The following is a 57,671-nucleotide window of genomic DNA, read 5'->3' as shown; positions in this document are numbered from 1 at the left end:
GCATCGGCGGCCCCGGTGAGAAACACCGTGGTCACTCGATAGCCGCTGCCCGCGAACAGGTTGGCGTATTGCCGGGCACAGTCCAGGAACGGCCCGTCATAGCCGTGGCAGAACTGCAGCACATGGCGTTCAGCCGAGCGTGTCATAAGGGTCCACGCCGTCTTTGACCACCAGAATGTCTTCCATGATCAGGTACTGCAGGTCGGAGCCGTAGAACATGTTCAGGGCATCGGTGGGCGAACAGATCATCGGTTCGCCACGGCGGTTCAACGAGGTGTTCAGCGACACGCCGTTGCCGGTCAGTACTTCCAGGGCCTTCATCATGTCGTAGTAGCGCGGGTTGTATTCGCGCTTGAGCACCTGGGCCCGGGACGTGCCATCCTCGTGGACCACTTCCGGTACCCGGGTCTTCCACTCTTCAGCCACTTCGAAGGTGAAGGTCATGAACGGCGCCGGGTGATCGACCTTGATCATCTGCGGGCCGACGGTGTCGAGCATCGACGGGCAGAAAGGCCTCCAGCGCTCGCGGAACTTGATCTGTTCGTTGATCCGGTCGGCCACGCCAGTGGCGCTCGGGCAACCGATGATCGAACGGCCGCCCAGGGCACGCGGACCGAACTCCATGCGGCCCTGGAACCAGGCCACCGGGTTGCCATCCACCATGATCTTGGCGATACGCTCCGGGGTGTTGTCGATCTGCCGCCAGGCTGGCTTGTTCGGGTGGCGGGCACAGGCCGCGATCACGTCTTCGTTGCTGTAGGACGGGCCGAGATAGACATGCTCCATCTTCTCTACCGGCACCCCACGGGCATGGGAAACGTAAGCCGCCGCACCAACGGCGGTACCGGCGTCGCCGGAAGCCGGCTGCACGAACAGCTCCTTGACCTCGGGACGGGCAATGATCTTCTGGTTCAGCTTGACGTTCAGCGCACAGCCGCCGGCGAAGGCCAGCTTGCCGGTTTCCTTGAGGACGTCGCCCAGGTAATGGTCGATCATCTGCAGGGCCAGCTTCTCGAACAGCGCCTGCATGCTCGCCGCGTAGTGGATGTAAGGCTCGTCGGCGATGTCGCCTTCGCGCTTGGGACCCAGCCACTCGATGAGTTTTGGCGAGAAGTAGAAACCCTTGCCCTTCTCTTTGTAGCGACGCAGGCCGATGACGTTGGCGTAATCGGTGTTGATCACCAGCTCGCCGTTTTCAAAACTGGCCAGGCGCGAGAAATCGTATTTGCTGGCATCGCCGTACGGCGCCATGCCCATGACCTTGAACTCGCCGTCGAGCATCTCGAAGCCGAGGAACTCGGTGATCGCGCCATAGAGGCCGCCCAGGGAGTCCGGGTCGAAGAATTCCTTGATCTTGTGGATCTTGCCGTTTTCGCCGTAGCCGAAGAAGGTGGTGGCGTACTCACCCTTGCCGTCGATCCCGAGGATCGCGGTCTTCTCCTTGAAGCCCGAGCAGTGGTAGGCACTGGAGGCGTGGGCCAGGTGGTGCTCCACCGGCTCGATCTTGACCTTTTTCGGGTCGAAGCCCAGTTGCTCCAGGCACCAGACGATCTTATTGCGGTAGCGCTTGTAGCGACGGTTGCCCATCAGGATCGCGTCCAGGGCGCGGTCCGGGGCGTACCAGTAGCGCTTGGCGTAGTGCCAGCGAGCCTTGCCGAACAGGCTGATCGGGGCAAACGGAATCGCGACTACGTCAACGTCGGAAGGCTTGATCCCGGCCTGCTCCAGGCAGAATTTCGCCGACTCGTAGGGCATGCGGTTCTTTGCATGTTTGTCGCGCACGAAACGCTCTTCTTCAGCGGCGGCAATCAGCTTGCCGTCGATATACAGGGCCGCTGAAGGATCATGGCTAAGGGCGCCGGACAGGCCAAGAATCGTCAATGCCACAGGGGTCTAGCCTCGTTTAGTCTGCATGCGGGCGCGATGCGCCTTGAAAATGAAGTGTGCTCGCAAGGGGCGAGAAACAACGAAAGGGCGGGATTATAACGTAAAAGCAGGTGCAAGCCTCTAGCGGCGAGCGCCAAGCCCGGGTTGGCACCCGCCGCGCGCCGTGGCCGCGGCGCAGGCAGCGGCCATGGGTCGCAGGTCAGGCCTCGGTGCCCTGGGCCGTCTTGGGCAGGCGCTGGTCAATCACTTGATACAAATTGCTGTCTTGCGGCCAATTGCGCATGAATCGCGCGCGATCACGAGCATAAGCCGGGGCAAAGCTGCTCAGGCTGGAGTGCTGGCACATGGAATCGAGGTCTATCAGCGCCCAGCGACCCTCTTGCCAGAACAGGTTGTGGCCCTTGAAGTCGCCATGGCTGATGCGCTCCTTGATCAGCTCGGCAAACAGCTGGTCCAGCGCCAGCAATTCCGGCTCCGGGGCTTGCCCGCTGTCCACGAAGGGTGCAAAGCGCTCGATGATGTCCGGCCCTGGCAGATGCTCGGTCACCAGGTAGGCGCTGCGCCGCAGCCACAGGAAACGCCGCTCCAGCAAGGCCAGAGGCTTGGGCGTGGCAATGCCCAGGAACGCCAGGCGATTGCCTTCGCGCCAGGAATGCCAGGCCCGGCTCGGGCGCCAGAAGCGCTTGAGCCAGTGAGCAAAGCCCTTGATGTTGTAGCGCTTGATCACCAGCGGCCGGCCCGCAACCTCGACCCGCCCAACACTGGCCGCGCCACCGGTCTTGTACAGATGGCCCTGATCCAGCAGGGCGTCGGCCTGCTCCAGCACCGGCAGCATCGCCGCCTCTTCCTCACGGCGGATCGCGCGCAAGGCGAACGGGCCGCGCTGCACGCTGAACAGCGTGCACTCGCGGCCGACCTTGTTGAGAAAGTCCCGCAGGCGCCAGCCCCGGACCTTGTTCACCTGCTTCTGCAGGGCTTCCAGGGGCAAGGCATGCTCGGCGTTGCTCAACAGGTAGTGCACCAGCAACTCTTCGGTGAACGGTTCCAGGCTCTTGGGCAACTGGGCGAAGAATACCCCGAGGTTCTCCAGGACCTTCTGCCGGGGCAGGGGCTTGCCCGCCTCTTCGACACAGATCCCCGCCCCATCGATCAAATACAGCCGGTTGTCGTGGCGCAGCAGATTGTCCAGGTGCAGGTCCGATTGCCACAGGCCCTTGGCGTGCAACTGGCCGATAGCCCCGAGGGCCTCGGCCAGTACCTCAGCCTGCTCGTCGGCCAGCACTGGCAGAGCTTCCACCTGATTCCAGGCGTCGCCCAGGCTTTGTGCGCCCTGCAGTAACTCGAACAGCAGCCAGCCGCCCTCGCCTTCCTGCAAACCGTCCGCCAGCAGCAAGGGCGTCGTCAGCCCTTGTTCTGCCAGCAGGCGCACACCCTGCAATTCTCGCTGGAAATGCCGAGCGGCCTTGGAGCCCACCAGCAGCTTGGCCAGCACCGGACGCCCGCGCCAGACCCCGGCCCCCACGTAACGCTGCCCCGGCAGCACCCGCAGCAGGCTCAGCAACTGCAACTGTGCCGGTCCGGCGGCGTCCGCCAACTCAAGGCTCAAGGGCAGCGTCGGGCTGCGCCCGCTGTTCTTCAGTTCGGACAGGCGCATCAGCGTGCCCCCTTGTGGCTGCGCCGAGCACTGAGCCGCGCCACCCAGGCATCCACCAGGGAGCTGTCCTGAGGCTGGCCCACATATGCCGCCAGCAGGCTGCGCACCTCATCGCTGCTCCACACCGCAGCCCGGCGCAGCAAGGGTTCCAGATCCTTGACCCGATCACGCTGGCCAAACAGCAGGGGCCGGGTCTTTTCCAGGTCGATCAACTGCGCCTGATACCCATCGCCCTCGGCCCGCAGGAAAATATGCTTGGGATAGAAACAGCCATGCACCTGGCGCAAGCCGTGCAGCTGCCGGGCCAGTTGCCCGCAAGCCTGGAGCACCGCCTGCCGCTGATGCTCGCTGAGCTGGTCCCACCGCAACAGCAGCGCATCCAGGTCATCCCAGCCATCCAGGGCCCGGGTCACCAGGATCGCCCGGGACTCGCCATCGACCTTGCGCATCCCGAAGAACACCGCTTGCAAGGCCGGAATGCCCAACTGTTGGTAGCGGCGGATATTGCGAAATTCACGGGCGAAACTCGGCTCGCCAAAGGGCCGGTGCAGGGTCCGGGTCAGGTAGTTGGTCTGGCGCTTGAGGTAGAACCCCTGCCCTTCCACATCCAGGCGAAACACACTGCTGCTGCCGCCACGACCGGTATTGGGTTCATCCACCGCTTCCAATTGAGTGGCCCACAGCTGGTCGAAAGTGCCGAGGCCATTGCGCTCCAGCAGCGCACGCTCCTCGGACGCCAGAAAATCAGTCATTCACGCCCCTCGAAAAATCTCACCACGTGGCGAATACGCTCCTTGTCGGCGGCACTCAAGTGATCACGCTGACGGTATTGCAGGTAGAAACGCAGGCGCTGGGTGGCCGACAGATGGTATTTGGCCACCTTATCCAGACAGGCCAGGTCCTTGGTGATCCGGTACTTGAGCCAGAAACCACGCCAGAAATCGCCGTTCGGGCAATCGATCAGGTACAACCGGTCCTGGTCGTCGACCAGCAGGTTGCGCCACTTCAAATCATTGTGGGTAAAGCGGTGGTCATGCATGACCCGGGTGTAAGCGGCCAACTGACGGCTGACGCCATCCACCCAACGACGGTCCTGCAGACGCGGGTCGTTGCGTTCGGCCAGCACCGAGAGATCCTCGGTACGCGGCAGCTCCCGGGTGATCATCGCCCCCCGGGAATAGGCCAGGCAGCGACGCTCCAGGCCCCAGGCCACCACATCGGCGGTGGGAATGCCCCATTTGGCGAAGCGCTTGAGGTTCTGCCACTCGAACTTGACCCGGGGCTTGCCCAGGTAGCGCCGCAGATTCTTGCCGGCGCCGGTATAGCGCTTGACGTAATAGTTGACGCCACCACGCTCGACGCGGATGACTTCGGACAACGGATCCCGGGTCAGGTGCTCGCCCTGCAGGGCAAACACCGCTTCCAGACTGCCGAAATCCTCCGCCAACGCCTGATAGGCCGGGTCCAGGTTCCAGCTCGCCATCAGAGTGCATCTCCGTACCGTTGCTTGCGGGCGTAGAGCTTTTCCGCCTTGCCTTCGAGCCAGGCCAGCAGTGCGGCCTCCTCGGCCAGAATCTGCCGCAACGGCTGCTGGAAGTAGCCCTTGAGAAAGCGCAGCTTGTCGCGGCGCGTCAGGCCGATATCCAGGGCCGAGAAATACAGCGCCGCCAGATCCTTGTTGCGCCAGCGCTGAGTGATCTTCGGCCGGGTCTGGGCCCGGTGCAGGTCGATCACCGAGAGCTTGAGCCCTTCGGGAGTGACAGGCCGATCGGTGTGCAGCAGGAAGTGGCAGATATAGCAGTCGCGGTGGTTGACCCCGGCGCGATGCATCATGCCGGTCATGCGCGCTACTTCGGCGATCAGCGCGCGCTTGAGCGCAGGCGCCGGCGGCTGCTTGACCCAGCCGATGCTGAAATCTTCGAGGCTGACGGTCGGCGCCAGTTCCTCGGTGACGATGAACGAATGCTGGTCTGCCGGATTGGCCCCACGCTCGCCGTAGGCCACGGCGGTCATGGTGGGCACGCCCACCTGATGCAGGCGCTCCAGGGCGCGCCATTCCTGGCCGGCGCCGAGCACCGGCAGTTTGGCGGTGACCAGGTTCTTGACGATCTCGCCCCAGCCGATCCCACGATGGATCTTCACGAAATAACCGCGGCCGTCGACTTCCGTACGCAAGGTACGGCGCGCTTCCAACTCACGGTAGACCTGGCCCTTCAGGCCCTCGACAGCGTCGAACGCATCGCGTCCGGCCCAGAGGCTCTTGAAGGGTTCGGCAAGCATCAACTTCATCGGTGTTGCTCCGCCAGAATCACATCCGCAGCGTGCTGCGGCATGCTGTAAAGGTCGGCCGTCTCGGCGAACGCCAGGCCATTTCGGCTCCAGGTCGCGCGTGCAGCGTCGTCGGTCAACATGGTGGTGAGGTATTGATTGAGCTGCGCCTGTTCCAGCGGCTCATCCAGCACCAGGCCGCTCTGGGCCTCGGCAATGTAATGGGCATAACCGCAGACCGCGCTGACCAGCACCGGCAGGCCGGCCACCAGGGCCTCCAGCAATACGGTGCCGGTGTTTTCGTTGTAGGCCGGGTGAATCAGCAGGTCGGCGCCCAGCAGGAACCGCGGGATATCGCTGCGGCCCTTCATGAACTGCACCTGGTCGCTCAACCCCAGCGCAGCACTTTGCACCTGGAATACCTTGGGGTCGTCCTGGCCGATTACAAACAGCCGGGTGCGTTTTTTCAGCGCCGAGGGCAATGCCGCCAGAGCCTTGAGGCTGCGGTCCACACCCTTGGTCTTGAACCCGGAACCGATCTGCACCAGCAGCAGGTCGTCATCCTTGAGCTTGAATTCGCGACGAAAATCCGCCCGGATCTCGGCGGCGTTGGCCGGTGCCCGGCGGTCCTGGGCGATCCCCGGCGGCAGCAGGTGGAAGCGCTCCAGCGGGGTGTCGTAGTGCTTGATGAACAGCGGCTGCTGGACCTCGGAGATCATCAGGATCTCGGTCTTGGCGTCCTTGGCGAACACCGCGCGCTCGTACTCGGCAAAGTGCCGGTAACGGCCCCAGCGCCGGTACAGGGAGTGCCGCAGGTTCTGTGCCTTGTCCTCGAAACAGCCATCGGCGGCGTAGTACACGTCCAGCCCCGGCATCTTGTTGAAACCCACCAGCCGGTCCACCGGGCGCTTGGCCAGGTCGGCCTCCATCCAGGCGCTGAGCTTTTCATTGCGACGATGGTTGAACAGCGCCTTGACCGGCGCCACCAGCACTTCGAAACCGGGAGGGACATCGCCTTCCCAGATCAGGGTGTAGACACGGATCTGATGCCCGCGCCGCTGGCACTCCAGGGCGATGCGCATGAAATCGCGCTGCAGGCCGCCGAAGGGGAAATACTTATAAAGGACAAAAGCCAATTGCATCAGCGCGGCTCCTCAGCCAGTAACAGGGTGCTCAGTCGGCTGGCGACACGCTCGGGATTCAGGCGAGTGAAGCACAGCGGCCACTCGCGCTTGAGGTCATAACGCTGCTGGTCCACAGCGGTGGGCTGATAGGTGCATTTCTTCTGCAGGCACGGTGCGCACGGGAAGTTACTGCCCAGGTGGATCTGCACACGGCCATAGGCGCCGGTCAGCCCCGGGTTGGTCGGCCCGAACAGTGAGATGGTCGGTACATCCAGTGCCGCGGCGAGGTGGCCCAGCCCGGTGTCCACGGCCACGCAGGCCTGGGCATCGGCCAGCACCTTGGCGACCCCGGCCAGGTTCAGCTTCGGCAGCACCGTGGCGTTTTTCAGGCCGCTGGCGATGCGCTCGGCGCGAGCCTTTTCCGCGGGGTTGCCCCAGGGCAGCTTGACCTCGACGCCGAGCATGCCCATGCGTTCGGTCAGCTCGCGCCAGTAGGCCTCGGGCCAGTGCTTGGTGTCCCAGGTGGTGCCATGCAGGAACAGCACGAAGGGCTTCTTGCGCGGCAACTCCACGAGTTTTTCGACGTTCAGGCCATAGTCGCCCAGGCCCTGGGGCAGGTCGTAGCCCAGGGCCACGGCGAACAGTTGGCGCACGCGCTCCACCGCGTGCTGCCCACGGGCCACCGCCAGGCGCCGGGAATAGAAGCGTGAAGCCAGAGGCTCGCGGGCCGAGTTCTTGTCCAGCCCCGCCACCGGGGCGCGCACGTAGCGGGTCAGCCAGGCGCTTTTCAGCAGGCCTTGGGCATCGATCACCAGGTCGTACTTGGTCGAGCGCACGCTCTGCTTGAAGCGTCGCCACTCGCCACTCTTGATGGTCTGCCAGATGTTCTTGCGCCAGCGACGGATCGCCACCGGTATCACCTTGCCGACCGCCGGATGCCAGGTGGGAATTTCGGCAAAGCCTTCTTCCACCACCCAGTCGAACTTGATCCCGGGGATGGCTCGCGCGGCATCGGTCAGCGCCGGCAATGCGTGAATCACATCCCCCAGGGACGAGGTCTTGATCAACAGTACCCGCAACTTATTGAACCTCGACCGGAGAACCCTGCAAGCGCTGCAAGGCTTCATTCACCGGCTGCGGCAACAACTGGCGCAGGCAGTTGTAATGGCCGAAGCGGCAGGTGCGGTCAAAGCACGGGCTGCATTCGATCCCCAGCCGTACTACCTCGACCCGATCGGCCAGGGGCGGGGTGAAGCCCGGCGAAGTGGAGCCGTACACCGCCACCAGCGGGCGATTGAGCGCCGCAGCCACGTGCATCAACCCGGAATCGTTGGACACCACCGAATCGGCGCAGGACAGCAGGTCGATGGCCTCGGCCAGGGACGTTTCGCCACTGAGGTTGGTCGATTCCTCGCGCAGGCCGGGAATCAGCCGCCCGCGAATCTCTTCGCCCACGGCATGGTCATTCTTCGAGCCGAACAGCCAGACCTGCCAGCCTTCGCGGATCTTCGCCTCGGCGACCTGGGCGTAGTGCTCGGACGGCCAGCGCTTGGCTTCGCCGAACTCCGCCCCCGGGCACAGTGCCAGCACCGGGCGGTCCAGGCTCAGGCCGAACTTGGCCAGGGCCGCTTCCCGGCTTTGCGGATCGATCTGCAGGCTCGGGCGCGGATAAGGCTTGGGCAGCTCGGCCCCCGGCGCATAGGCCAGGGCCATGAAGCGCTCGATCATCAGCGGATAACGTTCTTTGTCGAGCCTGCGCACGTCATTGAGCAGGCCGTAGCGGAACTCGCCGCGCCAGCCGGTGCGCTTGGGAATGCCGGCAAAAAACGGCACCAGCGCCGACTTCAGCGAGTTGGGCAGCAGGATCGCCTGATCGTACTGGCCAGCAAGGGACTTGCCGATCCGCCGGCGGGTCGCCAGTTCCAGGGCGCCATGGCCCAGGGGAAAGCTCAGGGCCCGACGCACCTGGGGCATGCGCTCGAGGATCGGCCGGCTCCACTCGGGGGCCAGCACGTCGATCTCGCATTGTGGATGACGCTGTTTCAGGCACTCGAAGAGTGTCTGCGCCATCACCATGTCACCGACCCAACTGGGCCCAACGATCAGAATATTCATGTGGTTTCCATAAACGAACCGGGGAGGCATACGCCTCCCCGCCTCGAGAATCCAGCACCGCGGCCTTCACCGCCGGTTCAGTTTGGGCGAGCCGGCAAGGCCCGCCGAATACATGGTTGGCCTTCTCAGGCCGCTTAGCTTAGCCCCAGCTCGCGCCAAATTCGTAACACTTCCCGTCGTTCGGTCACAAATTGATCACCGGTAATGATTCCGGCCTCATTCTGCAATGCCTGCCGGTGAGCCGCGGAACGGTAGGCCTTGTAGACCTCGCGCAGCAGGCTGGCATCGCTCGCGGGCATCAGCCCGACTTGCTCCAGACCTTCCAGGATGCGGATGTTATCGGTATAGCGCAGCAGTGACGGGTGCTCTTCGGACCACGCCAGGGCCGCGTATTGCACCATAAATTCGATATCGACGATACCTCCGGCGTCCTGCTTGAGGTCGAACGGCGCCGTGGCTTCGAAGGCATTGGCTGCAGTTCCGGCGGCGGTCAGGCGGCTGCCCAGGTTGTCGCGCATCTTGGCCCGCATCTCGCTGACTTCCTGGCGCAGCTTGGGCAGGTCGCGTTTTTTCCCCAGCACCGCGGCCCTGACCTTTTCAAAGGCCTGGCCCACATCCTGGCTGCCCACCAGCACCCGCGCCCGCACCAGCGCCTGGTGCTCCCAGGTCCAGGCCTCGTTTTCCTGATAGCGGGCAAAGGCCCCCAGGGAACTCACCAGCAACCCAGACGCGCCGGAAGGCCGCAGGCGCATATCCACTTCATAGAGCTGGCCGGAGTTGGTCTGGGTGGTCAGCAGGTGAATGATGCGCTGCCCCAGCCGGGTGAAGAACTGCGCACCGTCTATGGGTTTGGGCCCGTCGGTTTCCGCCTGGGGGTCGCCATCATGGATGAACACCAGGTCCAGGTCGGAACCGTGGCCCAGTTCGATGCCGCCGACCTTGCCGTAACCGACAATGATGAAGCCCGGGTCGCACAAGGTGCCGTCGGTACGCAGCGGTGCACCGTGCTTGGACACCGTCTGGCGCCAGGCCAGGGCCAGCACCTGTTCCAGGATCGCTTCGGCGAGCCAGGTCAGGTAATCGCTGACTTTCATTAAAGGCAGGCTGCCGGCGATCTCCGAGGCGGCCACTCGCAGGCGGTGGGCCAGCTTGAAGTGGCGCAGGGCTTCCATCTGCTGCTCAAGGTCATCCTCGGGAATGCGCGTCAGGCGCTCGCGCAACTCGGCAGCCAGTTCCGGCGCCAGGGGCGGCTTGAACAGGCGCCCCTCGTTGAGCAGTTCATCCAGCAGCAGGGGGAAGCGGGTGATCTGCTCGGCGATCCACGGGCTGGCGGCGCACAAGGTCAGCAGACGACGTAGAGCCCCCGGATTCTCGGTGAGCAGCACCAGATAGGCCGAGCGCCGCGCCACGGCTTCCACCAGCGGCAGCACTCGCTCCAGCACCAGGTCCGGATTGGCGTGCTCCACCGCCTGGGCCAGCAACCGCGGAATAAAGGCATCCAGACGTTCGCGCCCCAGGCGCTGCATGGCACGTAGCTGCGGGCTGCCCCGCAGACCGGCCAGGGCACGCAGGGCCTTGGGCGCATCGACGAAGCCGCCCTCCTGCAACTGGCGGCAGGCGGCCTCCTCGTCCTGGGCTTCCTCCCACAGCGGCAGCCATTCGCCACCCACCACCACTTCGCTTTCGGCGCCTTCATCCTCATCCGGGTCGGCGATGACCTGACGGAAGTGCCAATCTACCCGGCCGCGCCAGTGCATCAACTGTTCGTGAAAGGCGTTCCAGTCGGCAAAGCCCAGCATGAAGGCGATCCGCGCCTGATCCTGGGGATTGTCCGGAAGCATCTGCGTCTGGCGATCGGCGATGGCCTGGATCGCGTGCTCGGTATAGCGCAGGAACTCATAGCCTTCGCGCAGCTCGCTGATCACGGCAGGCGGCAGGTAGCCCTGCCCTTCCAGAGTGCCCAGCACCTTTAATAGAGGACGCTGCTGCAGGCTCAGGTCGCGTCCGCCATGGATCAGCTGGAAAGCCTGGGCGATGAACTCGACCTCGCGGATCCCCCCCGAGCCCAGCTTGATATTGTCGGCCATGCCCTTGCGCCGGACTTCCTGCTGGATCAGCTGCTTCATGGTGCGCAGCGCCTCGATGGCGGAAAAGTCCAGGTAACGGCGATAGACGAAAGGCCGCAGCATGTCCAGCAACTGCGCACCGGCGGCCTGATCCCCTGCCACCACCCGGGCCTTGATCATGGCGTAGCGTTCCCAGTCGCGCCCCTGATCCTGGTAGTACTGCTCCAGCGCATTGAAGCTCAACACCAGGGCACCGGCAGAACCATAGGGCCGCAGGCGCATGTCGACGCGGAACACGAACCCGTCGACGGTCATCGGGTCCAGGGCCTTGATCAGGCGCTGCCCGAGGCGAATGAAGAACTCCTGATTATCCAGGGGCCGCTTGACGCCGACGGTCTCGCCGCCTTCGGGGTAGGCGAAGATCAGGTCGATGTCCGACGACAGGTTGAGTTCCACCGCCCCCAGCTTGCCCATGCCGAGGATCACCATCTGCTGCGGCTCGCCGCTACGCCCGCCGGTGGGCACGCCGAACTGCTGGGTGTGACGCAGATACAACCATTGATAGGCCTGGTCGATGCAGGCGTCGGCCAGATCGGAAAGGTCGCGGCAGGTCTGCACCAGATCCGCCTGGCGGGTCAGGTCGCGCCAGATGATCCGTACCTGCTGGCGGGTGCGCTGGCGCCGCAGCACGCGCCCCAATTGATCCTCGCTCTCGGCCGCCTGCACCGCGGCGGCGATTTGCGCGCACAACTCCCCAGGCGCGAATGGGCGATCCAGCTCGCCGCTGCGCACCAGCTCCAGCAACATCAAAGGGTCACGCAGGCTCTGTTCAATGACAAAGTCGCTGGCAGCGCCCACCCGGGCGAACTCCGCCCAGCGTTCGGCGCTCCAGTCGGCCAACCCGGGATCGCCTTCCAGGGCCGCGACGGCGCCACGCAACGACTGCTCTGCGCGGCTGACCAATGGCAAGAGAATCGCGGGGACGGGGGCAAGCGCGGGCAGGCTCATGGGCTATCCTTGATCGGCGTGGAAAATGCGGGCGGGGACGGATGTCGCGGGCAGGTCGCCTCATGGACTGTCGAACAAAAGTTAGAAATAGCTGAAAATAGGTTTTTTTTAGCAGCCGGCATTAATTTATTACCTATTCCCGTTAGTCATCGACCAACAGTAACGATTATTCTCACAACGCAGCAGGAGGCCACAAGCCGCTCTTCTGTAGTTTTACTACTCGTATATACATTCGAAAGGCTGAAATGGCCGACGATTTGTAGTAAAACTACACGCCGCTGGATCAACCTCCGGCAATCCAAGAATTTATAATCGTCTGCCCAAAAGGCCAGTCGCAAACTCAGGCAACCGATTCTGGAAGCCTTTCCGCCCTGGAGCAAGCCATGCAAGACCTCGATCCCGTCGAAACCCAGGAATGGCTGGACGCCCTGGAATCGGTTCTCGACAAAGAAGGCGAAGACCGTGCTCACTATCTGATGACCCGTATGGGCGAACTCGCGACCCGCAGCGGCTCGCAACTGCCCTACGCCATCACCACGCCGTACCGCAACACGATTCCCGTCACCCACGAAGCACGCATGCCTGGCGACCTGTTCATGGAACGCCGCATTCGCTCGCTGGTACGTTGGAACGCGTTGGCCATGGTCATGCGTACGAACCTGAAAGATTCTGACCTGGGCGGTCACATCTCCAGCTTCGCCTCCAGCGCCACCTTGTATGACATCGGCTTCAACTACTTCTTCCAGGCCCCGACCGACGAACACGGCGGCGACCTGATCTACTTCCAGGGTCACGCATCGCCAGGCGTCTACGCCCGTGCGTTCATGGAAGGCCGCATCACCGAAGACCAGATGAACAACTTCCGCCAGGAAGTCGATGGCAATGGCCTGTCGTCCTACCCGCACCCTTGGCTGATGCCTGACTTCTGGCAGTTCCCGACCGTTTCCATGGGTCTGGGCCCGATCCAGGCGATCTACCAGGCGCGCTTCATGAAGTACCTGGAAGCCCGTGGCTTCATCCCTGCCGGCAAACAGAAAGTCTGGTGCTTCATGGGCGACGGCGAGTGCGACGAGCCGGAATCCCTGGGCGCGATCTCCCTGGCCGGCCGCGAAAAGCTGGACAACCTGATCTTCGTCATCAACTGCAACCTGCAGCGCCTCGACGGCCCGGTTCGCGGCAACGGCAAGATCATCCAGGAACTCGAAGGCGTGTTCCGTGGCGCCCAGTGGAACGTCAACAAGGTGGTCTGGGGCCGTTTCTGGGACCCACTGCTGGCCAAGGACGTCGACGGCATCCTGCAGCGCCGCATGGACGAAGTCATCGACGGCGAGTACCAGAACTACAAGGCCAAGGACGGCGCGTTCGTCCGCGAGCACTTCTTCAACACCCCTGAACTCAAGGCGATGGTTGCCGATCTGTCCGACGACGAGATCTGGAAACTCAACCGTGGCGGCCATGACCCGTACAAGGTCTATGCGGCCTACCACGAGGCGGTCAACCACAAAGAGCAGCCGACCGTCATCCTGGCCAAGACCATCAAGGGTTATGGCACCGGCGCCGGCGAAGCGAAGAACACCGCGCACAACACCAAGAAAGTCGACGTCGACAGCCTGAAGCTGTTCCGCGACCGTTTCGACATCCCGGTGAAAGACGACGACATCGAGAACCTGCCGTTCTTCAAACCAGAAGAAGGCAGCGCCGAAGCCCGCTACCTGAGCGAGCGTCGTGCCGCACTGGGCGGTTTCGTGCCGCAGCGTCGCGCCAAGAGCTTCAGCGTCCCGACTCCGCCACTGGATACCCTCAAGGCCATCCTCGACGGCTCGGGCGACCGTGAAATCTCCACCACCATGGCCTTCGTGCGGATCCTCGCGCAACTGGTCAAGGACAAGGAAATCGGCCAGCGCATCGTGCCGATCATCCCGGACGAAGCCCGCACCTTCGGTATGGAAGGCATGTTCCGCCAGTTGGGCATCTACTCCTCCGTCGGCCAGCTCTACGAGCCAGTCGATAAAGACCAGGTGATGTTCTACCGCGAAGACAAGAAGGGCCAGATCCTCGAAGAAGGCATCAACGAAGCGGGCGCCATGAGCTCCTTCATCGCTGCCGGTACTTCGTACTCCAGCCACAACCAGCCAATGCTGCCGTTCTACATCTTCTATTCGATGTTCGGCTTCCAGCGTATCGGCGACCTGGCCTGGGCTGCCGGCGACAGCCGTACCCGCGGCTTCCTGATCGGCGGTACTGCCGGGCGCACCACCCTCAACGGGGAAGGCCTGCAACACGAAGACGGTCACAGCCACATGCTGGCCGGGACCATCCCGAACTGCCGCACCTTTGATCCGACCTACGGCTACGAGCTGGCGGTGATCATCCAGGACGGCATGAAGAAGATGACCGAAGAGCAACAGGACGTCTTCTACTACATCACCGTGATGAACGAGTCCTACCAGCAGCCAGCCATGCCGGCCGGCGCCCCGGAAGGCATCATCAAGGGCATGTACCTGCTGGAAGAAGACACCCGCGAGGCCGCGCACCACGTGCAACTGATGGGCTCCGGCACCATCCTGCGCGAAGTTCGCGAAGCCGCGAAGATCCTGCGTGACGAGTTCAACGTCGCTGCCGATGTCTGGAGCGTGACCAGCTTCAACGAACTGCGCCGCGACGGCCTGGCCGTGGAACGCAGCAACCGCCTGCACCCTGGCCAGAAGCCGAAGCTGAGCTATGTCGAAGAGTGCCTGAACGGCCGCAAGGGTCCGGTCATCGCCTCCACCGACTACATGAAGCTGTTCGCCGAACAGATCCGCCAGTGGGTCCCATCCAAGGAGTTCAAAGTCCTGGGCACCGACGGTTTCGGCCGCAGCGACAGCCGCAAGAAACTGCGTCACTTCTTCGAAGTAGACCGTCATTTCGTGGTGTTGGCAGCCCTGGAAGCCTTGGCTGACCGTGGTGACATCGAACCTAAGGTCGTGGCTGAAGCCATCACCAAGTTCGGTATCAACCCGGAAAAACGCAACCCACTGGACTGCTGAGGAGACTTTCTGTGAGCGAACTCATTCGCGTACCTGACATCGGCAGCGGTGAAGGTGAAGTAATCGAACTGTTTGTGAAGGTCGGCGACCGTATCGAAGCCGACCAGAGCATCCTGACCCTGGAATCGGACAAGGCCAGCATGGAAGTGCCGGCCCCGAAAGCCGGCGTCATCAAGAGCCTCAAGGTGAAGCTGGGCGACCGTCTGAAAGAAGGCGACGAACTGCTCGAACTGGAAGTCGAGGGCGCCGCTGCTGCGGCCCCGGCGGCTGCTCCTGCGGCAAAAGCTGAAGCCAAACCGGCTGCTGCTCCTGCCGCAGCGTCAGCCCCAGCCGCAGCCCCTGCTGCCGCTTCGGTTCAGCAAGTGCACGTGCCGGACATCGGTTCGTCGGGCAAGGCCCAGATCATCGAGATCCAGGTCAAGGTCGGCGACAAGGTCGAGGCTGATCAATCGCTGATCACCCTGGAATCCGACAAGGCAAGCATGGAAATCCCGTCGCCTGCCGCTGGCGTGGTCAAGGCCATCAGCGTCAAGCTCAACGACGAAGTCGGCACCGGTGACCTGATTCTGGACCTGGAAGTGGCGGGTGCTGCGGCTCCTGCTGCCGCTCCGGCCCAGGCTGCTGCTCCGGCCGCTGCCGCTGCGCCTGCTCCTGCAGCAGCCCCGGCTGCTCCAGTGGCTGACAGTGTTCAGGACATCCACGTTCCGGACATCGGTTCGGCCGGCAAGGCCAAGATCATCGAAGTGCTGGTCAAGGCTGGCGACAGCGTTGAAGCCGACCAGTCGCTGATTACCCTGGAATCCGACAAGGCGAGCATGGAAATTCCATCGCCTGCCGCTGGCGTGGTGGAAAGCGTTTCCATCAAGCTGGACGACGAAGTCGGCACCGGCGATCTGATCCTCAAGCTGAAAGTCAAAGGCGCAGCGCCTGCTGCTGCCCCGGCTCCGGCTGCGGCGCCAAGCGCTCCGGCTCCAGCCGCCGCCGCTGCCCCGGCTGCCGCCCCGGCCGCCGCACCTGCCAAGCCAGGCGCGAAAGTTCACGCCGGCCCGGCTGTGCGTCAACTGGCCCGTGAATTCGGCGTCGAGCTGAGCGCTGTCGGCGCCAGCGGCCCGCACGGTCGCATCCTGAAAGAAGACGTGCAGGTCTACGTCAAGGCCATGATGCAGAAGGCCAAGGAAGCGCCAGCTGCTGGCGGCGCAACCGGTGGCGCGGGCATCCCGCCGATTCCTGTCGTGGACTTCAGCCGCTTCGGTGAAATCGAAGAAGTGCCGATGACCCGCCTGATGCAGGCCGGCGCCGCCAACCTGCACCGCAGCTGGCTGAACGTGCCACACGTGACTCAATTCGACTCGGCCGACATCACCGAGCTGGAAGCTTTCCGCGTTGCACAGAAGGCCGTGGCCGAGAAGGCCGGCGTCAAGCTGACCATCCTGCCGCTGCTGCTCAAGTCCTGTGCCCACCTGCTCAAGGAACTGCCGGACTTCAACAGCTCCCTGGCGCCAAGCGGCAAGGCGATCATCCGCAAGAAGTACGTGAACATCGGCTTCGCCGTGGACACTCCGGATGGCCTGCTGGTACCAGTGATCAAGGACGTCGACCAGAAGAGCCTGCTGCAACTGGCGGCCGAGGCGGCTTCCCTGGCGGAAAAAGCCCGCACCAAGAAGCTCTCCGCGGACGAGATGCAAGGCGCCTGCTTCACCATCTCCAGCCTCGGGCACATTGGCGGCACCGGTTTCACGCCGATCGTCAACGCGCCGGAAGTGGCGATCCTCGGTGTTTCCAAGGCCACCATCCAGCCAGTCTGGGACGGCAAGGCCTTCCAGCCGAAACTAATGCTGCCACTGTCCCTGTCCTACGATCACCGTGTGATCAACGGCGCGGCCGCCGCACGCTTCACCAAGCGCCTGAGCGACCTGCTGGCGGACATCCGCACCATTCTGCTGTAACCCGCGTACCGGCCCTCCTGTCATGGGCGGGCCGGTAGCGCACGCTTTCCGAGCGCCACGCTCGTACCTCAACCCCGTCAATTTGGCGGGGCTTTTTTTGCCAGAAAAACGTCGCCAATTGCCCGTCAGTGCACGACGTTAAACAGCAAAAAAGTTACTTTGCAGAAATCCTTCTGCCTGCCGATACAGGTTTATAGCACTTAGCCTTCATCTTACTTGTCAGTCGATGCGCCATGATGCAACCTTGCCGCAGGCAACAGTAAAGAGGGCGTGAGCCCGGCGCGATCAGCAATTTCGAAGCGAGTTTCCCCATGAAAAGCCAACCCGATGCCGCCAGCCGTATGGCGGCCGAGGTAGTGACGCAGTTGCCTGTGCCCTCGCGGCTCGGCATGTTGCGTTTCGAACGGCTGAATGAAGCGAGCTGGGCGCTGCTGTTTCTCGATCCCAATTGCGAACGCCAGTTCGGCCTGCCCGCCGTCGAACTCTGCGCCCTGGTCGGCTCGCCCTATGCCAGCCTGATGGAGCCCGAAGCCCGCTATCAGTTGCACGACACCATCCAGCAGCAACTGAGCAACAGCTCTCATTACCTGATCCGCTATACCCTGCACACCGCCCAGGGGCCCTTGAGCATCCTCGAGCTGGGCGAAGCCTACAAACAGCACAACCGGCACCTGCTGCGCGGCTACCTGTTGGTGGTCGAAGGGCTGTTCAGCGATGCTTCGGCGCTGCCGGCACTGGATCTGGAAACCCAGAACACCCGCCTGCAGATCGCCCTGGAACTCAACCAGCGGGCCCAGCAGGAGCAATTGCAGCACCTGGAACGGGTGCGTGCGCAGCAGGATTTGATCCTGCTCCTGACCCGCCAGCGCTACAGCACCGGCAATTCGTTGAAGGAAGCTGCCGAACTGATTACCCGCAGCGCCTGCGACATCTACCAGATCGACTGCGCCAGCATCTGGAACCTGGAAGACCAGCAACTGGTGCCGATTGCCGCCTATCACCGCGGCCCCCAGGAATACCGCATGCCGGAGTCCATCGACGCCAGCAGCTTTCCCGACTACCTGGAAGCCCTGCACAGCTGCCGCGCCATTGACGCGCAAAACGCCATGCGCGACCCGCGAACCCGGGAGATGGCCGAGAGCCTGCGCCCGCGGGACGTCAACGCCATGCTCGACGCCAGCATTCGCATCGACGGCCAGGTCGTCGGCGTACTGTGCCTGGAACAGACCGGCATGACCCGGGCCTGGCAGTCCGACGAGATCGCCTTCGCCGGCGAACTGGCAGACCAGTTCGCCCAGGTCATCAACAATCACAACCGGCGGGCCGCCACCAGCGCCCTGCACCTGTTCCAGCGCGCCGTGGAACAGAGCGCCAACGCCTTCCTGCTGGTCAATTGCGACGGCGTGGTGGAGTACGTCAACCCCAGCTTCACGGCGATCACCCAATACAGCACCGAAGAGGTCCATGGCCACCGCCTATCCGAACTGCCGGCCCTGGAAAACCTCAGCGAGCTGCTGTTCGACGCTCCGTCCAGCCTGGCCAAGAGCAACAGCTGGCAGGGCGAGTTCAAGAGCCGGCGCAAGAACCTGGAGCCTTACTGGGGCCAGCTGTCGATCTCCAAGGTGTATGGCGACAACCGCGAGCTGACCCACTACATCGGCATCTACGAAGACATCACCCAGACCAAGCTCGCCCAGCAGCGCATAGAGCGCCTGGCCTACACCGACAACCTGACCAACCTGGGCAACCGCCCCGCCTTCATCCGCAACCTCGATGAACGCTTTGCCCGAGACAGCGATACCCCGATCAGCCTGCTGCTGGTGGACATCGACAATTTCAAGCGGATCAACGACAGCCTCGGCCACCAGACCGGCGACAAACTGCTGATCAGCCTGGCCCGGCGCCTGCGCAACAGCCTGAGCCCCAGCGGCAGCCTGGCGCGCTTCGCCAGCAACGAATTCGCCGTGCTGCTGGACAACACCGACCTGGAAACCGGGCAACAGATCGCCAGCCAGTTGCTGATGACCCTGGACAAGCCGATGTTCGTCGACAACCAGTTGATCAGCGTCACCGGCTCCGTGGGCCTGGCCAGTGCGCCGCTGCACGGCCGTGACCCGCAGACCCTGATGCGCAACGCCGGCCTGGCCCTGCACAAGGCCAAGGCCAACGGCAAGCACCAGGTGCAGGTGTTCACCGAGGCGCTGAACGCCGAGGCCAGCTACAAACTGTTCGTCGAGAACAACCTGCGCCGCGCCCTGACCCAGAACGAGCTGGACGTGTTCTACCAGCCCAAGCTGTGCCTGCGCAGCGGCCGCCTGCTGGGCATGGAGGCGCTGCTGCGCTGGAACCATCCGGAAAAGGGCATGATCCGCCCCGACCAGTTCATCAGCGTGGCGGAAGAAACCGGCCTGATCATCCCCATCGGCAAGTGGATCGCCCGCCAGGCCTGCCGCATGAGCAAGCAACTGACCGCCGCCGGCATGGGCAACCTGCACGTAGCCATCAACCTGTCGCCCAAGCAGTTTTCCGACCCGGACCTGGTGGCCTCCATCGCCAGCATCCTCAAGGAAGAACAACTGCCCTCCTCGCTGCTGGAGCTTGAGCTAACAGAGGGCCTGCTGCTGGAAGCCACCGACGACACCCACCAGCAGCTGGAACAACTGAAAAAACTCGGCCTGACCCTGGCCATGGACGACTTCGGCACCGGCTATTCGTCCCTGAGTTACCTGAAGAAATTCCCCATCGATATCATCAAGATCGATCGCAGCTTCATCCACGAGATCCCCGACAACCAGGACGACATGGAAATCACCTCCGCGGTGATCGCCATGGCCCACAACCTGAAGATCAAGGTGGTCGCCGAAGGCATCGAGACCGCCGAGCAACTGGCCTTCCTGCGCCGCCACCGCTGCGACGTGGGCCAGGGCTACCTGTTCGACCGACCGATTCCCGGCTCCGAGCTGATCGCCAAGCTCAAGCGTTATCCTCGTGGCCCAATTGCCTGACAGCGCTGTAACACTCGGGCAAACTGCGTGTCTATCGACTGACTGACTCCCCAACCTGACTGGAGGACTGCAACATGGTCTTGCGCTCGGAAATTCTGGTGAACAAAAACGTGCTTCCAACCAAAGAACAAGCTCTGCCTGGCCGTGAAACCCCCATGGCCCTACCTGCCGAACACTACGTCAACGGCAACCCGCTGCTGGGCCCGTTTCCGGGCAATGTGGATTTCGCCATCTTCGGCCTGGGCTGTTTCTGGGGTGCCGAACGGCGATTCTGGCAGCGCGAAGGCGTGTTCAGCACGTGCGTGGGTTATGCCGGCGGCTTCACCCCGAACCCGACCTACGAAGAAGTCTGCTCGGGCCTGACCGGGCATACCGAAGTGGTGTTGGTGGTGTACGAGCCGGAAAAGGTCAGCTACAAGGAATTGCTGGCGATGTTCTGGGAACTGCACAACCCGACCCAGGGCATGCGCCAGGGCAATGACATCGGCACCCAGTACCGCTCGGTGATCTACGCCACCAATCCGACCCAGCTGGAGCAGGCGCTGCACAGCAGGGACGTGTTCCAGGCGGAGCTGACCAAGGCCGGCCTGGGCACCATCACCACGGAAATCGGAGAAGCGCCGACCGTGTACTTCGCCGAGGCTTACCACCAGCAGTACCTGGCGAAGAACCCTGAAGGCTATTGCGGGATCGGCGGCACCGGCGTGACCTGCCCGATCTGAGTCCTTGCGCCGGCCAGCCGGCTCCTGCAACCTTCCGCAGGAGCTGGCTGGCCAGCGCCCCCTTACTCCGCGATCAACCAGTCCATCTGCCAGCCGCCCTGGGTCTGGCCCAGCTTCTTCGACAGCCAGGGCAGCAGCTCGCGCAACTCCTCTTCCAGGCCCCAAGGCGGGTTGGCGATCGCCAGGCCCGAACCGTTGAGGCTGTTGGGCGTATCCAGCGGATGCACCAGCAACTCCACCCGCAGCAGCTTCGGCGCACCGGTACCGGCCAGGTCCTGATAGAAGCGTCGTAGGGCGCGCTGGTCCTTGACCGGGTACCAGATGGCCGCCACGGTCTGGCGCATGCGGCCAATGGCTTCCTTCAGCGAGGCCGCACAGCGCTGCATCTCGTCCAGTTGCTCGAAAGGCGGGTCGATGAGCATCACCGCGCGTTTTTCCGCCACCGGCAGCAGGGCCCGGGCCACGTGCCAGCCCTCGCCCAGGTGCACCGCTACCCGCCGGTCACCCTTCATGTTGTCCTTGAGCAGCAGGCCGTCTTCCGGGTGTTTCTCGTTGAGCAGCACCCGATCCTGGGAACGGGTCAGGCGCCGAGCCAGTTCCGGCGAGCCCGGGTAGTAACGCAACTCGCCATCGGGGTTCATCTTGTGCAGCACCTGCATGTAATCGGCGGTCAGCGCCGGCAGGTCCTCGTCGCCCCACAGGCGGGCGATGCCTTCCAGGTACTCGCCGGTGCGCGTGGCCTGGTCGCCCTTGAGGTCATACAGACCGATACCGGCGTGGCTGTCGAGGTAGGCGAACGGCTGCTCCTTGCGCGACATCAGGGCGATGAGGCGGGTCAGGGTCAGGTGTTTGAAGACGTCGGCGTGATTGCCGGCGTGGAAGGCGTGACGATAGTTCATGGTTGCTCCTGCGCAGGGGGGCAAGTTTACCCTGTGCGCAGGCTGTCGTCAGTTCAGAGCGGGGCCGTACCCGGCGCAGGCGACGACGGGCACGGCCAGGGTTTCAGACAAACTCGTGACTGACTTGCGACCACAGGCTGACCCGCCGCCCGGACGTTTCGAACACCTCGATCTCGCGCTTGATCCCGCCACTGTCCTTCCAGCCCGGCAGGTCGAGCACGATCAGCTCCTCCATCATCGCCATGTACAGCGCATCCACCGGCGCCCAGAGCTTGCCGATGGCGGCATTGTCCTTGCCCGCCAGGCACAGGTTGATCGGGTGGGACATGCTCACCTGGCTGAACACCGCATGGCCGGCTTCCAGTATCTGCGCCGCGACCTGGTTGCATTGGAGAAAACGCTCGTTGATGACGGCCGGCTCGGAATGGCTGTAGGGGCAGGCCAGGAAAATCTTGCGCATCGTTACCTCGATTTCAGGGATAGGTGATGCGGGCCGTCAGGCCCGCGCAGGTTGCAGGGCAAAGGCTGCCGCCTGTTCCTGCTCTTGCAGCTCATAGCGCTGGGCGGCCGGCACCGAGATGCGGATGGCGATCGCCACCGCCAGCAGGCCGCCAAACAGTTTGCCGAGCAGAATCGGCAGGATCAGGCTTGGCTGGAAGTTCGCAGTGAAGGCCAGGTGGTCGCCGATCAGTGCCTGGGCGCAGACCCCCAGGGCCACGCACAGCACCTTGTCGCGGGCGGTCATGTGCTTGAACAGGTGGAAGGTGGCGATGATGTTGGCAAACACCATGATGAACCCCGCGGCACCGGTGCTGGACAGGTTCAGATGGCGTCCCAGCAGCTCCATGGGCTTCTTGCAGTAGCGCTGGAACAGGTAGCAGATGGGGAAGGTACCGGCGAGCATGATGCCGATGTAGCCGGCGATCTCGATCGCCCGGAACAGCTCCTTTTCGTCGGCGAACATCGGGTCGAAGCCCCAGCCGCCGAAGTTGATGCTGAAGAACTTGGTGAAGTGCTCGACGATGCTCAGGGCCAGGATCAGCTTGATCGCCGCGTCCATGATCTTGCCGAACACCAGGAAGCCCCTGACCATCATCTGCGGCCGGTAGCGCAGCCCCGCCGCCAGCAGGAAGCAGAACACGAACAGCGGCGCCAGCAGCTTGAGCATGTCGACGAAGCCCAGGGACAGGTAGTACAACGCCTCGGAGTTGGTGGAAACGATGTCCCGCACCGGCAAGTGGGTAGCGGTGATGATCAGCAGCGACATCAGCACCGCGAACGGAATGCTGATCAGCCCGGCCATGGCACCCAGGGCCAGGTACTTGTGGTCCTTGCGCTCGAGCATGGTCAGGCCCACCGGGATCAGGTAGACGATGGTCGCCCCGGAGGTGTAGCCCACCAGCATCGCGGTGATCCACAGGTCACGGTTGGCGGTCAGGGCGTTGGCCAGCTGGTAGCCGCCCATGTCCACGGCAATGATCGACAGCGCCGCGATGGAAACATCCGAACCCAAGGCGTTGAAGAACGGCCCCAGGGCGTGGGAAATGCCCTGGGACAGGTAGGGAATCGCCACCATGATCCCGGCCTGGGCCAGGAACACCGGGCCGATGGAGTGGATACCGTTGACGAACTCCTTACCCAGCCCGCTCTCGGGCTTGATGATGGATGACAGGGCGCCGATCACGGCGCCGAGCATGATCAGGTAAATGACGTAGTTTCCAAATTCAGCCATGTGGGTTCATCTCTCTGAGCGTCATTTATAGGTTTCCCCCGCCGGGGAAGTTCTTGTCGAGGCCAGCTCTGGTCACTCATCGCCAAGGAGAACGATGAACCAGGTGATGAAACACAGGGCACATCCCGTGCCACAATGTGTATTAGTTGTGGTTTTTACTTTAAAACAACCATATTTCGGTCAATGCACCTTCGCAACATTGGCCCGACCTGCCGTGAGTCCGGAGCCAACCCCATGACTGCGGGCCATTGTGAAACGTGCAAGTAAATGCTTAACTTTTCCATCGAATTTGACCGAATCAGCACATTCCTGAACCAGGAGTGTGCGTAAGTAACAAAAAACGCCCATTTGTGTGGCGAAGTACCACTAAACGGAAAACACCATGCGCCCCAACGAACGACGACAGCACATTCTCGAACTCCTGCGGCAACGGGAGCGGATTTCTGTGGAAGAGCTGGCGCGCATCACTGCCACGTCCCAGGAAACCATCCGCCGCGACCTCAGCGACCTGGCGGAAAGCGGCCTGGTCACCAAGTTCCACGGCGGCGCGGCCCTGCCCCCCACCGGCGAGCACGAAAACACCTTCCAGACCCGCATGAACGAACACGCCCAGGAGAAGCGCGCCCTCGGCCGCTACGCCGCCGGCCTGTTCTGCGCGGGCGACAGCATCTTCATCGATACCGGCACCACCACCCTGTTCTTCGCCCGGGAACTGGCGCAGCACACCCGCCTGACAGTGATCACCAACTCCCTGCCGATTGCCGGCTGCATTGGCGAGTCGGGCAATCGGGTGTTCATGATCGGCGGTGAATATCGCCCCGACTCGACACAGAACGTCGGCACCCTGGCCCTGGAACAGATCACCCGTTTCAACGCCGAGCATGCGGTGATCACCATTGGCGCGCTGAATGAAGACGGCGCCATGGACTTCTCCATCGAAGAAGCCGAAGTGGCCCGCGCCATGATTGCCCAGGCCCGCCAGCTGACGGTGATCGCCGATTCTTCGAAGCTGGAACGCCGCGGCCTGTTCAAGGTGTTCCCTCTGGAGCGCATAGACCGCCTGGTGATCGATCGCCAGCCCGGCCCAGAGCTGCTGGTAGCGCTGGAGAAAGCCGGCGTGGAGGTGCATCTGGTGCCACAGCCCTGAACCAGGGCCGTTGCTGCAGGCGCCACCGAAAACCACACCGAAATGACCGATATATGACCGAATAGAAAATAAAAACAACAATCATGGCCCGCATTATGCTTTGATTCCTGCACAGATCCTTGGGCGTTACCGCAGGAAACAGGCATTTATATGACCGAACTTTATCCGAACAATGTGACTTTCGATGTGGCCATCGTCGGTGGCGGGGTCGTCGGTTGCGCCATGGCCCGGCGCTTCGCCCTGGAAGGGGCACGGGTGGTGCTGCTGGAAAAGGGCAGCGACATTCTCTCCGGCGCCAGCAAGGCCAACAGTGCCATCCTGCACACCGGCTTCGACGCCCCCAGTGGCAGCCTGGAACTGCAGTGCATGCAGGCCGGCTACCAGGAATACCTGGAAATCCACTCGGCCATGAACCTGCCACTGCTCAAGAGTGGCGCGCTGGTAGTGGCCTGGAACGCCGAGGACCAGGCCAGGCTGCCGGGGATCCTCGCCCAGGCCCAGGCCAATGGGGTAGACAACGTACGCCTGCTGGAACGCAGCGAGATCCTCGCCCTGGAGCCGCACCTGGCCAATCACGCCGTGGGCGCGGTGCTGGTGCCCGACGAGCACCTGATCGACCCCTGGTCCGCACCCCTGGGTTACCTGCAGCAGGCCATGGCCCATGGCGCCCGCGTACAGTTGCAATGCGAGGTGCAGCAAGGCCAGTTCGATGGCGACGCCTGGACCCTGCACACCAACCGGGGCACCCTGCGCAGCGCCCAGGTGATCAACTGCGCCGGGCTGTTCGGCGACACCCTGGAACACAACCTGCTGGGCCACAGCGAATTTCGCATCATGCCGCGCAAGGGCCAGTTCGTGGTCTTCGACAAGGCCGCGGCCACACTGCTGGAGCGCATCGTCCTGCCGGTACCCAACGAGCGCACCAAGGGCATAGTCCTGACCCGCACGGTGTACGGCAACCTGCTGGTGGGCCCCACCGCCGAAGAGCAGGAGGACCGCGTGCATGCAGGGCTCGACGGCCCGACCCTGCAAAGCCTGATCGATGCCGCCGTGGAGCGGATTCCCGCCCTCGCCGGGATGCCGGTCACCGCCACCTACGCCGGGCTGCGCCCCGCCAGCGAAAAGAAGGAGTACCGGATCCAGGCCGACCACGCCCGGCACTGGATCACCGTCGGCGGCATCCGCTCCACCGGGCTCACCGCCGCCCTGGGTATTGCCCGGCATGTCTACGGCCTGTACAGCCAGCGCCGCCAGCACCAGCCGGTGCGCGAACCGGTCTGGCCACAGATGCCCAATCTGGCGGAGCACTTGCCCCGCGACTGGCAGCGCCCCGGCTATGGCGAAATCGTCTGCCATTGCGAACTGGTGACCCGGCGCGAAATAGAAAGCGCCCTGCACAGCCCCCTGCCACCTGGCGACCTGGGCGGGCTCAAGCGCCGCACCCGCGCCTGCATGGGCCGCTGCCAGGGTTTCTATTGCTCGGCCCAGGTCGCCGAACTCAGCGCCAGCCAACTGGCCGTCCCTCTTGCCACAGGTCGTTGCCATGAACAGCACTGAACTTCTTCAGGCCGAAGCGGCCATTATCGGCAGCGGCCCGGCGGGCCTGGCCGCGGCCATCGAACTGCGGCGCCAGGGTATCGGCCCGGTGATTGTCATCGAACGTGAAAGCGAAGCCGGCGGCATTCCCCGGCACTGTGCCCACCCGCCCTTCGGCATGCGCGAGTACCAGCGCCTTCTCAGCGGCCCGGCCTATGCCCGGCGCAATGTCGAAGCCGCGCTGAAAGCCGGCGTGATCCTGCTGCTGCGACACACGGTGGTCAGCCTGGAACCCGGCGGCCTGTTGCGCCTGGCCACTCCAGACGGGCCACGGCAGATCCAGGCACAGAAGGTGCTGATCGCCACCGGCGCCCGGGAAACCCCGCGCTCGGCGCGCCTGCTGTCCGGCGACCGCCCGGTGGGGGTGATCAACACCGGGGCCTTGCAGAACTTCCTCTATGTGCAGCACCTCAAGCCTTTCGAGCGGCCCCTGATCATCGGCACCGAACTGGTCAGCCTGTCTGCCGTGCTCAGTTGCCGACGCGCCGGTATCCGTCCGGTGGCGGTGCTGGAAGCCAATAAACGAGCCACCGCCCGCTGGCCGCTGTCGGTGTTCCCAAGGTTGCTGGGCATCCCCATGCACTTTGGCGCCGAGCTGCTGGCGATCAATGGGTGTGGCCGGGTGGAGTCGGCCCGGGTGCGCCTGGCCGACGGCCAGGTTCGCGACATTTCCTGCGACGGCGTGCTGCTCACCGGCCAGTTCACCCCGGAGTCGAGCCTGGTGCGCCTGAGCCACCTGCAACTGGACAATGGCAGCGGGGGGCCGAAGATCGACCAGTACGGCCGCTGTTCGGACCCGGCCTACTTTGCCGCCGGCAACCTGCTGCGGCCAATCGAGACGGCCGGCTGGTCCTACCGCGAAGGGCGGCGCATCGGCAGCCTGATGGCCCTGGCCCTGAGCGGCCAGCTACCCGATGCCAATGACGCCCTGACCCTGAAGTACGCCGCCCCGATCAAGCTCGGCGTGCCGGGCCGCCTGGTGCGCGGCGAACTGGCGGGCCTGGCGCACATCCAGTTGCGGGTCAGCCAGGCGGTCAGTGGCACCCTGCGGGTCCGCGCCCAGGGCCTGGAGCTCTGGAGCCGACCGGTCTCGGCACTGCCGGAACGGCGCCTGCTGATCCCCATCAAGGACCTGCACCTGCCGGAACATTTCGACCAACTGGACATCTGCATCGACCAGGCCGTCCCACAACAAGAGAAATGACCATGCGAATAGCCGCACTTGACCAGGGCACCACCAGCACCCGCGTACTGGTCGTGGACATGCAAGGCCGTGCCGATATCCAACTGGCGCTGCGCCACCAGCAGCATCACCCGCGCCCGGGCTGGGTCGAACACGACCCGCTGGAGCTGCTGGCCAACCTGCAACGCTGCCTGGAAGCCACCGGCCGGGTCGACGCCATCGGCCTGGCCAACCAGGGTGAAAGCTGCCTGGCCTGGGACGCCGTCAGTGGCGCGCCGCTGTCGCCGGTGATCGTCTGGCAGGACAACCGCAGCGCCGCGCGCATCGAAGAACTGCGCGCCAGCGGCGCCGAAGCCCTGACCCTGGAACGGGCCGGGCTGCCCCTGGATGCCTACTTCTCCGCCAGCAAGCTGGCCTGGATCGTCGACAACCTGCCGGCGGCACAGGCCGCCCTGAGTGCCGGCCGCCTGCGCCTGGGCACCACCGATGCCTACTTTCTCGATCGCCTGACCGGGGTCTACGCCACTGACATCACCACCGCCTCGCGCACCTCGCTGATGAATCTCGCCACCGGCCAGTGGGACCCGCAGTTGTGCCAGCTGTTCGGCGTGCCCCTGCAGGCCCTGCCGGAAATCCGCGCCACGGTCGGCGACTTCGGACGCATCGGCCAGACCCCCATCAGCGCCTCGGTGGTCGACCAGCAAGCCTCGCTGTACGGTCACGGCTGCCGGGAGCCGGGGGACGCCAAGATCACCTTCGGCACCGGCGCCTTCGCCCTGACAGTCACAGGCGAACAGATCATTCGCGCCCCGGAGAAAGGCCTGCTGGCCACCGTCGCCTGGCAGGCCGACGGCAAACCGGTGTATGCCATGGACGGTGGCGTGTACGACGCCAGCGCCGCAGTGGAATGGGCCGGGCGCCTGGGCCTGTTCAGCGACTTCTCGGAACTGGCAGCCTTCGATCAGCCACCGGCGATTTCCCGCGAGCTGGCGTTTGTCCCGGCCTTGTCCGGGCTTGCCTGCCCGCACTGGGACCGCAGTGCCGGGGCGGTATGGATCGGCATGAACGCCGCCACCACTCGCCAGGACCTGTGCCAGGCGGTACTGGAAGGCGTGGCCCTGCGCAGCGCCGAAGTGATCACGGCGATGGACGATCACCTCAACGTCACCGACCAGTTGTCGATTGACGGCGGCCTGGCCCGCAGCCCGTATTTCGCCCAGTTCCTGGCCGATATCCTGCAACGCACCATAGTCACCCAGCGCTTCGACGAACTCACCGCCCTGGGCTGCGCCGCCCTCGCCGCCCGCGGCCTGGGGCTGGAGTTGCCAGAGCTGGACAACACCCGCACCGACTACCGGCCGCGTATCGACCGGGCCACGGCAGACGCCTGGCGCTGCACCTTCAGCGCCGCGGTCAAGCGCTCCCAGGGCTGGTCCCAGCCGCGCTGAAACCGCCCGCCGGCCATGGATGGCCGGCCCTTTCCTGCCGCACCTCGGGGCCCTTGCCCATCCGCCGCGCCTATTGGACACTGACGCGCCTGCCCGCGGCCAAGCGGCGGGCACATCAAACGGTTGCTGGCGACTCAGACACACGGGACCACTGACTGCTGCGCGGGCACACGACCTGCCTGGCTGTGCTCATTAATGGATTAGCCAGGGTCTGTTACCGCTTGGTGACAAGCCCTTAGTCGAGGATTTATGAAAGACGCAACGATTGCGCTGCACCATGGATTCAAGTCGGACCCGACCACCAAGGCCGTGGCCGTGCCCATCTACCAGAACGTCGCCTTCGAGTTCGACAACGCCCAGCACGGCGCTGACCTGTTCAACCTCGATGTGCCCGGCAACATCTACACCCGCATCATGAACCCCACCAACGATGTGCTGGAACAGCGCATGGCCGCCCTGGAAGGCGGGATCGCCGGGCTGGCGGTGGCCGCCGGCAGTGCCGCCATCCACTACGCGATCCAGACCCTGACCCAGGCCGGGGACAATATCGTCTCCACGCCCCAGCTGTACGGCGGCACCTACACCCTGTTCGCCCACCTGCTGCCCAGCTTCGGGGTCGAAGTGCGTTTCGCCCGGGACGACTCCCCCGAGGCCATTGCCGAGCTGATCGACGACAAGACCAAGCTGGTGTACTGCGAGAGCATCGGCAACCCCGCGGGCAACATCGTCGATATCGAGGGCCTGGCCCAGGCCGCCCACGCCCGTAACGTGCCACTGATGGTGGACAACACCGTGGCCACGCCGATCCTGTGCAAGCCGATCCAGTTCGGCGCCGACATCGTGGTGCACTCGGTGACCAAGTACGTCGGTGGCCATGGCAACTCCCTGGGCGGGGTGATCGTCGACAGCGGCAACTTCCCCTGGGCCGACCACCCGCAGAAGTTCGCCAGCCTCAACACCCCGGAGCCGGCCTACCACGGCGTGGTCTACACCGAGAAGTTCGGCCCCGCCGCCTTTATCGCCCGGGCCCGCACCGTGCCGCTGCGCAACACCGGCGCAGCATTGGCGCCGATGAACGCCTTCCTGTTGCTGCAAGGCCTGGAAACCCTGGCCCTGCGCATGGAGCGCCACACCGACAACGCCCTCAAGGTGGCGCAGTTCCTCAAGGCCCACCCGCTGGTGGCCTGGGTCAGCTACGCCGGCCTGCCCGACCACCCGCACCATGAACTGGCGCGCAAATACATGCAGGGCAAGCCGTCGGCGATCCTCTCCTTCGGCCTCAAGGGCGGCTATGCCGCGGGCGTGCGCTTCTACGATGCGCTGCAGATCTTCAAGCGCCTGGTGAACATCGGCGACGCCAAGTCCCTGGCTTGCCACCCGGCGTCCACCACTCACCGGCAGATGAACGAAGAAGAGCAGGCCAAGGCCGGGGTCAAGCCGGAGATGATCCGTCTCTCGGTAGGCATCGAGGCCATCGAAGACCTGCTCGAAGACCTGGACCAGGCACTGCAACAAGCCTGACCCCCGGCCCTGGCGTTCTGCGCCAGGGCCATTGCCTAGCGCGTTGGCACCCACGCCTCTCCCCTCTCCAGCCCCCAGGACCCTTGATCACCCGCAAAGGAACCCGACATGATTGTGCGTTACGTCAAGATCACCATGACCCTGGCAGTGGCGGCCTTCGCCCTGCTGGTGGCCTACAACAACATCAGCGACTACGGTTCCAACTTCGCCTTTGTCCAGCACGTGCTGAGCATGGACAGCGTCTTCCCCGGCAACAGCGCCACCGACCGCGCCCTGACCTTGCCGCTGCTGTGGAATGCCGGTTACTGGCTGATCATCGCCGGCGAAGCCCTGACCGGCGCGCTGCTGGTGTTTGGCGCCCTGCACCTGTGGCTGGCCCGGCACGGTGTCGCCAGCGACTTCAACCGCGCCAAGCGCTGGGCCATTGCCGGCTTCTGCCTGGGCTTTTGCGTCTGGTTCTTCGGCTTCATGGTGGTTGGCGGCGAGTGGTTCATGATGTGGCAGTCCAAGGCCTGGAACGGCCAGGACGCGGCGTTCAAGTTCTACATGGCGATCCTGGGCGTACTGATATTCCTCAACCAGCCCGACACCGAGCTGCACTGACCCTGTAGCCGCAGCCGAGCCATGGCGAGGCTGCGCAAAGGCCCGCAGGGCCTTGCGGTCCCTCCGAGCGCCCCTCGTTAACAGCCTGCGGCAGCGGCTACGGGACGCAAAAAAAAACGGCCCGCTGCGGTGACGCAGCGGGCCGTTCTTCAGCGCCCCGGGGAATCAGGGCAGGATCTGCGCACTCAGTGGTTGAGCTTGAAATCCTTCTCGGCCGCTTCGAAGCGCTGGACCATGCCGGCGCTCGGCGTGCCCATCTTGCTCACCAGCAGGATCGCCAGGCTGGCGAAGATGAAGCCCGGGATGATTTCGTACAGGCCCAGCAGAGCGAAATGCTTCCACAGGATCACGGTGACGGCACCGACGATGATGCCGGCCAGCGCGCCGTCACGGGTCATGCCTTTCCAGATCACCGAAATCAGTACCACGGGGCCGAAGGCCGCGCCGAACCCGGCCCAGGCATAGCTCACCAGGCCCAGCACGCGGTTTTCCGGGTTGGCGGCCATGGCAATGGCGATCAGCGCCACCACCAGCACCATGGCGCGGCCGACCCACACCAGTTCCAGCTGGGAAGCGTGCTTGCGCAGGAAGGCTTTGTAGAAGTCTTCAGTCAGGGCACTGGAGCACACCAGCAGCTGGCAGCTCAGGGTACTCATGACTGCCGCCAGGATGGCCGACAGCAGCACACCCGCGATCCACGGGTTGAACAGCAGCTTGGCCAGTTCGATGAACACCCGCTCAGGGTTTTCGGTCACAGGGCCGGCCACCTCAGGGTGCGCCGAGAAATAGGCGATACCGAAGAAGCCCACCGCCACGGTGCCGCCCAGGCACAGGATCATCCAGGTCATGGAGATGCGACGGGCCTTGGCAATCGACTTCACCGAGTCGGCGGCCATGAAGCGCGCCAGGATATGCGGCTGGCCGAAGTAGCCCAGGCCCCAGCCCATCAGCGAGATCACGCCGATGAAGGTGGTGTTCTTGAGCATGTCGAAGTTGGTCGGGTCCTTGGCTTCGATGGCCAGGAAGGTGGTGTCCACGCCACCGGTCGCCAGCAGCACGATGATCGGCGTCAGGATCAGAGCGAAGATCATCAGCGTGGCCTGGACGGTATCGGTCCAGCTCACTGCCAGGAAACCACCAACGAAGGTGTAGGCAATGGTTGCCGCCGCACCGGCCCACAGCGCTGTCTCGTAGGGCATGCCGAAAGTGCTTTCGAACAGGCGGGCACCGGCGACGATGCCGGAGGCGCAGTAGATGGTGAAGAACACCAGGATCACCACCGCAGAGATGATCCGCAGCAGGCCGCTCTTGTCTTCAAAGCGGCTGGAGAAGTAGTCCGGCAGGGTCAGCGCGTCACCGTTGTGTTCGGTCTGCACCCGCAGGCGGCCGGCCACGAACAGCCAGTTGAGGTAGGCACCGACGATCAGGCCGATGGCGATCCAGCTTTCCGAAAGACCGGACATGTAGATGGCGCCCGGCAGGCCCATCAGCAGCCAGCCACTCATGTCGGAAGCACCGGCGGAAAGCGCGGTGACCACGCTGCCGAGGCTGCGGCCGCCAAGAATGTAGTCGGAAAGGTTGTTGGTGGAGCGATAGGCCATGAAGCCGATCAGCACCATTGCCGCGATGTAGATCACGAAGGTGATCAAGGTTGGATTGCTTGCACTCATTGAGTTACGCCCTGGCTTTGTTTTTATGGTGCGGCGGCCACTGCCACCCGCCGCCAAACGATGACGCTTGGGAGACGATCAGGCGGGCCGCGCATTTATGACTGATGTTTCCCCAGGAAAGCCATCAGCCGATGAACCAGTCCTGCAGGACGGTTGCACCTTGGCCGCGAATCCTATGCAACAAGACGAACAAGGTGCAACCAATTTGCGCCGAATCAGTTGCACCTTGTCCAAAAACTGGTCGTTGACGACGCTTTTGCTCCTTTTTGGAGCAAAAAATGGCGTTTTCAGAAGTAAAGGCACCAGTAGGAGGCAAGCCACTCCGTGCAGGAATTTTATTCCTGACAAGCTGCTTCTTTTTCCAGCTAAAAATGGGTTGCACCCGGTTGCACCTATTGCAGTGCGCGGATAATCTTGCCGCCAGCTGATGCCACACGTGCGTGGCAAACATGAGGATAAAAATATGGCTACCACCACCCTCGGGGTCAAACTCGACGACCCTACCCGCGAGCGCCTCAAGGCCGCCGCGGCCTCGATCGATCGTACGCCGCACTGGCTGATCAAGCAGGCGATTTTCAATTACCTGGAAAAACTCGAGGGTGGTGCAACCCTGACCGAGCTGAGCAGTGCCACCGCCAAAGACGGCGAGGATGCCGGCGAGGTACAGACCGATCACGCTCACCAATGCTTCCTGGAGTTCGCCGAAAGCATTCTCCCGCAGTCAGTGCTGCGCGCCTCGATCACCGCCGCCTACCGCCGCCCGGAACCGGAAGTGGTGCCGATGCTGCTGGAGCAGGCGCGCTTGCCGGCCGCCACCGCCGAAGCGGCCAACAAGCTGGCCGCCTCGATCGCCGAGAAGCTGCGCAACCAGAAGAGCGCCGGCGGCCGTGCCGGTATCGTCCAGGGCCTGCTGCAGGAGTTCTCCCTGTCGTCCCAGGAAGGCGTGGCACTGATGTGCCTGGCCGAAGCCCTGCTGCGCATCCCCGACAAGGGCACCCGTGACGCGCTGATCCGCGACAAGATCAGCACCGGCAACTGGCAGCCGCACCTGGGCAACAGCCCATCGCTGTTCGTCAACGCCGCCACCTGGGGCCTGCTGCTCACCGGCAAGCTGGTGTCGACCCACAACGAGGCCGGCCTGACCTCCTCCCTGAGCCGCATCATCGGCAAGAGCGGCGAGCCGATGATCCGCAAGGGCGTGGACATGGCCATGCGCTTGATGGGCGAACAGTTCGTCACCGGCGAAACCATCGCCGAAGCCCTGGCCAACGCCAGCAAGTTCGAAGCCAAGGGCTTCCGCTATTCCTACGACATGCTCGGCGAAGCCGCACTGACCGAGCACGACGCACAGAAGTACCTCGCGTCCTACGAGCAGGCCATCCACTCCATCGGCAAGGCCTCCCACGGTCGCGGCATCTATGAAGGCCCGGGCATCTCCATCAAGCTCTCGGCCCTGCACCCGCGCTACAGCCGCGCCCAGTACGAGCGCGTGATGGAAGAGCTGTACCCGCGCCTGCTGTCCCTGACCCTGCTGGCCAAGCAGTACGACATCGGCCTGAACATCGACGCCGAGGAAGCCGACCGCCTGGAGCTGTCCCTGGACCTGCTGGAGCGCCTGTGCTTCGAGCCGCAACTGACCGGCTGGAACGGTATCGGCTTCGTGATCCAGGCCTACCAGAAGCGCTGCCCGTACGTAATCGACTATGTCATCGATCTGGCCCGTCGCAGCCGTCACCGCCTGATGATCCGCCTGGTGAAAGGCGCCTACTGGGACAGCGAGATCAAGCGCGCCCAGGTCGAAGGCCTGGAAGGCTATCCGGTCTACACCCGCAAGGTATACACCGACGTTTCCTACATCGCCTGCGCACGCAAGCTGCTGTCGGTGCCGGAAGTCATCTACCCGCAATTTGCTACCCACAACGCCCACACCCTGTCGGCGATCTACCACATTGCCGGTCAGAACTATTACCCCGGCCAGTACGAGTTCCAGTGCCTGCACGGCATGGGCGAACCGCTGTACGAGCAAGTGGTGGGCAAGGTTGCCGAGGGCAAGCTGAACCGTCCGTGCCGCGTGTACGCACCCGTCGGCACTCACGAAACCCTGCTGGCCTACCTGGTACGCCGGCTGCTGGAAAACGGCGCCAACACCTCGTTCGTCAACCGTATCGCCGACCAGTCGATCTCGATCCAGGAACTGGTGGCCGATCCGGTGACCCAGATCGAACAGATGGCCACCCTGGAAGGCGGCTTCGGCCTGCCGCACCCGCGCATTCCATTGCCGCGTGACCTGTATGGCGCCGAGCGGGCCAACTCCGCCGGCATCGACATGGCCAACGAACACCGCCTGGCGTCGCTGTCCTGCGCACTGCTGGCCACCGCCCACAACAACTGGAAAGCCGCACCGATGCTCGGTTGCGCCGCCAGCAGCGAAACCCCGGCGCCGGTACTCAACCCGTCGGATCATCGCGACGTGGTGGGCCATGTCCAGGAAGCCACGGTGGAAGACGTCGACAACGCCATCCAGTGCGCCCTCAACGCCGCACCGATCTGGCAGGCCACGCCGCCGGCCGAACGCGCTGCAATCCTCGAACGCGCCGCCGACCTGATGGAAGGCGAGATCCAGCCGCTGATGGGCCTGCTGGCCCGCGAAGCCGGCAAGACCTTCGCCAACGCCATCGCCGAAGTGCGTGAAGCCGTGGACTTCCTGCGTTACTACGCGGTGCAGGCCCGCAACGACTTCAGCAACGACGCCCACCGTCCGCTGGGTCCTGTGGTGTGCATCAGCCCATGGAACTTCCCGCTGGCGATCTTCAGTGGCCAGGTCGCCGCAGCCTTGGCTGCCGGCAACCCGGTCCTGGCCAAACCGGCCGAACAGACTCCGCTGGTAGCCGCCCAGGCCGTACGCCTGCTGCTCGAAGCCGGGATTCCCGAAGGCGTGCTGCAACTGCTGCCGGGCCAGGGCGAAAGCGTCGGTGCCCGCCTGGTGGGTGACGAGCGCGTCAAGGGCGTGATGTTCACCGGCTCCACTGAAGTTGCGCGCCTGCTGCAACGCAACATCGCCGGGCGCCTGGACAACCAGGGCCGGCCGATCCCGCTGATCGCCGAAACCGGTGGCCAGAACGCCATGATCGTCGATTCCTCGGCCCTGACCGAACAAGTGGTCATCGACGTAGTGTCCTCGGCCTTCGACAGTGCCGGCCAGCGTTGCTCGGCCCTGCGGGTCCTGTGCCTGCAGGAAGATTCCGCCGACCGCGTGATCGAAATGCTCAAGGGTGCCATGGCCGAAAACCGCCTGGGCAACCCGGAGCGCCTGTCGGTGGACATTGGCCCGGTGATCGACGCCGAAGCCAAGGCCGGCATCGAGAAGCACATCCAGGCCATGCGCGACAAAGGTCGCAGCGTGTACCAGATGGCCATTGCCGACAGTGAAGAATGCAAGCGCGGCACCTTTGTCATGCCGACCTTGATCGAACTGGAAAGCTTCGATGAGCTGCAGCGCGAGATCTTCGGCCCGGTGCTGCACGTGGTGCGCTACAAGCGCAAGGAAATCGACCAGCTGATCGCCCAGATCAACGCTTCCGGCTACGGCCTGACCCTGGGCGTGCACACCCGGATCGACGAGACCATCGCCAAGGTGGTGGACAACGTCCACGCCGGTAACGTCTACGTCAACCGCAACATCGTCGGTGCCGTGGTCGGCGTGCAGCCGTTCGGCGGCGAAGGCCTGTCGGGCACCGGCCCGAAAGCCGGCGGCCCGCTGTACCTGTACCGCCTGCTGTCGACCCGCCCGGTGGATGCCATCGAGCAGTCCTTTGCCCGTGGCGACGCCGAGAACGCCCCGGACCTGCGCCTGCGCGAAGTCCTCAGCAAGCCGTTGAAAGCCCTGCAAGCCTGGGCCGAGAGCAGCAAGCTGGCGGAACTGGCGATCCTGTGCAAACAGTTCGCCGGCCAGTCCCAGAGCGGCATCACCCGGCAGTTGACCGGCCCTACCGGCGAGCGCAACAGCTACGCCATCCTGCCCCGCGAGCACGTCCTGTGCCTGGCGGAAGTCGAGGGTGACCTGCTGACCCAACTGGCAGCCGTGCTGGCCGTCGGTGGCTCGGCGGTGTGGCCGGAAAGCGAGATCAGCAAGGCGCTGTTCGCCCGCTTGCCGAAGGAAGTCCAGGCACGCATCCAGCGCGTGGCCGACTGGAGCAAGGACGAAGTGGTATTCGACGCCGTCCTGCACCACGGTGATTCCGACCAGCTGCGCAGCGTCTGCCAGCAGGTGGCCCAGCGTGCCGGAGCCATTGTTGGCGTCCAGGGTCTGTCCCAGGGCGAGACCGCGATTGCCCTGGAGCGCCTGGTGATCGAGCGCGCCCTGAGCGTCAACACCGCAGCGGCCGGCGGCAACGCCAGCCTGATGACCATCGGCTGAAGCCGATAGTCAGCACCATGGAAAAGAGCGCCCTCAGCGGCGCTCTTTTTTTTGCCCGACGCCATTTCCTGTAGCCGCTGCCGCAGGCTGCGATCGGCCGGAACGGCCGTAGCGATTTCATTGCCGCCGAAGTTCCTGCGGGACTAATCCCAGCCTTCGGCAGCGGCGACAGGGGCTGTGCCTGTTTGGCATCTTTATCACCCACATCAATCTTGCTATCCAGCCTTCATTCACGCGCCTAGACTCGGCCCATTCCCTATCCCACAGGTATGCCGCCATGTCCGAGACGCTGCTCAGTTCCCGCAATCTGGCCTTCGAACTGTATGAGGTACTCGACGCCGAGGGCCTGACCCAGCGCGAGCGGTTTGCCGAGCACAACCGGGAAACCTTCGACGCCGCCCTGGGCACCGCCCGCAGCATCGCCGAGAAGTTCTTCGCCCCGCACAACCGCAAGGGCGATGAGCACGAGCCACGCTACGAAGACGGCCAGGCGGTGCTGATCCCCGAAGTGAAACCGGCGGTGGATGCGTTCCTCGAAGCCGGCTTCCTGAATGCCGCCCGCAGTTTCGAGGCCGGCGGCATGCAACTGCCAACCCTGCTGTCCCAGGCCTGCTTCGCCCACTTCCAGGCGGCCAACGCGGCCTCGACCTCCTACCCGTTCCTGACCATGGGCGCCGCCAACCTGATCGAGAGCTTCGGCACCGAAGAACAGAAACAACGCTTCCTGCAGCCGATGATCGACGGTCGCTTCTTCGGCACCATGGCCCTGACCGAGCCCCATGCCGGCTCGTCGCTATCGGATATCCGCACTCGTGCCGAACCGGCCGCCGACGGCAGCTACCGGCTCAAGGGCAACAAGATCTTCATTTCCGGCGGCGACCACCCGCTGTCGGAAAACATCGTGCACATGGTCCTGGCCAAGCTGCCGGACGCGCCGCCCGGGGTGAAGGGCATTTCGCTGTTTATCGTGCCCAAGTTCCTGGTCAACGACGATGGCAGCCTGGGGCCGCGCAACGATGTGCTGCTGGCCGGGCTGTTCCACAAGATGGGCTGGCGCGGCACCACCTCCACCGCGCTGAACTTCGGCGATAACGGCCAGTGCGTGGGGTATCTGGTGGGCAAGCCCCATCACGGCCTGAGCTACATGTTCCAGATGATGAACGAGGCACGGATCGGCGTCGGCATGGGTGCGGTGATGCTCGGCTACGCCGGCTACCTGTATTCCCTGGAATACGCCCGCGAACGCCCGCAAGGTCGCCTGCCGGACAGCAAGGACCCGAGCACCGCGCCGGTGGCGATCATCCAGCACGCCGATGTGCGGCGCATGTTGCTGACCCAGAAGGCCTACGTCGAAGGCGCCTTCGACCTGGGGCTATACGCGGCGCGGCTGTTTGACGACACCACCACCCTGGCCGATGCGGCCGAGCGCCAGCAGGCCCACGAACTGCTGGACTTGCTGACCCCGATCGTCAAGTCCTGGCCTTCAGAGTTCTGCCTGAAGGCCAACGAACTGGCGATCCAGATTCTCGGCGGCCACGGCTATACCCGGGAGTACCCGGTGGAGCAGTACTACCGCGACAACCGCCTGAACCCGATTCACGAAGGCACCCACGGCATCCAGTCCCTGGACCTGCTGGGACGCAAGCTGGCGCAGAACGGCGGCGCCGGGCTCAAGCACCTGGTACGCCTGATTGCCGAGACCGGCGAGCGGGCCCGCGCCCATCAATCACTGGACGCCCTGCGCCTGCCCCTGGAACAACTGATAACGCGCCTGCAAAACGTGACGCTGGGGTTGCTGGGTGACCTGGCCAGCGGCAAGGTCACCGGCACCCTGGCCAACTCGGCGCTGTATCTGAAAGCCTTCGGCCATGCGGTGATCGGCTGGCGCTGGCTGGAACAGGCCATCCGGGCCGAGGAAGGACTGGCGCGAGCAGTGGCGGCGGATCGGGATTTCTACCTGGGCAAGTTGCAGGCCGCGCGCTACTTCCTGACCTGGGAAGTGCCAGGCTGCCAGCACGAGCTGGCACTGCTGGAAGCGCGGGACGATACCTGCCTGAGCATGCAGGACGCCTGGTTCTGAGGCCACCCAGGAGCCGGCTGCCGGCGAAGGCGCCCGGCCTGACGCACCGCGGCGGGTGGTCAGTGCAGCTTGAAGCCGCCCACCTGTCGGGCCAGGTCCTCGGAGAGGCGCTGCAGGGTCCAGCAGTCTTCACGACAGGCCTGGACTTCGGCCGCGGTGGCCCGGGCCAGATCGGAGATGCCCTGGACATTGCGGTTGATCTCTTCGGTCACCGCCGACTGCTCCTCGGTGGCGGTGGCCACTTGCTGGTTCATGTCGCTGATGTGCTCAACCTGCCCGGTAATCGCTGTCAGCGAAGCCCCGGTCTGCTGGCTGGACTGCACCCCGGTACCCGTGGCCGACTGCCCGGCATGCATGGAGGCCACGGCATTCTCCGCGCCCTGCTTGAGGCTCTGGATCATCTGCTGGATCTCGTCGGTGGAAGCCTGGGTGCGCTGGGCCAGGGTCCGCACTTCGTCCGCCACCACGGCAAAGCCTCGGCCCATTTCCCCGGCACGGGCTGCCTCGATAGCCGCATTGAGGGCCAGCAGGTTGGTCTGCTCGGAGACACCGCGGATCACCGCCAATACCTGATCGATGGAGGCCACCTGATGCGCCAGCTCACTGACAGCGCTGGCGGCCAGAGCAATTTCCCCGGACATGCTTTCGATGTGCCGGATCGAGCCGTCCACGACCCCCTGGGCCAGCTGGGCCTCATCCCGGGCCGCCTGGGACGCATCGGCCGCCTGCCCGGCATTGCGCGCGATGTCCTGGACGGTCAGGCCCATCTGGTGCACGGCCGTGGCCACCATGTCGGTCATTTCCTGCTGCCGCCCCGAGCGCTCGGCAGTGTTCTCCACCACCGCCGCCACCTGCCCCACAGATGAGCGCAGACGCTCGGTGGTGGCCAGTACTTCGCCGATCATGCCGTGCTGGCTGTCGAGAAAACGATTGAAACCCCGGGCCAGGTCCCCCAGCTCGTCGGCCCGGCTGGCATCCAGGCGCAGGGTCAGGTCGCCACCACCGCTGCCGATGGCTACCAGCCCGGCGGTCACCTGGCGTACCGGCCGCACCAGGCCGCGAGCCAGCCAGATCACCAGCAACAGGCAGACTAGGGCGATAGCCAGGCCGATGCCGGTGGTCAGCCACAAGGTTTGCCGGGCATCGGCGTAGATCTGCGCTTCGGGCACCTCGGCCACCAGCGACCACCCCATGCCCCGCAGTGGCAGGCTCAGGGCCACAAAGTCTTCGCCGTCGCGCACGAACCGGCTGCTGGCCAGCCCCTCGTGCCCCATGACCGCCTGGGCGGCCGACTCGCCGATCTGCTCGGACAGGTGCCGCTTGCCGCTGAACTGCGCCTCGGGGTGAACCTGGATCAAGCCGTCGGCGCGCACCAGATAGACCTTGCCGTGCTCGCCGAAGCTGAAGTCATGGATCAGTTGCGACAGCGCCTGCATCTTCAGCCCGAGCCCGGCCACCCCCACCAGCTTGCCGTCCTTCTTGACCCGCATGTCGATGAACATCGCCAACTCGCCGGTGGCCACATCGGTGTCGATGTTGAGCAGCCGCGGCTTGTCGCTGTCGATGAAGCTGTAGAACCAGGCGTCCTTGGGATTGGAACGGCTGAGGGTGCGATCCAGCCCCTTCTCGTTGTAGTAGTGGTTGGTCGCGGTGCCCACCATCAAGGTGGTGAAGGCCTGATTTTCGGCGCGGATGCCTTCCAGGTAGTCGACGAACACCTGGGCCTGGGCCGGATCCTCGCCGCCAGCCAGCCAATCGCGCAGCATGCCGTTGCTGGCAATGTCCCGGGCGACCGTCAGCGGCTGGGCGAGGATGCGTTCGATATCGTTGCGCATGGCTTCGATGCTCGAAGGCAGCGCCTTGTCCACCAGGTAGTTCTGGGTCAGGTGGTTGATCACCACGGTGTAGACCGCCACCACCACCAGCAGGCTGACCAGCAGGGCCGAGCCCATGCTGAGGACCAGTTGCCATTGAATACTGCGTCGCCAGAATTGCATGGAACACCTCTTTCTTATTGGTATAAGAGGCTGAAATGTCGCGCCAGCCGCGGAAGGTTGTATACAAACATTAGTTATGTTTGTCCAACCTATAACCCTGCGGCTGTGTGCAGTTCCGTCAGTTCTGTTGAATGGTCTTGGCAATGACCTCGACGGTGGCGCTCACTTGCTCCTGATAGCGCTCCAGTTCCTGGGCGTGGCGCTTCTGCATATCGATCTGCTGCGAGCACAGGTTCATCGCCGCGAGCACCAGCAGGCGCTCGCCGATCAGCGTCGGGTACTTCTTCTTGGTGTCGGCCAGGGCCGCCTTGAGCATCAGCGCAGCGTCCATCAGGGTCTGTTCTTCCCCGGCCGGCGCCTTGATCGAGTAATCCTCCCCCAGGATCGAAACGACCTTCACTCCATCGATGTGATGTCTCATGGATTGGCCGGGCTCGCGCTGACACGCTCAACCAGCGCCTGGATCCGGGCAGCGGTGGCGCCTTGCTTTTCTTCCTGCTCCATCAGGCTCAGTTGCAGGCTTTCGTTTTCATCCTTGGCCTGGTCCAGTTGTTCCTTGAGGGCTGCGTTCGTACCGAGCAGTTCCTGGTTCTGTACCACCAGGTCGCTGACCAGCTGTTCCAATTGGCTGAGGGATGCTTCCAACATTTTGATCTTCCGGGCTTTTTGCAAAGGGCGCGTACGATAAAGAAAAGTCACCCTGGATGCCAGGGTTATCCAGGCGCAAAGCCTTGATTTTACTGGCGATGACCCTTCCGCGAGAGCTGTTAGAGACTGTCATTCTGCGCTCCGGTTCCTGACGCCTCGTCGGAGTCTCGGACTTTTATGAACTTTCCCAGTTACGCATAAGAATTTTCTGAAACTGCATCCGCCGGTTCAAGAAGCCATTGTTCAACGCGATAGACAGGTACGTCCCTGATCCTGCCAGCGCAATAAAGCGCTCACCCGAGGTAATGTCCATGTCCCTGCGTTCCCTGAATATTGCCCCGAGGGCCTTCCTCGGATTTGCCCTGATCGGTTGCCTGATGCTGTTTCTCGGGGTGTTCGCCCTGAATCAGATGGGCAAGATCCGCTCAGCCACCGAGCGCATGAGCCAGGACACCATCCCGAGCATCAAGAGCGTCGATGAATTCACCCAGCTCAGCCTGCGCCAACGGGTCCAGGCCTACCGGCTGCTGCTCAACCGCGAACCCCAGGCCCAGCAGCAGACCCTGGATGCCATCGACCAGCGCAACCAGAAGATCGAAGAAGCCCGGGCCCAGTACCTGAAGCTCATCAGCAGCCCCGAGGAGCGCCTTGCCTACGAGCAATACGGCACGCTGCTGAGCCACCACCGGCAGTTGGAGAGCCAACTGATCGAGCTGTCGCACAACAACCAGCTTGAGGCCATGCAACAACTGCTCAATACCGACCTGATGGACAGCGCCGAAAAGATCAACGCGGTCCTCAACCAACTGGTGGAGATCAACAGCCATTACGCCACCGTCGCCGACGATGATGCTGCCGCTCAGTACCGCAGAGCCTTCAATCTGGTGGTGGGGCTGCTGGTGCTGGCCAGCGCCCTGACCCTGCTGTTCGCCTGGCGCCTGATCCGCAGCATCACCCAGCCCATCGCCAATGCCCTGAGTGCCGCCGAAGAGATCGCCGAAGGCAACCTGACCCGCCCCATCACGGTCGATGGCAGCGACGAAGCCGGGCGCCTGCTGCAAGCCATGGTCACGATGCAGGAAAAGCTGCGCGACACCCTGCAGAGTATTTCCGGCTCCGCCCATCAGTTGGCGTCGGCGGCCGAAGAGCTCAACAGCGTCACCGAGGAAGGCGCCCGCGGCCTGACCCAGCAGAACAACGAGATCGAACAGGCCGCCACCGCGGTCAATGAAATGACCAGCGCCGTGGAAGAAGTGGCGCGCAATGCGGTGAGCACCTCCGAAGCCTCGAAGAGCGCCACCACTTCCGCCGGCGACGGCCGCGACCTGGTGCGCGAAACCGTGTCGGCCATCGAGCGCATGAGCTCCGACGTGCAAGGCACCGCCAGCCTGATCGGCGATCTGGCCAACGAGTCCCGGGACATCGGCAAGGTGCTGGACGTGATTCGCGGCCTGGCCGACCAGACCAACCTGCTGGCCCTCAATGCCGCCATCGAGGCTGCCCGTGCCGGTGAGGCCGGTCGAGGTTTTGCCGTGGTCGCCGACGAAGTCCGCGCCCTGGCCCACCGCACCCAGCAGTCCACCAGCGAAATCGAACGCATGATCGGCAGCATCCAGAGCGGCACCGAGCACGCCGTGGACTCCATGCGCAACAGCACCGAACGCGCCGAATCGACCCTGAGCATCGCCCGGGGGGCCGGCCAGTCCCTGGACACCATCAACAGCGCCATCAGCGAAATCAACGAACGCAACCTGGTGATCGCCAGCGCCGCTGAAGAACAGGCCCAGGTGGCCCGTGAAGTGGACCGCAACCTGGTGAACATCCGCGACCTGTCGGTACAGTCCACCACCGGTGCCAACCAGACCCAGGCCGCCAGCAGCGAGCTGTCACGCCTGGCGGTCGACCTGAACAACCTGGTCACCCGATTCAAGCTCTGAAGCCCTTGCGCCCTGCTCCAGCTCCCGCCGTTGAGCGGTGGGGGCTGGTGAGGGTGGCGTTCAAGGCACCCCAGCAGGCAGGTACCGGACAGGCTTAATCCACGGCGAGACTCAAGACTTTAGTCGTACGACCGATAAGTCACGGTAGAGTCAGTCTCAAGCCCCGCACGGATGCGCCCTTTTTGGTACCTACCATGTCCCTTCGTAATATGAATATCGCTCCGCGGGCCTTCCTCGGCTTCGCCATGATCGGCGGCTTGATGCTGATCCTCGGGGTGTTCGCCCTGAACCAGATGAGCAAGATCCGCGGCGCCGCCGAAGACATCACGTCGAGCAGCGTGCCAAGCATCAAGAGCCTCGACGAATTCACCCAGTTGACCCTGCGCCTGCGGGTGCTGTCCTACCGCTTGCTGGTGAACCGTGAGCCGGACGTGCAGCAAAAGACCATCGAACTGCTGGAAATGCGCAACCAGCAGATCCGCGCCGCCCAGGTCATCTACGAAAAATTCATCACCAGCCCGGAAGAAAAATCCGCCTACGAGCAGTACCTCCAACTACTGGGCCAGTACCGGCAGATCGAAGAGCGGATGAAGAGCCTGTCGCGCAACAATCAGGTGGATGAGCTGCGCAACTTGCTCAACACCGAACTGCTGAACAACTCCGAAGCCATGAACACCGTGCTCAACCGCTTGCTGGAGATCAACACCCAGCAGACCGTGGACACCAACCAGCAAGCCGCCGAGCAGTACTCCTCGGCCTTCAACCTGGTGGTGGCGCTGCTGGTGCTGGCTACTGGCCTGACCTTCCTCTTCGCCTGGCTGCTGACCCGCAGCATCACCCAGCCCATCGCCAACGCCCTGGGCGCCGCCGAGGAAATCGCCGAGGGCAACCTGACCCGGCCGATCAAGGTCGATGGCAGTGACGAGGCCGGGCGCCTGTTGCAGGCCATGGCCAAGATGCAGGAAAAACTGCGCGACACCCTGCAGCGCATCTCCGGTTCCGCCACCCAGTTGGCTTCGGCGGCCGAAGAGCTCAACAGCGTCACCGAGGAAAGCGCCCGCGGCCTGACCCAGCAGAACAACGAGATCGAACAGGCCGCCACCGCGGTCAACGAAATGACCAGCGCCGTGGAAGAAGTGGCACGCAATGCGGTGAGCACCTCCGAAGCCTCGAAGAATGCCACCGCCTCCGCCGGCGACGGCCGCGACCTGGTGCAGGAAACCGTGTCAGCCATCGAGCGCATGAGCTCCGATGTGCAGGGCACCGCCAGCCTGATCGGCGACCTGGCCAACGAGTCCCGGGACATCGGCAAGGTGCTGGACGTGATTCGCGGCCTGGCCGACCAGACCAACCTGCTGGCCCTCAATGCCGCCATCGAGGCCGCCCGTGCCGGTGAGGCCGGTCGCGGTTTTGCCGTGGTCGCCGACGAAGTCCGAGCCCTGGCCCACCGCACCCAGCAGTCCACCAGCGAAATCGAACGCATGATCGGCAGCATCCAGAGCGGCACCGAGCACGCCGTGGATTCCATGCGCAACAGCACCGAACGCGCCGAATCGACCCTGAATATCGCCCGGGGTGCCGGCCTGTCCCTGGACACCATCAACAGCGCCATCATCGAGATCAACGAACGCAACCTGGTGATCGCCAGCGCCGCTGAAGAACAGGCCCAGGTGGCCCGGGAAGTGGACCGCAACCTGGTGAACATCCGCGACTTGTCGGTGCAGTCCTCCACCGGTGCCAACCAGACCAGTGCAGCCAGCAACGAGCTGTCGCGCCTGGCCGTGGACCTCAACGGCATGGTTGCCCGCTTCCGCCTCTGAAACACCCCGCCAGCCCTGGATGGCGCCGGTAAAACGGCGCCGGAATTCGCACCTGGGGAATCCGCCACTGTCGCCAAAAGCTTTTTGACAGTGGCGTATTTCAACAGGTTAGAATCGCTGGCACGCAGACTGCATGGTCAGCCTGCGCCCGCCTTTTTCGCCCTGGAGTACTGCCTTTGAATGCGACGACCATCAACAGCCTGTTCTTGATCGGCGCGTTGCTGGTAGGTGCGAGCATTCTGGTGAGTTCACTTTCATCGCGTCTGGGCATCCCGATCCTGGTGATCATCCTGGCCGTGGGCATGACCGCCGGGGTGGACGGCGGCGGCATCATCTTCGACAACTACCCGACCGCCTACCTGGTGGGCAACCTGGCCCTGGCCGTGATCCTGCTGGACGGCGGCCTGCGTACCCGGGTCGCGAGCTTCCGCGTGGCCCTGTGGCCGGCGCTGTCCCTGGCCACGGTGGGGGTGCTGATCACCACTGGCCTGACCGGCATGGCAGCCGCCTGGCTGTTCGACCTCAACCTGATCCAGGGCCTGCTGATCGGCGCCATCGTCGGCTCCACCGACGCCGCCGCGGTGTTCTCGCTGCTGGGGGGCAAGGGCCTCAACGAGCGGGTCACCGCCAGCCTGGAGATCGAATCCGGCAGCAACGACCCGATGGCGGTGTTCCTCACCGTGACCCTGATCGACATGCTCGCCAGCGGCCACACCGGCCTGCACTGGAGCCTGCTGACGGACCTGATCCGCGAGTTCGGCATCGGCGCGGTGATCGGCCTGGGCGGTGGCTGGCTGATGTTGCAACTGGTCAACCGCATCCACCTGGCCACCGGCCTGTACCCGATCCTGGTGGTGGCCGGCGGCCTGGTGGTGTTCGCCCTGACCAACGCCCTGCACGGCAGCGGCTTCCTCGCCGTGTACCTGTGCGGCCTGGTAATCGGCAACCGCCCGGTACGCAGCCGCCACGGCATCCTGCACATGCTCGACGGCATGGCCTGGCTGGCACAGATCGGCATGTTCCTGGTGCTGGGGCTGCTGGTCACCCCCCACGACCTGCTGCCCATCGCCCTGCCGGCCCTGGGCCTGGCGCTGTGGATGATCCTGTTCGCCCGACCGCTGTCGGTGCTGGTGGGCCTGGCGCCGTTCAAGGCCTTCCATGGCCGGGAAAAGGCCTTCATTTCCTGGGTCGGGCTGCGCGGTGCGGTACCGATCATTCTCGCGGTGTTCCCGCTGATGGCCGGGCTGCCCAATGCCCAGCTGTACTTCAACCTGGCGTTCTTCATCGTCCTGATCTCGCTGCTGGTGCAGGGCACCAGCCTGCCGTGGGTGGCCAAGTGGCTGAAGGTGACGGTTCCACCGGAGCCGGCACCGATCTCCCGGGCGGCCCTGGAGGTCCACGTCACCAGCGAGTGGGAGCTGTTCGTCTACCGCCTGGGGGCGGAGAAATGGTGCATCGGCGCCGCCCTGCGGGAGCTGAAAATGCCCGAGGGCACGCGCATCGCCGCACTGTTTCGTGGCCAGCAACTGCTCCATCCGTCGGGTAGTACGGTGCTCGAAGCCGACGATCTGCTGTGCGTGATCGGCCATGAACACAACCTCCCGGCCCTGGGCAAACTCTTCAGCCAGGCTCCGGAACGCGGCCTGGACCTGCGCTTCTTCGGTGACTTCGTGCTCGAGGGCGATGCCCAGCTGGGCGCGGTCTCGGCGCTCTACGGGCTCAAGCTCGACGGCCAGGACGCAGACATGCCGCTGGGCGCCTTCATCGCCCAGAAGGTCGGTGGTGCACCGGTGGTCGGCGACCAGGTGGAATGGAACAACACCATCTGGACCGTGGCCGTGATGGACGGGAACAAGATCGGCAAGGTCGGCGTCAGATTCCCCGAAGGAAGTCGCCCCGGCCCCGGACTCTTCCTCTAAACTGCGGAACGCGCCAGCCCCCGGCATGGCGCCCCCTATTCCTACTTGCTTGACCGACCTCTATGCCTATCCTGCGTAAATTTTTCGCTGTTGCCCTGCTGGGCCTGAGCCTCTCTGTCGGCGCGGTACAGGGCGGTGACCCGCCCAGCGCCGAGGCGGTCCAGCAGAGCCTGGACAAGATCGCCGAGCGCAAACTGCCGGAGGCCGACCAGAAGGCCCTGCAGACCCTGCTGCAGAACACCCTGAACCAGCTGGCCAACAAGCAGAACTATGAGCAGCGCCTGAGCGATCTCAAGCAGCAATTGAGCAATGCCCCGCGCCAGACATCGGAAAACCAGCGCGAACTGGCCCGCCTGAAAGCCAGCAAAGTGGTCCCGGTGATCCAGCGCTACGGCTCATTGCCGGTATCGCAGCTCGAACAGCTGCTGACCGAACGCACCAGCCTGCAGGGCGACCTGCAAAAGGCCCTGGCCGACGCCAATACCCTGGACATCACCGCCCAGACCCGCCCCGAGCGCGCCCAGGCGGAGATCAGCAGCAGCCAGACGCGCATCCTGCAGATCAACGCCGCACTCAAATCCGGCAAGGACGGCGGCAAGCTGCTCAGCGCCGACCAGCGCAACCTGCTCAACGCCGAGCTGGCAGCGATCAACGCGCTGATCCCCCTGCGCCGCCAGGAGCTGGCCGGCAACAGCCAATTGCAGGATCTGGGCAGTAGCCAGCATGACCTGCTGATGGAAAAGACCGCGCGCCTGGAGCAGGAAATCCAGGACCTGCAGACCCTGATCAACCAGAAGCGCCTGGCCCAGTCCCAGGAAACCGTGACCCAGCAGTCCATCGAGGCGCAGAAGGCCGGGAGCAGCAGCCTGCTGGCCACCGAGAGCGCCAGCAACCTCAGGCTCTCCGACTACCTGCTCAAAAGCACCGACCGCCTCAACGAACTGACCCAGCAGAACCTGCTGACCAAGCAGCAGCTGGACAGCGTGACCCAGAGCGATGCGGCCCTGGACGAGCAGATCAACGTGCTCAAGGGCAGCCTGCTGCTGTCGAAGATCCTCTATAAACAGAAGCAGGCCCTGCCGCGCCTGAAACTGGACCGCGACCTGGCGGACGAAATCGCCGACATCCGCCTCTATCAGTTCGAAGTCAATCAACAGCGCGAGCTGCTGGGCAGCCCCAGCACCTACGTCGACAACCTGCTCAAGAACCAACCCCCGGAACAGGTCACGCCACAACTGCGCCGGACCCTGATCGATCTCGCCATCACCCGCGCCGACCTGCTGGAGCGCCTGAACCGCGAGCTGAGCGCGCTGCTCAATGAATCCATCACCCTGCAGTTGAACCAGAAGCAACTGCTCAGCACTTCCCAGAGCCTGCGAGCGACCCTCGACGAGCAGATGTTCTGGATCCCCAGCAACAAGCCGCTGGACGCCGAGTGGCTGCAAAGCGTCCCCGTGCGCCTGGAGCGCCAGGTCACTACCCTGCCCTGGGCCTCCAGCCTCAGCGAACTGACTGACGGCCTGGCCCAGCGGCCACTGCTGTTCCTGCCCCTGGCGTTGCTGTTCGGCGCCCTGCTGTGGCGGCGCAAGGCCCTGTATGCGCGCCTGAACAAGGTGCACAAGGACATCGGCCATTTCAAACGCGACAGCCAGTGGCACACACCGCTGGCGATCCTGGTGAACATCCTCCTGGCGATGCCGGTGACCCTGGTCCTGGCCCTGTGCGGCTACGCCCTGCAGATCGACGCCCGTGGGCAGAACGCCAACCTCGGCGCCGCGCTGCTGCAGATCGCCCAGGCCTGGCTGGTGTTCTATACCGCCTATCGGATCCTCGCCCCCGGCGGCGTGGCGGAACTGCATTTCCGCTGGGAAAAACCCCAGGTGGAATTCCTCCAGGGCTGGGTCCGCCGCCTGGGGCTGGTGGTCCTGGCACTGGTGGCCGTGGTGGCGGTGGCCGAGCACCAACCCGCGGCCCTGGCCGAGGACGTGCTGGGCATCGCCGTGGTGCTGACCTGCTATGCACTGATGGCCTGGCTGCTGAGCCGCCTGCTGCTGAGCAGCCCGACCCACCAGAACACCTCGCTGTTCCGCAAGGCCGTGGGCGTGCTCTTCACCCTGCTGCCGATCGCCCTGTTCATCGCCGTGTGCTTCGGCTACTACTACACCGCCCTGAAACTCAGCGACCGGCTGATCAACACCCTGTACCTGCTGATGTTCTGGCTGGTGATCGAGGCCACCTTCGTCCGCGGCCTGAGCGTGGCGGCCCGGCGCCTGGCCTACCAGCGCGCGCTGAGCAAGCGCCAGGCCGCCAAGGAAGCCGGGGAAAGCGGCGAGGCGGTGGTGGAAGAGCCGACCCTGGATATCGAGAAGGTCAACGAGCAATCCCTGCGCCTGATCCGCCTGGCCCTGCTGGGCGGCTTCATGGCGGCGCTGTACTGGGTATGGGCAGACCTGATCACGGTGTTCTCCTACCTGGACAACGTCACCCTCTACGAATACACCAGCGGCACCGGCGCCAACATGAGCATGGTGCCCATCAGCATCGGCGACGTCATCGGCGCGCTGATCATCGTCGGCATCACCTTCGCCCTGGCGCGCAACCTGCCTGGCCTGCTGGAGGTACTGGTGCTGTCCAAGCTGGACCTGGCCCAGGGCAGCGCCTATGCCACCACCACCCTGCTGTCCTACGCCATTGCCGGGATAGGTTTCGTCGCCACCCTGTCGACCCTGGGGGTCAGCTGGGACAAGCTGCAATGGCTGGTGGCCGCCTTGTCCGTGGGCCTGGGCTTCGGCATGCAGGCGATCTTCGCCAACTTCATCTCCGGCATCATCATCCTGTTCGAGCGCCCGGTACGGATCGGCGACACCATCACCATCGGCAACCTGTCGGGCACCGTGAGCAAGATCCGCATCCGCGCCACCACCATCACCGACTTCGACCGCAAGGACATCATCGTCCCCAACCAGACCTTCATCACCGGGCAGTTGATCAACTGGTCGCTGACCGACACCATCACCCGGGTGACCCTCAAGCTCGGCGTGGACTACGGTTCGGACCTGGACCTGGTCAAGGAACTGCTGCTCAAGGCTGCCCGGGAGAACCCGCGGGTACTCAAGGAACCGGAACCCCATGTGTACTTCCTGAACTTCGGTGAAAGCACCCTGGACCATGAGCTGCGCATGCACGTGCGCGAGCTGGGGGACCGCAACCCGGTGGTCGACGAGGTCAACCGCTTCATCAACCGCGAGTTCAAGAAACAGCACATCAACATCTCGTTCCGGCAGATGGAGGTCTACCTGAAGAACCTCCACGGCCAGGAATACAAGATGGTGCCCATCGAACCCGAGGCCAAGACCATAGTCCCGGTGGCCGAGGGCAAGCCGCTGCAGGAACCGCCGGCCAGCAAACTCGACTAAGGCCTCTTTCCCCAGCAGAATACTCGGACATTCTGCTGGGAGATGGCCGTTGAAAGCCCTCGACGAACTGACCTTCGACAACCGCTTCGCCCGCCTGGGCGACGCCTTCTCGACCCACGTACTGCCCGAACCCCTCGACAACCCGCGGCTGGTGGCCGCCAGCCCTGGCGCCATGGCGCTGCTGGACCTGGACCCGGCCGTGGCCGAAACCCCGGTGTTCGCCGAACTGTTCGGCGGGCACAAGCTGTGGGCCGAGGCCGAGCCCCGGGCGATGGTCTATTCCGGGCATCAGTTCGGCTCCTACAACCCGCAATTGGGGGACGGCCGCGGGCTGCTGCTGGGCGAGGTCTACAACCAGGCGGGAGAACACTGGGACCTGCACCTGAAGGGCGCCGGCCAGACGCCCTATTCGCGCATGGGCGATGGCCGCGCGGTGCTGCGCTCGTCGATCCGCGAATTCCTTGCCTCCGAGGCCCTGCATGCCCTGGGCATTCCCAGCAGCCGCGCACTGTGCGTGATCGGCTCGGACACTCCGGTATGGCGCGAGAAGCAGGAGCGCGGGGCCATGGTCCTGCGCCTGGCACCGAGCCATGTCCGCTTCGGCCATTTCGAGTATTTCTACTACACCAAGAAACCCGAGCAGCAGAAGCAGTTGGGGGAGCATGTACTGGACCTGCATTTCCCCGAGTGCCAAGAGCTGCCTGAACCCTACCTGGCGATGTTCCGCGAGATCGTCGAGCGCAATGCCGAGCTGATTGCCAAATGGCAGGCCTATGGCTTCTGCCACGGGGTGATGAACACCGACAACATGTCGATCCTGGGCATCACCTTCGACTTCGGCCCCTTCGCCTTCCTCGACGATTTCGACGCCCACTTCATCTGCAACCACTCGGACGATCAGGGGCGCTACTCCTTCAGCAACCAGGTACCCATCGGCCAGTGGAACCTCAGCGCCCTGGCCCAGGCCCTGACCCCGTTCATCAGTGTCGAGGCGCTGCGCGAAAGCCTGGGCCTGTTCCTGCCGCTGTACCAGGCCCACTACCTGGACCTGATGCGCCGGCGCCTGGGCTTCACCCAGGCCGAGGACGACGACCAGCAGCTCGTGGAACGCCTGCTGCAACTGATGCAGAACAGCGGCGTCGACTACAGCCTGTTCTTCCGCCGGCTGGGGGAGCACGCCCCGGAGCAGGCGCTGGCACGGCTGCGGGACGACTTCGTCGATCGCAACGGCTTCGACGCCTGGGCCGAGCTGTACCGGGAACGGGTCGCCCGCGATCCGATCCAGGGCCAGGACCTGCGCCGCGCGCGCATGCACGCGGTCAACCCGCTGTACATCCTGCGCAACTATTTGGCGCAGAAGGCCATCGACGCCGCAGAAGCCGGGGACTACAGCGAAGTGCGCCGCCTGCATCAGGTGCTGAGCCGGCCTTTCGAGGAACAGCCCGGCATGGACAGCTACGCCGAACGCCCGCCGGAGTGGGGCAAGCACCTGGAAATCAGCTGTTCGTCCTGAGTCGGGCGAAGCTGTCCATCGATACCTTCAAGCCCTAGGCCAACCTGCGGACCTGCCGCAGGTTGAGCCGGCACTTGCCGTCCAGCACTGGCTCAACCTGGGATTGCGCATGGACCCGCCACTGACGGGCAGGGATAATGCGCGCCCTGATTTCCAGTACCTGCAAGGATGCACATGAACCTGTTCTTCACCCTGGCCACCCTCGCCCTGGCCGTCTTCAGCCTGGTGTCGGTCGTCATCTACCTGAGTCGCCGCGCCAAGTACCGCATGAACCTGCAGGACCTGCACCTGCACGGTAAGGCGCACCGCAGCATTACCCAGGCCGAACTGGACGAGCTGGCCAAACAGACCGCCAGCCTGCAACGCATCCAGGGCAGCGGCGGCATGTCCTACAAGCCGATCAGCGACAGCGTCTATCTGATTAGCGGCAGCACCGCGAGCGACGGGCTGGAACTGCAGGTCCAGTCGGTGAAACACATGTCGATCGCCGGTATTCCCGTGGAATTTCCCTTCCCGATGGAAAGCTTCCTGGCCGACAACAACCAGGCCGAAGTGGTGATCGCCAAGAAGTTCGCCGTGGTCATCGGCCTCAACGGACATCGCCTGGCCCAATGACGCACTGGCGGCCTGGCTGCCACCTTCACCGCTCGCCCATGCCCCGAGCCCTGCCACCATCGCTGCCCTGCAAGAGTCCGCCATGAAACGTCGCTACCTGCTGCTGTTGCCCCTGCTGCTGTCGCTGGCCGGGTGCAAGGAAGACTTCGCCACCCTGCACTTCCAGGAGTCGGTGCGCTCCGACCCCAAGGCCGGCCCGCAATACTCCGACCAGTTGGTGCACGAGGCGTACAAACACAGCATTTACACCGCGCTCGGCGCCCAGGGCCTGGACCCGGACGCCATCGCCCTGGAGCGGGACCAGGAGGACGACAAGGTCATTCACCTGCGCCTGGTGGACTACTCCCTGAGCCCGGAACAACGGGGCAGCCTCAAGGCCATCCTCGAACAGGTCGTCAGCGCGCGAAATGCCAGCTCGATGAACCTGCGCCTGGAGCTGGACAACGCCCATGCCAAGGTCACCCCTTCCGGCACCAGCGACCTGCCGGACAACATCGACGCCACCCTGGCGTTCGAGCCGGAGTTCGGCATGCTGCTGGACCGCAGCTACGAAGACAGCATGCAGGCCATCGTCAACGCGAGCGAAATCGAAGGCCCGGTCAGTTGCAAGATCACCGCGCGCCTGGCCATGCCCAGGCCCTTGAAACTGATCGCCTACGAAGCCCTTGAACAGGACAACAGCGAGCGCGGCCTGATCTCCTTGCTGACCCGCGGCGGCAGCATTGCCAAGGTGCCACTCAAGGTACATTTCGATGACCCGGACCTGAACCGGCTCCTGCAGCACAAAACCGTCCAGGCCTGGCCATCCAGCTCGAAGATCACCCGGCCCGCCCCGGTGCCCCTTGACGAATTCGCCATCGTCATCGGCTCCATCGGCGTCCAGACCCTGACCTCGGCCCTGGCCTTCGACACCCGCAAGGACGAGCTGCAAGCGCTGTGCGACCAGAAGATGCAGGCCCTGGGCCGGCCGTTCACCTTTCACATGGGCCGGACCCTGGATCGCCTGACCAGCGTCGATTACCGCTAACAGCCACTATGCGACCAGGATTTCCATTGAACCGACGTCTCTCCACTGCCGCCCTCTTGCTGATGCTGCTGACCGGCTGCAAGCAGACCTACCTCACCCTGCATTTCCAGGAAGAAGTGGGTAACCCCCAGCAGGCCCGGATAGTGCCGTACTTCGCAGAGGCCATCACTCAGATGGCCGCCGGGATCGGCATCGAACCCGACGCCATCGGCCTGGAAATGGACCGCAAGGACGACAAGACCCTGCATATCAGCCTGGACAGCAGCGTGCCCGAACCCCAGCGCCAGCGCCTGCAAGCGCTGTTCAGCGAAATTGTCGAGGCACGCGCAGCCGGCACCTTCGAAGCCGTTCTGGAGATCGCCCCGCAAACCGGGAGATACACCACCCCCGAGTACCGCAAAAGGGCCATGGCCTTGCCGCGACGCTTCTCCCTGGCGCTGGAGCCGGTGAAATACGCCGACGTGCTGTTTCATTACTCGATGGAGGAGTTGATCAGCGGCAAGCTCGCGGCCACCGGCACGCCCAACGAGGCGTTCTGCCAATACCAGGCCACCCTCCAGGCGCCGGGCATGCCGTTCAGCCAGATGGGCAGCAAGGCCGGTAGCGGCACAGGGGATTACAACGTGTATCTGGAGTGGAAAGACGGCAAGCGCGAACCGGCGCAATACTTGTTCGGCAACATCACTTTCGCCAACCCCACGCTCAACCAGATGCTGTTCGACAACCGCATCCAGCTGTCCGCGATCAAGACCTCCTGGGACACGCGAGCGGACCGCCGGGCCGACCGCGTCGGTTTCAGCGTCGGCTCCCTGGGCCTGCAGTACCACGAGGACGGGGAGATTTCCCCGTTGCAACACATCGGCTTCATGGGCAGGTGCGAGGGCATGGCCATGGCGCTGGGGCGGCCCTTTACCTTCTACATCGGCCGCTCCATGGACCGCCTGGTCAGCGTCGAACTGGCCCCGCCCAGCGCATGAGCCCTGGAGCCGCAACGGCTCCAGGCCGACCGCTGCGACTTGATATTGCCCCCGGGCGCCGCCATCTAAGGCGCTCTACCCTGTTTGCGGAGCCCGACCATGTCCGACCCACTGCTGATCCCCTGCCCGCACTGCAACGGCCTCAACCGCATTCCCGCCGAGCGCCTGGGGGACCACCCCAAGTGCGGGCGCTGCAAGGCCGAGGTCTTGCTGAGCAAACCCTTTGACTTGAAACAGGGCGACTACGCCAGCCAGATCAAGGGCGACCTGCCGTTGCTGGTGGATGTATGGGCAGACTGGTGCGGGCCGTGCAAATCCTTTGCGCCGGTCTTCCAGCAAGCCGCCGCGCAGCTCAGCGGCAAGTGCCGCCTGGCCAAGCTGGACAGTGAAGCCAACCCGCAGCTGGCGGGGCAATTGGGGATTCGCTCGATCCCCAGCCTGATTCTGTTCAAGAACGGTCGGGAAGTAGCCCGGCAAAGCGGCGCCTTGCCACTGCCGCAATTGTTGAGCTGGCTGCGCAGCCAGGGGATTTGACGCAGCGCCAAGAGCCGCAGGCCAAACCCTGCGCTCATGGCCTCTTGAGGGTCAGGCGTTTTCCAGCAGGTTGTGCAGGTCGACGAATTGCTGGGTCAGCTTGTGTCGTGGGTCCAGGTGGATCAGCGGCATGCTGGCCTGGTGGGATTCACGCATGCGCACCGAGCTGCCCAGGTACACCGGCAGCACTGGCAGGCCCTCGCTGATCAGTTCGTCGAGCATCTGCTGCGGCAGGCTGGCCCGGGCCTGGAACTGATTGACCACGATGCCCTCGACCTCCAGCCCCTCGTTGTGGTCTTCCTTCAGCTCTTCGATCTCCGCCAGCAGGCCGTACAGGGCCTGGCGGGAAAAACTGTCGCAGTCGAAGGGGATCAGCACACGATCAGCGGCGATCAGCGCCGATACCGCGTAAAAATTCAGGGCCGGCGGGGTATCGAGGTAGATCCGGTCGTAATCCTCGGCCAGTTCGTCCAGCAATTTGCGCAGCTTGTTGATCTTGTGCTTGGCCTCAAGCTTGGGCTGCAGGTCCGCCAGCTCGGCGGTGGCCGTGATCACGTGCAGGTTGTCGAAGGGGGTCTCGTAGATATCCACCTGGTTTTTCTTGGCGAACGGTCCGGACGACAGGGTTTGCTTGAAAAAATCGGCAATGCCCATGGGAATGTCCTCGCCGGTCAGGCCGGTGAGGTACTGGGTCGAGTTGGCCTGGGCATCCAGGTCCACCAGCAAGGTGCGATAGCCCTCGCTGGCGCTGACCGCCGCCAGATTGCAGGCAATACTGGATTTGCCCACGCCACCTTTCTGATTGAACACCACACGCCGCATGTCTAGACCTCCCTGTATCAAAGATCACCGAGTGTAGTAGGCCACGCGGCCCCTTAGCTACCTTGCTGTCACACAGATTTTCCTTGCCCGCAGCCCTGGCACAAACACCGGGCAATGTCGGCCCCGAGGCCGACCTGGGACTGAAAGACTTCAGATAGTGGCAAAAAGACACCTCGCATCGCGTCGGATTTTTCGCTTTTGCGACCAACAGGCCAAGGAGCATTTGCTACAAGCCAGTCGCACCGGGATAATGCGCGCCACTGACGCCTTCGCGTCACTCAGGCCAATCGCCGATCGAAGCGATATGCCGCGTCAAGGAAGCCCGCAGGGGCGGGATGAAATCAAGTGATCAAGTTCAACATCGCTCAATGGCGTGCGTGGGCCCCTGGGCTCGAAAGCGTGGACGCCTGGCAGGCCTGGAGCCGTCAACCGGCCCTGCCTGAAAACAGCGATGCCGCCCCCGATGTGTCCTTTCTCCCCGCCATGCAGCGACGCCGTCTCAGCCGCCTGGCGCGCATGGCGTTCAGCGTCGGCTGGCCCCTGGCCGAGGGCCTGGAACAACTGCCGCTGGTGTTCATCTCCCGGCATGGCGAAACCCCGCGCACCTTCGAGATTCTCAGCGACCTGGCCGCCGAGCAGCCGTTGTCGCCCACCCAGTTCAGCCTCTCGGTACACAATGCAGTGATCGGCCTGTGGTCGATCATGCGCGGCGAAACCAGCGAAATGACGGCCCTGGCCGCTGCCGGCGATGGCCTTGAGCATGGCCTGCTGGAGGCGGCCACGCTGCTGGCCGACGGCGCCCCCCATGTACTGCTGGTGATCACCGAGGAACAACCGCCCGAGGCCTATGCCAGCTGGATCGACGACGTGCCGTTCCCCTATGCCCTGGGCCTGCTGCTGACCCCCGGCGACGACTGGCAGTTGTCCCTGGGCAGCCATGACGGTCAAACGCCCAGGGCCCAATGGCCCCACGCCCTGAATCTGCTGCGTACCCTGCTGGGCGCGCAGACCTTTTGCCAACATGCCTGGATGAATCGTGTATGGACCTGGCAACGCAACCACTGAGCGCCAAGGGCCGCAATGCCTACTATTGGCGCCTGACGGCCACGGCGCTGAGCTTTGCACTGTTCGGAATAGGTGGTTTGTGCCTGCGCCTGGTGATTTTCCCCCTGCTCGCCTGCCTGCCCGGCGACGCCCAGCGCCAGCGCCAGCGGGCGCGCAAGACCGTCAGCCGGCTGTTCTGGCTGTTTATCCGCTTCATGGCCAGGAGCGGCGTGCTCACCTATGAGGTCCAGGGCGCCGAGCGGCTCGGGCGACCGGGGCAGA

The 57,671-nt window shown here is 64.1% G+C and carries 42 protein-coding genes and 3 pseudogenes (2 of these 45 only partly in view); 25 read left to right on the top strand and 20 right to left on the bottom strand.

Features of this window, described 5'->3' with window-relative positions:
• The 10 genes from AC1RGE_RS27230 to glnE form a co-directional block, all read right to left on the bottom strand.
• A protein-coding gene (locus tag AC1RGE_RS27230; protein ID WP_011058892.1) for a glycosyltransferase crosses the window boundary here: on the bottom strand, positions 1 to 146 show its start. 985 nt of this gene lie to the left of the window's left edge; the window shows 146 of its 1,131 coding nt (coding positions 1-146); it begins with the start codon at positions 144 to 146; the stop codon falls past the left edge of the window.
• Positions 130 to 1,887, bottom strand: a complete 1,758-nt coding sequence (locus AC1RGE_RS27225) for a carbamoyltransferase family protein (RefSeq protein WP_492585356.1) — start codon at positions 1,885 to 1,887, stop codon at positions 130 to 132. The genes AC1RGE_RS27230 and AC1RGE_RS27225 overlap by 17 nt, the downstream gene beginning before the upstream one ends.
• Before the next feature lie 199 nt (positions 1,888 to 2,086).
• Entirely contained in the window at positions 2,087 to 3,541 is a 1,455-nt protein-coding gene (locus AC1RGE_RS27220; protein ID WP_492585354.1) for a lipopolysaccharide kinase InaA family protein, read from the bottom strand.
• On the bottom strand, positions 3,541 to 4,293 hold the full coding sequence (locus AC1RGE_RS27215; RefSeq protein WP_262211979.1) for a lipopolysaccharide kinase InaA family protein: 753 nt from the start codon (positions 4,291 to 4,293) through the stop codon (positions 3,541 to 3,543). Before AC1RGE_RS27215 ends, AC1RGE_RS27220 begins: the two co-directional genes overlap by 1 nt.
• The gene (locus AC1RGE_RS27210) at positions 4,290 to 5,024 is read right to left on the bottom strand and encodes a lipopolysaccharide kinase InaA family protein (RefSeq protein ID WP_011058888.1); all 735 of its coding nucleotides are present in this window, start codon (positions 5,022 to 5,024) and stop codon (positions 4,290 to 4,292) included. Before AC1RGE_RS27210 ends, AC1RGE_RS27215 begins: the two co-directional genes overlap by 4 nt.
• Complete coding sequence (gene rfaP / locus AC1RGE_RS27205) at positions 5,024 to 5,830, bottom strand: lipopolysaccharide core heptose(I) kinase RfaP (RefSeq protein WP_011058887.1); 807 nt, start codon at positions 5,828 to 5,830, stop codon at positions 5,024 to 5,026. The genes AC1RGE_RS27210 and rfaP overlap by 1 nt, the downstream gene beginning before the upstream one ends.
• Positions 5,827 to 6,951 carry a glycosyltransferase family 4 protein gene (locus tag AC1RGE_RS27200; protein ID WP_011058886.1) on the bottom strand — a complete coding sequence of 375 codons (1,125 nt, stop codon included), beginning with the start codon at positions 6,949 to 6,951 and terminating at the stop codon, positions 5,827 to 5,829. Before AC1RGE_RS27200 ends, rfaP begins: the two co-directional genes overlap by 4 nt.
• Positions 6,951 to 8,012: a lipopolysaccharide heptosyltransferase I gene (gene waaC / locus AC1RGE_RS27195; protein WP_011058885.1), complete on the bottom strand. Its 1,062-nt coding sequence runs from the start codon at positions 8,010 to 8,012 to the stop codon at positions 6,951 to 6,953. The genes AC1RGE_RS27200 and waaC overlap by 1 nt, the downstream gene beginning before the upstream one ends.
• 1 nt (position 8,013) lies before the next feature.
• On the bottom strand, positions 8,014 to 9,048 hold the full coding sequence (gene waaF / locus AC1RGE_RS27190) for a lipopolysaccharide heptosyltransferase II (protein ID WP_011058884.1): 1,035 nt from the start codon (positions 9,046 to 9,048) through the stop codon (positions 8,014 to 8,016).
• Positions 9,049 to 9,182: 134 nt separating this feature from the next.
• Entirely contained in the window at positions 9,183 to 12,122 is a 2,940-nt protein-coding gene (gene glnE / locus AC1RGE_RS27185; protein ID WP_019093029.1) for a bifunctional [glutamate--ammonia ligase]-adenylyl-L-tyrosine phosphorylase/[glutamate--ammonia-ligase] adenylyltransferase, read from the bottom strand.
• Between the two features lie 383 nt (positions 12,123 to 12,505).
• Here glnE and aceE point away from each other — a divergent pair, with 383 nt between their 5' ends.
• The 4 genes from aceE (at position 12,506) to msrA (ending at position 20,824) form a co-directional block, all read left to right on the top strand.
• Positions 12,506 to 15,151, top strand: a complete 2,646-nt coding sequence (gene aceE, locus AC1RGE_RS27180; protein WP_492585352.1) for a pyruvate dehydrogenase (acetyl-transferring), homodimeric type — start codon at positions 12,506 to 12,508, stop codon at positions 15,149 to 15,151.
• 11 nt (positions 15,152 to 15,162) lie between these two features.
• Positions 15,163 to 17,097, top strand: coding sequence for a dihydrolipoyllysine-residue acetyltransferase (aceF, locus tag AC1RGE_RS27175; RefSeq protein ID WP_492585350.1), 1,935 nt, complete (start codon positions 15,163 to 15,165; stop codon positions 17,095 to 17,097).
• Positions 17,098 to 17,408: 311 nt separating this feature from the next.
• Positions 17,409 to 20,102: a sensor domain-containing phosphodiesterase gene (locus AC1RGE_RS27170; protein ID WP_011058880.1), complete on the top strand. Its 2,694-nt coding sequence runs from the start codon at positions 17,409 to 17,411 to the stop codon at positions 20,100 to 20,102.
• Positions 20,103 to 20,176: 74 nt separating this feature from the next.
• Positions 20,177 to 20,824: a peptide-methionine (S)-S-oxide reductase MsrA gene (gene msrA, locus AC1RGE_RS27165; protein ID WP_492585348.1), complete on the top strand. Its 648-nt coding sequence runs from the start codon at positions 20,177 to 20,179 to the stop codon at positions 20,822 to 20,824.
• 62 nt (positions 20,825 to 20,886) lie between these two features.
• Here msrA and AC1RGE_RS27160 read toward each other — a convergent pair whose 3' ends face one another.
• From AC1RGE_RS27160 to eutH, 3 genes are all read right to left on the bottom strand, one after another.
• The gene (locus AC1RGE_RS27160; protein ID WP_011058878.1) at positions 20,887 to 21,723 is read right to left on the bottom strand and encodes a 23S rRNA (adenine(2030)-N(6))-methyltransferase RlmJ; all 837 of its coding nucleotides are present in this window, start codon (positions 21,721 to 21,723) and stop codon (positions 20,887 to 20,889) included.
• Between the two features lie 103 nt (positions 21,724 to 21,826).
• On the bottom strand, positions 21,827 to 22,183 hold the full coding sequence (locus tag AC1RGE_RS27155; RefSeq protein ID WP_011058877.1) for a DUF1937 family protein: 357 nt from the start codon (positions 22,181 to 22,183) through the stop codon (positions 21,827 to 21,829).
• Positions 22,184 to 22,219: 36 nt separating this feature from the next.
• Complete coding sequence (gene eutH, locus AC1RGE_RS27150) at positions 22,220 to 23,455, bottom strand: ethanolamine utilization protein EutH (RefSeq protein WP_011058876.1); 1,236 nt, start codon at positions 23,453 to 23,455, stop codon at positions 22,220 to 22,222.
• 382 nt (positions 23,456 to 23,837) lie between these two features.
• On the opposite strand from eutH, the gene AC1RGE_RS27145 reads away from it, so the two are divergent.
• The 6 genes from AC1RGE_RS27145 to AC1RGE_RS27120 all read left to right on the top strand — a co-directional run bounded on the left by AC1RGE_RS27145 (position 23,838) and on the right by AC1RGE_RS27120 (position 30,953).
• Positions 23,838 to 24,602 (top strand): DeoR/GlpR family DNA-binding transcription regulator, encoded by a 765-nt coding sequence (locus tag AC1RGE_RS27145; RefSeq protein WP_492585346.1) that lies wholly within the window; start codon positions 23,838 to 23,840, stop codon positions 24,600 to 24,602.
• A 150-nt stretch (positions 24,603 to 24,752) separates the two neighbouring features.
• Positions 24,753 to 26,159, top strand: coding sequence for an NAD(P)/FAD-dependent oxidoreductase (locus tag AC1RGE_RS27140; RefSeq protein WP_015633904.1), 1,407 nt, complete (start codon positions 24,753 to 24,755; stop codon positions 26,157 to 26,159).
• Positions 26,146 to 27,402: an NAD(P)/FAD-dependent oxidoreductase gene (locus AC1RGE_RS27135; RefSeq protein ID WP_065364861.1), complete on the top strand. Its 1,257-nt coding sequence runs from the start codon at positions 26,146 to 26,148 to the stop codon at positions 27,400 to 27,402. The genes AC1RGE_RS27140 and AC1RGE_RS27135 overlap by 14 nt, the downstream gene beginning before the upstream one ends.
• A 2-nt stretch (positions 27,403 to 27,404) precedes the next feature.
• Positions 27,405 to 28,829 (top strand): FGGY family carbohydrate kinase, encoded by a 1,425-nt coding sequence (locus AC1RGE_RS27130; protein WP_401261808.1) that lies wholly within the window; start codon positions 27,405 to 27,407, stop codon positions 28,827 to 28,829.
• Positions 28,830 to 29,078: 249 nt separating this feature from the next.
• Positions 29,079 to 30,350: an O-acetylhomoserine aminocarboxypropyltransferase/cysteine synthase family protein gene (locus AC1RGE_RS27125; RefSeq protein ID WP_019093026.1), complete on the top strand. Its 1,272-nt coding sequence runs from the start codon at positions 29,079 to 29,081 to the stop codon at positions 30,348 to 30,350.
• 108 nt (positions 30,351 to 30,458) lie between these two features.
• On the top strand, positions 30,459 to 30,953 hold the full coding sequence (locus AC1RGE_RS27120) for a DUF2165 family protein (protein ID WP_123431206.1): 495 nt from the start codon (positions 30,459 to 30,461) through the stop codon (positions 30,951 to 30,953).
• A gap of 185 nt (positions 30,954 to 31,138) precedes the next feature.
• Here AC1RGE_RS27120 and putP read toward each other — a convergent pair whose 3' ends face one another.
• Both putP and AC1RGE_RS27110 read right to left on the bottom strand, forming a co-directional pair.
• On the bottom strand, positions 31,139 to 32,623 hold the full coding sequence (gene putP, locus AC1RGE_RS27115; RefSeq protein ID WP_011058869.1) for a sodium/proline symporter PutP: 1,485 nt from the start codon (positions 32,621 to 32,623) through the stop codon (positions 31,139 to 31,141).
• A 124-nt stretch (positions 32,624 to 32,747) separates the two neighbouring features.
• Positions 32,748 to 33,005, bottom strand: coding sequence for a hypothetical protein (locus AC1RGE_RS27110; protein ID WP_134532534.1), 258 nt, complete (start codon positions 33,003 to 33,005; stop codon positions 32,748 to 32,750).
• Positions 33,006 to 33,086: 81 nt separating this feature from the next.
• Here AC1RGE_RS27110 and putA point away from each other — a divergent pair, with 81 nt between their 5' ends.
• Together putA and AC1RGE_RS27100 are read left to right on the top strand one after the other, a co-directional pair.
• Positions 33,087 to 37,040, top strand: coding sequence for a trifunctional transcriptional regulator/proline dehydrogenase/L-glutamate gamma-semialdehyde dehydrogenase (putA, locus tag AC1RGE_RS27105; RefSeq protein WP_492585344.1), 3,954 nt, complete (start codon positions 33,087 to 33,089; stop codon positions 37,038 to 37,040).
• 277 nt (positions 37,041 to 37,317) lie between these two features.
• Positions 37,318 to 39,120: an acyl-CoA dehydrogenase gene (locus AC1RGE_RS27100; protein WP_492585342.1), complete on the top strand. Its 1,803-nt coding sequence runs from the start codon at positions 37,318 to 37,320 to the stop codon at positions 39,118 to 39,120.
• Positions 39,121 to 39,179: 59 nt separating this feature from the next.
• Here the strand turns inward: AC1RGE_RS27100 and AC1RGE_RS27095 are convergent, their stop codons facing one another.
• The 4 genes and pseudogenes from AC1RGE_RS27095 to AC1RGE_RS27080 form a co-directional block, all read right to left on the bottom strand.
• Positions 39,180 to 39,911, bottom strand: coding sequence for a methyl-accepting chemotaxis protein (locus AC1RGE_RS27095; RefSeq protein ID WP_492585426.1), 732 nt, complete (start codon positions 39,909 to 39,911; stop codon positions 39,180 to 39,182).
• A 135-nt stretch (positions 39,912 to 40,046) separates the two neighbouring features.
• A pseudogene (locus AC1RGE_RS27090) lies at positions 40,047 to 40,955 on the bottom strand (cache domain-containing protein); the annotation flags it as partial.
• A gap of 280 nt (positions 40,956 to 41,235) precedes the next feature.
• Positions 41,236 to 41,538 carry a cell division protein ZapA gene (locus AC1RGE_RS27085; RefSeq protein WP_492585340.1) on the bottom strand — a complete coding sequence of 101 codons (303 nt, stop codon included), beginning with the start codon at positions 41,536 to 41,538 and terminating at the stop codon, positions 41,236 to 41,238.
• Positions 41,535 to 41,765: a hypothetical protein gene (locus AC1RGE_RS27080; protein WP_015633896.1), complete on the bottom strand. Its 231-nt coding sequence runs from the start codon at positions 41,763 to 41,765 to the stop codon at positions 41,535 to 41,537. Before AC1RGE_RS27080 ends, AC1RGE_RS27085 begins: the two co-directional genes overlap by 4 nt.
• Positions 41,766 to 42,070: 305 nt before the next feature.
• Here AC1RGE_RS27080 and AC1RGE_RS27075 point away from each other — a divergent pair.
• The 11 genes and pseudogenes from AC1RGE_RS27075 to trxC all read left to right on the top strand — a co-directional run.
• A pseudogene (locus AC1RGE_RS27075) lies at positions 42,071 to 42,847 on the top strand (MCP four helix bundle domain-containing protein); the annotation flags it as partial.
• Entirely contained in the window at positions 42,830 to 43,702 is an 873-nt protein-coding gene (locus tag AC1RGE_RS27070; protein ID WP_370505887.1) for a methyl-accepting chemotaxis protein, read from the top strand. The pseudogene AC1RGE_RS27075 and the gene AC1RGE_RS27070, both read left to right, overlap by 18 nt.
• 194 nt (positions 43,703 to 43,896) lie before the next feature.
• Positions 43,897 to 44,619 (top strand): annotated as a pseudogene (locus AC1RGE_RS27065) (MCP four helix bundle domain-containing protein); the annotation flags it as partial.
• A 30-nt stretch (positions 44,620 to 44,649) separates the two neighbouring features.
• Positions 44,650 to 45,522, top strand: coding sequence for a methyl-accepting chemotaxis protein (locus AC1RGE_RS27060; protein WP_370059463.1), 873 nt, complete (start codon positions 44,650 to 44,652; stop codon positions 45,520 to 45,522).
• Between the two features lie 176 nt (positions 45,523 to 45,698).
• Complete coding sequence (locus AC1RGE_RS27055) at positions 45,699 to 47,441, top strand: potassium/proton antiporter (protein WP_011058861.1); 1,743 nt, start codon at positions 45,699 to 45,701, stop codon at positions 47,439 to 47,441.
• Between the two features lie 62 nt (positions 47,442 to 47,503).
• Positions 47,504 to 50,857: a mechanosensitive channel MscK gene (gene mscK / locus AC1RGE_RS27050; RefSeq protein ID WP_011058860.1), complete on the top strand. Its 3,354-nt coding sequence runs from the start codon at positions 47,504 to 47,506 to the stop codon at positions 50,855 to 50,857.
• Positions 50,858 to 50,906: 49 nt separating this feature from the next.
• Positions 50,907 to 52,370, top strand: coding sequence for a protein adenylyltransferase SelO (gene selO / locus AC1RGE_RS27045; RefSeq protein WP_492585338.1), 1,464 nt, complete (start codon positions 50,907 to 50,909; stop codon positions 52,368 to 52,370).
• Positions 52,371 to 52,544: 174 nt separating this feature from the next.
• Positions 52,545 to 52,985, top strand: a complete 441-nt coding sequence (locus tag AC1RGE_RS27040; protein ID WP_492585336.1) for an IgaA/UmoB family intracellular growth attenuator — start codon at positions 52,545 to 52,547, stop codon at positions 52,983 to 52,985.
• Positions 52,986 to 53,067: 82 nt separating this feature from the next.
• A complete protein-coding gene (locus tag AC1RGE_RS27035) occupies positions 53,068 to 54,012 on the top strand; it encodes a hypothetical protein (RefSeq protein WP_011058857.1) in 945 nt (314 codons plus the stop codon).
• A gap of 26 nt (positions 54,013 to 54,038) precedes the next feature.
• Complete coding sequence (locus tag AC1RGE_RS27030) at positions 54,039 to 54,989, top strand: hypothetical protein (RefSeq protein WP_230493584.1); 951 nt, start codon at positions 54,039 to 54,041, stop codon at positions 54,987 to 54,989.
• 99 nt (positions 54,990 to 55,088) lie between these two features.
• Complete coding sequence (gene trxC / locus AC1RGE_RS27025) at positions 55,089 to 55,523, top strand: thioredoxin TrxC (protein ID WP_015633888.1); 435 nt, start codon at positions 55,089 to 55,091, stop codon at positions 55,521 to 55,523.
• Between the two features lie 51 nt (positions 55,524 to 55,574).
• On the opposite strand, the gene AC1RGE_RS27020 is transcribed toward trxC, so the two are convergent.
• A complete protein-coding gene (locus AC1RGE_RS27020) occupies positions 55,575 to 56,345 on the bottom strand; it encodes a ParA family protein (protein WP_011058854.1) in 771 nt (256 codons plus the stop codon).
• Between the two features lie 345 nt (positions 56,346 to 56,690).
• On the opposite strand from AC1RGE_RS27020, the gene AC1RGE_RS27015 reads away from it, so the two are divergent.
• Both AC1RGE_RS27015 and AC1RGE_RS27010 read left to right on the top strand, forming a co-directional pair.
• Positions 56,691 to 57,410 (top strand): beta-ketoacyl synthase chain length factor, encoded by a 720-nt coding sequence (locus AC1RGE_RS27015; RefSeq protein WP_011058853.1) that lies wholly within the window; start codon positions 56,691 to 56,693, stop codon positions 57,408 to 57,410.
• A protein-coding gene (locus tag AC1RGE_RS27010) for a lysophospholipid acyltransferase family protein (RefSeq protein ID WP_011058852.1) crosses the window boundary here: on the top strand, positions 57,386 to 57,671 show its 5' end (the start). 536 nt of this gene lie beyond the right edge of the window; 286 of the gene's 822 nt are visible here — the first part of the coding sequence; the start codon lies at positions 57,386 to 57,388; its stop codon lies off the right edge, out of view. Before AC1RGE_RS27015 ends, AC1RGE_RS27010 begins: the two co-directional genes overlap by 25 nt.

It is taken from the genome of Pseudomonas sp. GW823-FHT02C05 (assembly GCF_058797595.1).
The sequence above is the reverse complement of the archived record's forward strand: the minus strand, read 5'-3'. Positions and strand labels throughout refer to the sequence as shown.

What these genes read in the sequence shown, in the direction of transcription:
- AC1RGE_RS27220 (WP_492585354.1), bottom strand. Translation starts at nt 3,541, where the DNA reads ATGCGCCTGTCCGAACTGAAGAACAGCGGGCGCAGCCCGACGCTGCCC.
- AC1RGE_RS27215 (WP_262211979.1), bottom strand. Translation starts at nt 4,293, where the DNA reads ATGACTGATTTTCTGGCGTCCGAGGAGCGTGCGCTGCTGGAGCGCAAT.
- AC1RGE_RS27210 (WP_011058888.1), bottom strand. Translation starts at nt 5,024, where the DNA reads ATGGCGAGCTGGAACCTGGACCCGGCCTATCAGGCGTTGGCGGAGGAT.
- rfaP (WP_011058887.1), bottom strand. Translation starts at nt 5,830, where the DNA reads ATGAAGTTGATGCTTGCCGAACCCTTCAAGAGCCTCTGGGCCGGACGC.
- AC1RGE_RS27200 (WP_011058886.1), bottom strand. Translation starts at nt 6,951, where the DNA reads ATGCAATTGGCTTTTGTCCTTTATAAGTATTTCCCCTTCGGCGGCCTG.
- waaF (WP_011058884.1), bottom strand. Translation starts at nt 9,048, where the DNA reads ATGAATATTCTGATCGTTGGGCCCAGTTGGGTCGGTGACATGGTGATG.
- glnE (WP_019093029.1), bottom strand. Translation starts at nt 12,122, where the DNA reads ATGAGCCTGCCCGCGCTTGCCCCCGTCCCCGCGATTCTCTTGCCATTG.
- aceE (WP_492585352.1), top strand. Translation starts at nt 12,506, where the DNA reads ATGCAAGACCTCGATCCCGTCGAAACCCAGGAATGGCTGGACGCCCTG.
- AC1RGE_RS27170 (WP_011058880.1), top strand. Translation starts at nt 17,409, where the DNA reads ATGAAAAGCCAACCCGATGCCGCCAGCCGTATGGCGGCCGAGGTAGTG.
- msrA (WP_492585348.1), top strand. Translation starts at nt 20,177, where the DNA reads ATGGTCTTGCGCTCGGAAATTCTGGTGAACAAAAACGTGCTTCCAACC.
- AC1RGE_RS27160 (WP_011058878.1), bottom strand. Translation starts at nt 21,723, where the DNA reads ATGAACTATCGTCACGCCTTCCACGCCGGCAATCACGCCGACGTCTTC.
- AC1RGE_RS27155 (WP_011058877.1), bottom strand. Translation starts at nt 22,183, where the DNA reads ATGCGCAAGATTTTCCTGGCCTGCCCCTACAGCCATTCCGAGCCGGCC.
- eutH (WP_011058876.1), bottom strand. Translation starts at nt 23,455, where the DNA reads ATGGCTGAATTTGGAAACTACGTCATTTACCTGATCATGCTCGGCGCC.
- AC1RGE_RS27145 (WP_492585346.1), top strand. Translation starts at nt 23,838, where the DNA reads ATGCGCCCCAACGAACGACGACAGCACATTCTCGAACTCCTGCGGCAA.
- AC1RGE_RS27140 (WP_015633904.1), top strand. Translation starts at nt 24,753, where the DNA reads ATGACCGAACTTTATCCGAACAATGTGACTTTCGATGTGGCCATCGTC.
- AC1RGE_RS27135 (WP_065364861.1), top strand. Translation starts at nt 26,146, where the DNA reads ATGAACAGCACTGAACTTCTTCAGGCCGAAGCGGCCATTATCGGCAGC.
- AC1RGE_RS27130 (WP_401261808.1), top strand. Translation starts at nt 27,405, where the DNA reads ATGCGAATAGCCGCACTTGACCAGGGCACCACCAGCACCCGCGTACTG.
- AC1RGE_RS27125 (WP_019093026.1), top strand. Translation starts at nt 29,079, where the DNA reads ATGAAAGACGCAACGATTGCGCTGCACCATGGATTCAAGTCGGACCCG.
- AC1RGE_RS27120 (WP_123431206.1), top strand. Translation starts at nt 30,459, where the DNA reads ATGATTGTGCGTTACGTCAAGATCACCATGACCCTGGCAGTGGCGGCC.
- putP (WP_011058869.1), bottom strand. Translation starts at nt 32,623, where the DNA reads ATGAGTGCAAGCAATCCAACCTTGATCACCTTCGTGATCTACATCGCG.
- putA (WP_492585344.1), top strand. Translation starts at nt 33,087, where the DNA reads ATGGCTACCACCACCCTCGGGGTCAAACTCGACGACCCTACCCGCGAG.
- AC1RGE_RS27100 (WP_492585342.1), top strand. Translation starts at nt 37,318, where the DNA reads ATGTCCGAGACGCTGCTCAGTTCCCGCAATCTGGCCTTCGAACTGTAT.
- AC1RGE_RS27095 (WP_492585426.1), bottom strand. Translation starts at nt 39,911, where the DNA reads ATGGTGGCCACGGCCGTGCACCAGATGGGCCTGACCGTCCAGGACATC.
- AC1RGE_RS27085 (WP_492585340.1), bottom strand. Translation starts at nt 41,538, where the DNA reads ATGAGACATCACATCGATGGAGTGAAGGTCGTTTCGATCCTGGGGGAG.
- AC1RGE_RS27080 (WP_015633896.1), bottom strand. Translation starts at nt 41,765, where the DNA reads ATGTTGGAAGCATCCCTCAGCCAATTGGAACAGCTGGTCAGCGACCTG.
- AC1RGE_RS27070 (WP_370505887.1), top strand. Translation starts at nt 42,830, where the DNA reads ATGGTCACGATGCAGGAAAAGCTGCGCGACACCCTGCAGAGTATTTCC.
- AC1RGE_RS27060 (WP_370059463.1), top strand. Translation starts at nt 44,650, where the DNA reads ATGGCCAAGATGCAGGAAAAACTGCGCGACACCCTGCAGCGCATCTCC.
- mscK (WP_011058860.1), top strand. Translation starts at nt 47,504, where the DNA reads ATGCCTATCCTGCGTAAATTTTTCGCTGTTGCCCTGCTGGGCCTGAGC.
- AC1RGE_RS27040 (WP_492585336.1), top strand. Translation starts at nt 52,545, where the DNA reads ATGAACCTGTTCTTCACCCTGGCCACCCTCGCCCTGGCCGTCTTCAGC.
- AC1RGE_RS27035 (WP_011058857.1), top strand. Translation starts at nt 53,068, where the DNA reads ATGAAACGTCGCTACCTGCTGCTGTTGCCCCTGCTGCTGTCGCTGGCC.
- trxC (WP_015633888.1), top strand. Translation starts at nt 55,089, where the DNA reads ATGTCCGACCCACTGCTGATCCCCTGCCCGCACTGCAACGGCCTCAAC.
- AC1RGE_RS27020 (WP_011058854.1), bottom strand. Translation starts at nt 56,345, where the DNA reads ATGCGGCGTGTGGTGTTCAATCAGAAAGGTGGCGTGGGCAAATCCAGT.